Source organism: Planococcus sp. MSAK28401, from assembly GCF_018283455.1.
Taxonomy (GTDB): domain Bacteria; phylum Bacillota; class Bacilli; order Bacillales_A; family Planococcaceae; genus Planococcus; species Planococcus alpniumensis.
Genome location: NZ_JAAMTH010000008.1, coordinates 1 through 53,886, shown reverse-complemented (window position 1 = coordinate 53,886; position 53,886 = coordinate 1). Strand labels below are relative to the sequence as shown.

At 40.7% G+C, this 53,886-nt stretch carries 53 protein-coding genes and 1 pseudogene; 34 read left to right on the top strand and 20 right to left on the bottom strand.

Annotated elements, in window-relative coordinates:
- On the top strand, positions 1 to 841 hold an 841-nt coding region (locus tag G3255_RS18785; RefSeq protein ID WP_211656128.1), incomplete at its 5' end, for a primase C-terminal domain-containing protein.
- Positions 842 to 957: 116 nt separating this feature from the next.
- Here the strand turns inward: G3255_RS18785 and G3255_RS18780 are convergent.
- Positions 958 to 1,275 carry a helix-turn-helix domain-containing protein gene (locus tag G3255_RS18780; RefSeq protein WP_211656127.1) on the bottom strand — a complete coding sequence of 106 codons (318 nt, stop codon included), beginning with the start codon at positions 1,273 to 1,275 and terminating at the stop codon, positions 958 to 960.
- A 292-nt stretch (positions 1,276 to 1,567) separates the two neighbouring features.
- Between G3255_RS18780 and G3255_RS18775 the strand changes: the two genes are divergently transcribed.
- From G3255_RS18775 to G3255_RS18725, 11 genes are all read left to right on the top strand, one after another.
- Positions 1,568 to 2,518 (top strand): replication initiator protein A, encoded by a 951-nt coding sequence (locus G3255_RS18775; RefSeq protein WP_211656126.1) that lies wholly within the window; start codon positions 1,568 to 1,570, stop codon positions 2,516 to 2,518.
- A 211-nt stretch (positions 2,519 to 2,729) separates the two neighbouring features.
- Complete coding sequence (locus G3255_RS18770; protein ID WP_211656125.1) at positions 2,730 to 2,954, top strand: hypothetical protein; 225 nt, start codon at positions 2,730 to 2,732, stop codon at positions 2,952 to 2,954.
- A gap of 27 nt (positions 2,955 to 2,981) precedes the next feature.
- Positions 2,982 to 4,016: a TraC-like domain-containing protein gene (locus tag G3255_RS18765; RefSeq protein ID WP_211656131.1), complete on the top strand. Its 1,035-nt coding sequence runs from the start codon at positions 2,982 to 2,984 to the stop codon at positions 4,014 to 4,016.
- Between the two features lie 11 nt (positions 4,017 to 4,027).
- Complete coding sequence (locus G3255_RS18760; protein WP_249222395.1) at positions 4,028 to 5,902, top strand: VirB4 family type IV secretion system protein; 1,875 nt, start codon at positions 4,028 to 4,030, stop codon at positions 5,900 to 5,902.
- Between the two features lie 14 nt (positions 5,903 to 5,916).
- Positions 5,917 to 6,999, top strand: a complete 1,083-nt coding sequence (locus G3255_RS18755) for a M23 family metallopeptidase (RefSeq protein WP_211656124.1) — start codon at positions 5,917 to 5,919, stop codon at positions 6,997 to 6,999.
- Positions 6,996 to 7,547, top strand: coding sequence for a hypothetical protein (locus G3255_RS18750; RefSeq protein ID WP_211656123.1), 552 nt, complete (start codon positions 6,996 to 6,998; stop codon positions 7,545 to 7,547). The genes G3255_RS18755 and G3255_RS18750 overlap by 4 nt, the downstream gene beginning before the upstream one ends.
- A 12-nt stretch (positions 7,548 to 7,559) precedes the next feature.
- On the top strand, positions 7,560 to 7,823 hold the full coding sequence (locus tag G3255_RS18745; RefSeq protein ID WP_211656122.1) for a hypothetical protein: 264 nt from the start codon (positions 7,560 to 7,562) through the stop codon (positions 7,821 to 7,823).
- Complete coding sequence (locus G3255_RS18740; RefSeq protein ID WP_211656121.1) at positions 7,820 to 8,845, top strand: conjugal transfer protein TrbL family protein; 1,026 nt, start codon at positions 7,820 to 7,822, stop codon at positions 8,843 to 8,845. Before G3255_RS18745 ends, G3255_RS18740 begins: the two co-directional genes overlap by 4 nt.
- A gap of 12 nt (positions 8,846 to 8,857) precedes the next feature.
- Positions 8,858 to 9,610, top strand: coding sequence for a hypothetical protein (locus tag G3255_RS18735; RefSeq protein WP_211656120.1), 753 nt, complete (start codon positions 8,858 to 8,860; stop codon positions 9,608 to 9,610).
- Between the two features lie 24 nt (positions 9,611 to 9,634).
- Positions 9,635 to 11,146, top strand: a complete 1,512-nt coding sequence (locus tag G3255_RS18730; protein WP_211656119.1) for a coiled-coil domain-containing protein — start codon at positions 9,635 to 9,637, stop codon at positions 11,144 to 11,146.
- A gap of 11 nt (positions 11,147 to 11,157) precedes the next feature.
- Complete coding sequence (locus G3255_RS18725; RefSeq protein WP_182093532.1) at positions 11,158 to 11,409, top strand: AbrB/MazE/SpoVT family DNA-binding domain-containing protein; 252 nt, start codon at positions 11,158 to 11,160, stop codon at positions 11,407 to 11,409.
- Positions 11,410 to 11,460: 51 nt separating this feature from the next.
- Here G3255_RS18725 and G3255_RS18720 read toward each other — a convergent pair whose 3' ends face one another.
- Positions 11,461 to 11,736: an AbrB/MazE/SpoVT family DNA-binding domain-containing protein gene (locus G3255_RS18720; RefSeq protein ID WP_211656118.1), complete on the bottom strand. Its 276-nt coding sequence runs from the start codon at positions 11,734 to 11,736 to the stop codon at positions 11,461 to 11,463.
- 395 nt (positions 11,737 to 12,131) lie between these two features.
- On the opposite strand from G3255_RS18720, the gene G3255_RS18715 reads away from it, so the two are divergent.
- Genes G3255_RS18715 through G3255_RS18705 form a run of 3 tightly spaced genes read left to right on the top strand, consistent with a single transcriptional unit; the run spans position 12,132 to position 18,125 of the window.
- Positions 12,132 to 13,724 (top strand): type I restriction-modification system subunit M, encoded by a 1,593-nt coding sequence (locus G3255_RS18715; protein WP_211656117.1) that lies wholly within the window; start codon positions 12,132 to 12,134, stop codon positions 13,722 to 13,724.
- Positions 13,714 to 14,934, top strand: coding sequence for a restriction endonuclease subunit S (locus G3255_RS18710; protein ID WP_211656116.1), 1,221 nt, complete (start codon positions 13,714 to 13,716; stop codon positions 14,932 to 14,934). The genes G3255_RS18715 and G3255_RS18710 overlap by 11 nt, the downstream gene beginning before the upstream one ends.
- Positions 14,935 to 14,957: 23 nt before the next feature.
- Positions 14,958 to 18,125, top strand: a complete 3,168-nt coding sequence (locus tag G3255_RS18705; protein ID WP_211656115.1) for a type I restriction endonuclease subunit R — start codon at positions 14,958 to 14,960, stop codon at positions 18,123 to 18,125.
- A gap of 198 nt (positions 18,126 to 18,323) precedes the next feature.
- Here the strand turns inward: G3255_RS18705 and G3255_RS18700 are convergent, their stop codons facing one another.
- A complete protein-coding gene (locus tag G3255_RS18700) occupies positions 18,324 to 19,037 on the bottom strand; it encodes a hypothetical protein (protein ID WP_442757096.1) in 714 nt (237 codons plus the stop codon).
- A gap of 416 nt (positions 19,038 to 19,453) precedes the next feature.
- Here G3255_RS18700 and G3255_RS18695 point away from each other — a divergent pair, with 416 nt between their 5' ends.
- The 4 genes from G3255_RS18695 to G3255_RS18680 all read left to right on the top strand — a co-directional run bounded on the left by G3255_RS18695 (position 19,454) and on the right by G3255_RS18680 (position 23,907).
- Complete coding sequence (locus tag G3255_RS18695; RefSeq protein WP_211656114.1) at positions 19,454 to 20,002, top strand: recombinase family protein; 549 nt, start codon at positions 19,454 to 19,456, stop codon at positions 20,000 to 20,002.
- 32 nt (positions 20,003 to 20,034) lie between these two features.
- The gene (locus tag G3255_RS18690) at positions 20,035 to 21,699 is read left to right on the top strand and encodes a hypothetical protein (protein ID WP_211656113.1); all 1,665 of its coding nucleotides are present in this window, start codon (positions 20,035 to 20,037) and stop codon (positions 21,697 to 21,699) included.
- Positions 21,700 to 22,103: 404 nt separating this feature from the next.
- Positions 22,104 to 22,358 (top strand): SHOCT domain-containing protein, encoded by a 255-nt coding sequence (locus G3255_RS18685; RefSeq protein WP_211656112.1) that lies wholly within the window; start codon positions 22,104 to 22,106, stop codon positions 22,356 to 22,358.
- 586 nt (positions 22,359 to 22,944) lie between these two features.
- On the top strand, positions 22,945 to 23,907 hold the full coding sequence (locus tag G3255_RS18680; RefSeq protein WP_211656111.1) for an arsenic resistance protein: 963 nt from the start codon (positions 22,945 to 22,947) through the stop codon (positions 23,905 to 23,907).
- A 45-nt stretch (positions 23,908 to 23,952) separates the two neighbouring features.
- On the opposite strand, the gene G3255_RS18675 is transcribed toward G3255_RS18680, so the two are convergent.
- Positions 23,953 to 24,768: a ZIP family metal transporter gene (locus tag G3255_RS18675; RefSeq protein ID WP_068487683.1), complete on the bottom strand. Its 816-nt coding sequence runs from the start codon at positions 24,766 to 24,768 to the stop codon at positions 23,953 to 23,955.
- Between the two features lie 727 nt (positions 24,769 to 25,495).
- Here G3255_RS18675 and G3255_RS18670 point away from each other — a divergent pair.
- A complete protein-coding gene (locus tag G3255_RS18670) occupies positions 25,496 to 25,783 on the top strand; it encodes a hypothetical protein (RefSeq protein ID WP_211656110.1) in 288 nt (95 codons plus the stop codon).
- A gap of 65 nt (positions 25,784 to 25,848) precedes the next feature.
- On the opposite strand, the gene G3255_RS18665 is transcribed toward G3255_RS18670, so the two are convergent.
- Both G3255_RS18665 and G3255_RS18660 read right to left on the bottom strand, forming a co-directional pair.
- A complete protein-coding gene (locus tag G3255_RS18665; protein ID WP_211656109.1) occupies positions 25,849 to 26,277 on the bottom strand; it encodes a VanZ family protein in 429 nt (142 codons plus the stop codon).
- Positions 26,278 to 26,370: 93 nt separating this feature from the next.
- A complete protein-coding gene (locus tag G3255_RS18660) occupies positions 26,371 to 26,988 on the bottom strand; it encodes a class I SAM-dependent methyltransferase (protein ID WP_211656108.1) in 618 nt (205 codons plus the stop codon).
- A gap of 300 nt (positions 26,989 to 27,288) precedes the next feature.
- Between G3255_RS18660 and G3255_RS18655 the strand changes: the two genes are divergently transcribed.
- Together G3255_RS18655 and G3255_RS18650 are read left to right on the top strand one after the other, a co-directional pair.
- Positions 27,289 to 28,137, top strand: coding sequence for a cation diffusion facilitator family transporter (locus tag G3255_RS18655; protein ID WP_211656107.1), 849 nt, complete (start codon positions 27,289 to 27,291; stop codon positions 28,135 to 28,137).
- 79 nt (positions 28,138 to 28,216) lie between these two features.
- The gene (locus tag G3255_RS18650) at positions 28,217 to 29,146 is read left to right on the top strand and encodes a cation diffusion facilitator family transporter (RefSeq protein ID WP_068870655.1); all 930 of its coding nucleotides are present in this window, start codon (positions 28,217 to 28,219) and stop codon (positions 29,144 to 29,146) included.
- A gap of 109 nt (positions 29,147 to 29,255) precedes the next feature.
- On the opposite strand, the gene G3255_RS18645 is transcribed toward G3255_RS18650, so the two are convergent.
- On the bottom strand, positions 29,256 to 29,486 hold the full coding sequence (locus G3255_RS18645) for a hypothetical protein (protein WP_068870653.1): 231 nt from the start codon (positions 29,484 to 29,486) through the stop codon (positions 29,256 to 29,258).
- Between the two features lie 305 nt (positions 29,487 to 29,791).
- Here G3255_RS18645 and G3255_RS18640 point away from each other — a divergent pair, with 305 nt between their 5' ends.
- Together G3255_RS18640 and G3255_RS18635 are read left to right on the top strand one after the other, a co-directional pair.
- Positions 29,792 to 31,237 (top strand): alpha-amylase family glycosyl hydrolase, encoded by a 1,446-nt coding sequence (locus G3255_RS18640; RefSeq protein WP_068870651.1) that lies wholly within the window; start codon positions 29,792 to 29,794, stop codon positions 31,235 to 31,237.
- Positions 31,238 to 31,649: 412 nt separating this feature from the next.
- Positions 31,650 to 33,068: a M23 family metallopeptidase gene (locus G3255_RS18635; protein WP_211656106.1), complete on the top strand. Its 1,419-nt coding sequence runs from the start codon at positions 31,650 to 31,652 to the stop codon at positions 33,066 to 33,068.
- 120 nt (positions 33,069 to 33,188) lie between these two features.
- Here the strand turns inward: G3255_RS18635 and G3255_RS18630 are convergent, their stop codons facing one another.
- Together G3255_RS18630 and G3255_RS18625 are read right to left on the bottom strand one after the other, a co-directional pair.
- Complete coding sequence (locus tag G3255_RS18630) at positions 33,189 to 35,303, bottom strand: heavy metal translocating P-type ATPase (RefSeq protein WP_182093511.1); 2,115 nt, start codon at positions 35,301 to 35,303, stop codon at positions 33,189 to 33,191.
- A complete protein-coding gene (locus G3255_RS18625; RefSeq protein WP_068487673.1) occupies positions 35,300 to 35,677 on the bottom strand; it encodes an ArsR/SmtB family transcription factor in 378 nt (125 codons plus the stop codon). Before G3255_RS18625 ends, G3255_RS18630 begins: the two co-directional genes overlap by 4 nt.
- A 171-nt stretch (positions 35,678 to 35,848) precedes the next feature.
- Here G3255_RS18625 and G3255_RS18620 point away from each other — a divergent pair, with 171 nt between their 5' ends.
- From G3255_RS18620 to resA, 5 genes are all read left to right on the top strand, one after another.
- Complete coding sequence (locus tag G3255_RS18620; RefSeq protein ID WP_068487672.1) at positions 35,849 to 36,406, top strand: copper resistance CopC family protein; 558 nt, start codon at positions 35,849 to 35,851, stop codon at positions 36,404 to 36,406.
- Positions 36,407 to 37,501, top strand: coding sequence for a CopD family protein (locus G3255_RS18615; RefSeq protein ID WP_101189070.1), 1,095 nt, complete (start codon positions 36,407 to 36,409; stop codon positions 37,499 to 37,501).
- 25 nt (positions 37,502 to 37,526) lie between these two features.
- Complete coding sequence (locus tag G3255_RS18610; protein WP_068487670.1) at positions 37,527 to 38,204, top strand: DsbA family protein; 678 nt, start codon at positions 37,527 to 37,529, stop codon at positions 38,202 to 38,204.
- Complete coding sequence (locus tag G3255_RS18605; RefSeq protein ID WP_068487669.1) at positions 38,204 to 38,644, top strand: disulfide oxidoreductase; 441 nt, start codon at positions 38,204 to 38,206, stop codon at positions 38,642 to 38,644. The genes G3255_RS18610 and G3255_RS18605 overlap by 1 nt, the downstream gene beginning before the upstream one ends.
- 104 nt (positions 38,645 to 38,748) lie before the next feature.
- Positions 38,749 to 39,291: a thiol-disulfide oxidoreductase ResA gene (resA, locus tag G3255_RS18600; RefSeq protein WP_068487668.1), complete on the top strand. Its 543-nt coding sequence runs from the start codon at positions 38,749 to 38,751 to the stop codon at positions 39,289 to 39,291.
- Positions 39,292 to 39,573: 282 nt separating this feature from the next.
- Here the strand turns inward: resA and G3255_RS18595 are convergent, their stop codons facing one another.
- Positions 39,574 to 40,065: a GNAT family N-acetyltransferase gene (locus tag G3255_RS18595; RefSeq protein WP_068487667.1), complete on the bottom strand. Its 492-nt coding sequence runs from the start codon at positions 40,063 to 40,065 to the stop codon at positions 39,574 to 39,576.
- Between the two features lie 571 nt (positions 40,066 to 40,636).
- On the opposite strand from G3255_RS18595, the gene G3255_RS18590 reads away from it, so the two are divergent.
- Entirely contained in the window at positions 40,637 to 41,032 is a 396-nt protein-coding gene (locus G3255_RS18590; RefSeq protein ID WP_069576885.1) for a DUF5348 domain-containing protein, read from the top strand.
- A 189-nt stretch (positions 41,033 to 41,221) separates the two neighbouring features.
- Complete coding sequence (locus tag G3255_RS18585) at positions 41,222 to 41,584, top strand: YolD-like family protein (RefSeq protein ID WP_211656105.1); 363 nt, start codon at positions 41,222 to 41,224, stop codon at positions 41,582 to 41,584.
- A 216-nt stretch (positions 41,585 to 41,800) separates the two neighbouring features.
- Here the strand turns inward: G3255_RS18585 and G3255_RS18580 are convergent, their stop codons facing one another.
- The 7 genes from G3255_RS18580 to mobQ form a co-directional block, all read right to left on the bottom strand.
- Complete coding sequence (locus G3255_RS18580) at positions 41,801 to 42,259, bottom strand: JAB domain-containing protein (RefSeq protein ID WP_211656104.1); 459 nt, start codon at positions 42,257 to 42,259, stop codon at positions 41,801 to 41,803.
- A gap of 557 nt (positions 42,260 to 42,816) precedes the next feature.
- On the bottom strand, positions 42,817 to 43,038 hold the full coding sequence (locus tag G3255_RS18575) for a hypothetical protein (protein ID WP_211656103.1): 222 nt from the start codon (positions 43,036 to 43,038) through the stop codon (positions 42,817 to 42,819).
- A gap of 75 nt (positions 43,039 to 43,113) precedes the next feature.
- Positions 43,114 to 43,413, bottom strand: coding sequence for a hypothetical protein (locus G3255_RS18570; protein ID WP_211656102.1), 300 nt, complete (start codon positions 43,411 to 43,413; stop codon positions 43,114 to 43,116).
- Positions 43,414 to 43,742: 329 nt separating this feature from the next.
- Positions 43,743 to 45,362, bottom strand: coding sequence for an ArdC-like ssDNA-binding domain-containing protein (locus G3255_RS18565; protein ID WP_211656101.1), 1,620 nt, complete (start codon positions 45,360 to 45,362; stop codon positions 43,743 to 43,745).
- Positions 45,352 to 45,576, bottom strand: a complete 225-nt coding sequence (locus G3255_RS18560) for a hypothetical protein (protein WP_182093514.1) — start codon at positions 45,574 to 45,576, stop codon at positions 45,352 to 45,354. The genes G3255_RS18565 and G3255_RS18560 overlap by 11 nt, the downstream gene beginning before the upstream one ends.
- Before the next feature lie 18 nt (positions 45,577 to 45,594).
- Positions 45,595 to 47,562, bottom strand: coding sequence for a VirD4-like conjugal transfer protein, CD1115 family (locus tag G3255_RS18555; protein WP_249222393.1), 1,968 nt, complete (start codon positions 47,560 to 47,562; stop codon positions 45,595 to 45,597).
- A 28-nt stretch (positions 47,563 to 47,590) separates the two neighbouring features.
- Entirely contained in the window at positions 47,591 to 49,657 is a 2,067-nt protein-coding gene (gene mobQ, locus G3255_RS18550) for a MobQ family relaxase (RefSeq protein ID WP_211656100.1), read from the bottom strand.
- A 218-nt stretch (positions 49,658 to 49,875) separates the two neighbouring features.
- Between mobQ and G3255_RS18545 the strand changes: the two genes are divergently transcribed.
- Complete coding sequence (locus G3255_RS18545) at positions 49,876 to 50,112, top strand: hypothetical protein (protein WP_211656099.1); 237 nt, start codon at positions 49,876 to 49,878, stop codon at positions 50,110 to 50,112.
- Positions 50,093 to 50,356 (top strand): hypothetical protein, encoded by a 264-nt coding sequence (locus G3255_RS18540; RefSeq protein WP_211656098.1) that lies wholly within the window; start codon positions 50,093 to 50,095, stop codon positions 50,354 to 50,356. Before G3255_RS18545 ends, G3255_RS18540 begins: the two co-directional genes overlap by 20 nt.
- Positions 50,357 to 50,661: 305 nt before the next feature.
- Here G3255_RS18540 and G3255_RS18535 read toward each other — a convergent pair whose 3' ends face one another.
- The 3 genes from G3255_RS18535 to G3255_RS18525 form a co-directional block, all read right to left on the bottom strand.
- The gene (locus G3255_RS18535; protein WP_211656097.1) at positions 50,662 to 50,814 is read right to left on the bottom strand and encodes a hypothetical protein; all 153 of its coding nucleotides are present in this window, start codon (positions 50,812 to 50,814) and stop codon (positions 50,662 to 50,664) included.
- An 80-nt stretch (positions 50,815 to 50,894) separates the two neighbouring features.
- Positions 50,895 to 51,359 (bottom strand): hypothetical protein, encoded by a 465-nt coding sequence (locus G3255_RS18530; RefSeq protein ID WP_211656096.1) that lies wholly within the window; start codon positions 51,357 to 51,359, stop codon positions 50,895 to 50,897.
- Complete coding sequence (locus G3255_RS18525) at positions 51,352 to 52,161, bottom strand: ParA family protein (protein WP_211656095.1); 810 nt, start codon at positions 52,159 to 52,161, stop codon at positions 51,352 to 51,354. The genes G3255_RS18530 and G3255_RS18525 overlap by 8 nt, the downstream gene beginning before the upstream one ends.
- A 1,054-nt stretch (positions 52,162 to 53,215) precedes the next feature.
- Here G3255_RS18525 and G3255_RS18520 point away from each other — a divergent pair.
- Positions 53,216 to 53,886 (top strand): annotated as a pseudogene (locus G3255_RS18520) (primase C-terminal domain-containing protein); the annotation flags it as partial.

Here is a 53,886-nt window from a genome sequence, read left to right as displayed (position 1 = left end):
GATTGCTTGGTCGAAGCGCCAGGACGACGACCGGGGGAGGGGACTGTTTGTTGTAGCCGATGAATCATCAGAACACGATCCAACACAGACAGCTTGGTTCCAGGAACTATTGAAGACACGCCACGTAAAAGGCCAGTCGGGACAGCTGGGACGCGACAACCTGATGTTCACGCTTGCGCTTGCTTGCTACAGTGCCGGAAAGGGGAAGGAAGAAACGCTGGATTTGCTCGATGAGTACAATTCAGGGCTTGTTTCGCCCCTTCGGCATAGTGAAGTCGAGAAAATCGTCAGAAGCGCCTACAAGGGACGTTTTAAAGGCGCTCATCAGGACTATATTCAAGAACTCTTGAACGAGTGGGGGAGTGACAAGGAGATTGCCATCGAAAACCCGATGGGTGGCTGGTATAAGTTTAAAAAAGAACGCAAAGATCGGAAACGCAGCCATTACGACGAGTGGGAAGAGGATCTGCTGCAGTTTATTCAAGAAAAGACCTCACTGGATCAACCGATCAACTGGACGACGCAGCGAGAACTCTGCGAAGCCGTCGGCATTCCACGGAGTTCGTTCAATGTGTTAATCCAACAGTCGAAAAAAATCCTCATCAAACGAATCGGACAAGGACGTACAGCAAAGACCGGAATTACCTCCGTGGCTGTGCTTCTTCAGTGTGCCCTCAGTTATCAGCAAACCCATCGGGTTCGATACAAGGAAGCGCTCCGTGTCATGGCGTCTGAACGCTTAAATGAGCGTATGGTTCACGACCTGATTGACGATGTGGAATGGTTCCTTGAAAAGCGCTTATCCGAACCGATAACTGGTAAAAATTTCAATTCTTCTTAATGGTCCAGTCTGCCAATACATATCTGTATACGTGCTGTTTTTATCCGGGTTAGGTATTGGTTATCCATCCATCACTCTTTTGATTGCATTAAAAAACACTCAGCATGAGCCGAGTGTCAGGAGTTTTCATCGTTATCGGATTCAGGGGAATACGTTCCGAAGCGTTCGTACATCTTTTGAAGCTGCATTTCTTGAAAATCGTCTTTAAAGGCACGCAAAAAGATCTCCGTCGGATCGATTTCCAGGATGTTGGCGTAATGGATGAGCCACCCAATCGACACGTTCTGTTTTCCCCGTTCAATCAGAGAAATAGTGGAACTGTGGAATTCGCTCATCGCATGAATATCGCTGATTTTGAGGTTTTTCTCTTTGCGAATGCTTTTTAAAGCTTCACCGATTTTTATGTAAAGGTCTTTTTCGTTTTTAGGGGTCATAGGGAGATCCTTTCGAAATTAGACGTACCCGTTTGAAAAAAGTATGCTAAACTGATACAAATAATTTATATATATATAAAAAAATCTCTACAAACTCTTTTATTGGTAGTTTGGCGACCGTCAATAAAAGAGTTCCCACGTAGAGAAATTTCAAAGAATGTTTTGTTGTCTTGATTATAGCATAAATTCAAGCCTAGCGAATAGCCTGTTTTCCCTTACTGGGGCTTGAATTTGCTGAGACTCCTTTGAAATTTCTCTGACTGAATCTAAGAGAATGGAAGGGGTATGCAAGATGACTGGAAAGTACAACATACGAGAAGAGGCTGCGCAGCGATTCTACCGACTGCCCAAGGTGTTTTTCACCAACGAGCGTTACAAGAAACTGAGCAATGACGCGAAGATTGCCTTTGCAATTCTACAAGATCGCTTGGATTTGTCGATTAAGAATGATTGGTTTGATGAGGAAGGGAACATTTACTTTTTGTACGGGAACCAGCAATTATCCGACATCCTGAATTGCAGCAAACCGACCGTTATCAAAATCAAAAAAGAGTTGCATCAAGCTGAATTGTTAGAAGAAAAACGCATGGGATTGTCGCAATCCAATCGGCTGTATTTGCTCAAACCCGTGGCGGAAATCTCGGATGTGAAGCAGATAGAAGAACCTGAAAAAGAGCCTGAAACCCTTGGGGCACAACAGAAGTTAAAATATTTAACTTCAAGAAATCAAAATTCTTTACTTCAAGAAGTTAAAAATTTTAACACTAATGATACTGACCTTAACAAGACTGATTTTAGTGAGACTGAAATAAAGATCAATCAACTGAGAGAGAAAACTGATCTTCCGGAAGTGATTGTGCAGGTCTTGATCAAAAACAAAGAACGATTGATGGATGACGCTATTGAGGTTCAAGATGTGGCGAATCATTACTTCGCTCATCAAGAGGTATTGACGCTGCATCAATACGCTGATGCCTTGCAATACTCGCTCGAACGCACACCCGGACGTATCAAAAGCATTACCGCACGGCTAACAAAGGCTGTAGAAGACAAAAAGAAATGGCTCGGGATCCAAACGCAACCGACTCGTAAGCCAGTCAGAACGGAAATGGTACCGGATTGGCTTCATCAAGCGAAGACACAAGATGAAGCACAGGAAACAGGAGAAACACTTTCGCCAGAAGAATTGGCGGCTGAAAAAGAAAAAATGCTTCTCAAACTAGCGAAGAGGAAGTCCAAGTGACTTCCTCTTTTTATTTATATGTAAATAAAGGTTCTGATAAATTAGCCCTTTTATATTACTGATTGAGGATAAAAGTCTTATATATTCTTAGAATTCGTCTTTTATTAGATGCAAAAAGGTCTTTTAGTAATGCCGGAAATCCGGCATTTTTCATTGCCGAATAACCGGCAGTTTGTTACCGTTAAGACAGAGAAGAAAGGTGGTGGCAACTATGTTTGATCGAATCAGTACGTTCTTGAATACATTGTTTACGGATATGCAAACAACCTTCATCACAATTTTTATGATCGGTCTCTTAATTTGTGCAATTGGGGTATGGGCCGGCGATGAGCAATCGTCACCAAAGTTCAAAAACGGCTTGAAACTGTGCGTTTTGGGCGTTGTCTTGTTCCTATTGGCAAAACCAGTGATCGATTACATCCAAATGAACCTGTAAGAAAACGGGAGAAAGTATGTGATACCCATGCGAACAGATTCCTATATGGAGCGCCAAGAACGGCTGCGCGAGCGAGGCAAAGTTGAATTGCCGTTGAACATCGATACGAAGAAATACTTATACGGCAACATCTCGTTCCAAGACGTGTTCATCGTTTCCCCGTTTCTCCTGTTGGGGGCGTTCATCTCGTACTTGCTGTACCGGGCAGGGACACTCAATCAGCAACTCCTCCTCGTGGCGTTTGTGCCGGCGATGATCGTGACGGTGTTTCAGTTAAACAAGCATCCCGTCCGGAAGAACTTGTCGCTCTTGCAATACAAAGTGATCTGGAAGCTAAAAGCGAAGCACCGGAAGAAAGATTTTCATTACGCGAAAGGAGCCTTACCGATGAGCCGGAACGAACGGGACACCCGAACTGAATTAGGACTCGCGAATATCGCCAATGGCTGTTTGGAGTCCTCGGACCGGCGCTTGATTAAGGTATTGGAAGTGTCCTCGGTCAATTTGTCGCTGATGAACGAGCTGGCGAAAGAAAACGTCTTGTCGGCGTATCAGTCGTTTATTAACGATACCGGTGAGAAACAGATCCAGTTGATGCAAGTCGCGCAGCCCATCAATTTAACGAACTACTTGATGTGGTTCAACGAGCAAGTGGATCAGAACTCATCCTATGCGAAACGGATGCTCAAGCAAGGCTATGCGGATCAGATTGAACGGATCCAAAAGTCGAAAAACATGGTGACGCGTAAACGGTACTTGGTTATTTCTAAGCCGATGACGAATTCACCAAAGGATTATTTGAAACTGGAAACGACGGCGAACATTCTGCAAGCCAAACTTGAACAGATGCTGTCGGGCTACGAGAAGTTGGACGTGAAGATTCTCGAGAACGACGAACTGTTGAAATTCTATTATGCCTGCATCGATTTCGAGAATGCCCAGGCGCAAGGACAGAACATCGTCCATAAAACCAACGCCAAGCTCGATGTGGTCGTTGGGAAGAACACGGCCAAAGCCTTGGTCGAGCAATACAAGACCTTGCTGAACGATCGATTCGAGTAGGAGGTGGAGACATGGTGTGGAAACCGAAGTGGCTGCAGCCCAAACAACCAGACGAAACAACCTTTGAAGACACGGTCAGTGGCATGAACGAAACGCTTCTCACAGCCATTGCCCCGGACAATCTGACGGAATATGATTCCTCCGTCCGGGTGGGGGCGAATTACACCCGGACGCTTCTCATCGTGGATTACGACCCGATTCAAGACCAAAACAAGATCCAGCAAGTGACGGAGATTCCGGAGAACGTGTCGCTTGTCCATTACCTGCAGGAATACAACATGGGCGAAGTACGGACGCAGCTCGTCAAAAGCATTAAGCAGAACCGAATGAAGATGAATACACGCTTTGCGGACGAACAAACAATTATCGAATCCGAAGGACAGATTGAAAGTGCGTCAGAAATGCTGCGGAACCTGTCGTACCGAAACGACAAGATTTATCTGTTCCATACGCTCATCCACTTGGTGGCGAGTTCTCAGGAAGAACTGGACCAACTGACGACAACCGTGAAAAGTAAGTTCTCGAAGATCGGCATCATTCATAACCCAACGGACCGAGCTGTGGATGCGTTCCGGTCGTTCCTCCCGTTGAATGACAACAAAGTCGACGAGCTCACCTACAAGATGACCAACTCGGAAGCCATCTCGTATTTCTTCCCGTTCCATGAAAACGAAATGTTCTCGGAAACGGGATTGATCAAAGGCCGAAATATGACGACTGGGAACGTCGTGATTGTTGACGATACGAACCTGTTGAATCGGCATGAGTTTGTCATCGGGATTTCCGGTATCGGGAAATCGACGTACTTGTTCGCGAACATGACGAACAAGCACATGCTCGGACGGAAAATCATCACCGTGGATCCAAAAGGGGAGTTCGGACGAAACTACTCGGATCTCGGCGGTGCCTGGGTTAAGTTTCAGCTGAAAGGCGGAAACCGGATCAATCCGATGGACCTGCCGAAAATCAGCGAGAAGATTCAAATGGAAGAAACCGAACTCGGAAACATTTTGCTGACGAAAATCTCGAACCTGTTGGTCATGTTCCAATTGATGTACAACTCCATGAGCGATCTGCAGGAAGACATCCTGAGCCGGTACATCCAGAAGGTCTACGAAGAGAAGGGAATCGACGAGACGACCGATGTGAACCAATTGACTGCCGATGATTATCCCATCTTGGAAGACCTGTACGAGTTGATTGCCCGGGATAAACAGAACGACCCACCTTTGTACGAACGAATCCGAGATTTCCATACAACCTTGGAAACCTACGTGTACGGCATTTACTCGGAACTGTTCAACGGACCGACGAACGTCAACATTGACAATGAATTGGTTTGCTACGACTTGAAGGAAATGAGCAACAACGAAAAGATTCAACGGATTCTCTTCTACAACATCCTCTCGCACACGACCTATGAAATCATGAGTGGCGACCGGCAGCCGAGCGAAATCTTCATTGATGAAGCGCACGTCATCGCCGATCCGAAAGTGCCGAAAGCGATGGAATTCATCTACTTCATGATGAAAGTGCTCCGGTCGTTCAACTGCGGCATTACCACAGCGTCCCAATCGGTCGAAGACTTCTTGTCGGCACGCGATGAGAACCGGAACTACGGAAAAGCAATCATCACCCAATCGGTTCAACGGTTGTATTTGCCGATGAGTGAGGAAGAACTGAAGTACTTAGAAGAAGAGCTCGGCAACCAATTCTCCAAAGAAGAACGATCAACCTTGATTCTCAAAGACGGCAAGAAGAAAGAACAAGCCGGCAAAGGCATTTTCTACACTGGTTCCAAAAAGATCAAACTCGAAGTGCAGCTGAACGAAGTGACCGAGAAGCTGTGGTTTGAACAGAAGAGCATTAACGAACTGACCATGTGAAAAGGGATGAGGGCATGAATCCAAAAGACGCAGCCAAAACGATAGGGTCGATCTTGCTGACAAAGGTCTTGTTCAGTCCACTCGGATTGATCGCCGTTGGGGTCACGATTTTGCTGATTATCATGCCGGTGTTCATGTCGATGACGAGTAAAGGCGAAGATTTCAACTTAGATGACCCCGACAGCAATTTAGAAGCTCTCTCAGGCTCCTCAGTCGGCGCCTATTGCGCTCCGGAAGGCGAATTGGATAAAGAGTTGTGGGAAGCTGGATTCGCCTCTGCAGGCGTTTTTGAAGGAATGGGGGACGTATTCCTGAACGTAGCTGAAGAACAGGAGATTGATCCGGTGTTAATGGCTGCGATTGCGCTGCACGAAACCGGTCACGGGACCTCGTCGGCTGTGGTGGAAAAGAACAATCCAGGAGGCTTGATGGGGTCAGACGGACTGTTTGTCTTTGATACGTTGGAAGAAGGGATTGCCTCGATGGGCAAGACCTTGCACAACCGCATCATCCAGGACGGGCTCGGCACAATTGCCGATCTGGGTTCCGTTTATGCACCGATAGGAGCTAGTAATGACCCGACCAACCTGAACAGTCATTGGGTTCCGAATGTCACGAAAGTGGTTAGCTCGTTAGGTGGATTAACGATGAACTGCGAAACGACGACCGGAGAATTCGTGCAACCGATTCCGGATGTCGTCATCAATTCGAATTTCGGCATCCGGGTCCATCCCGTTACCGGCATCGTCACACCACACGAAGGCGTGGACTTGAATTGCAGCCGACCGGATCCGATCTTTGCAGCGAAAGAAGGCAAAGTGGTCTTTGCTCAATACCCATCCGGTGTTTTAGAGACATACGGCAATGTCGTTGTCATTGAACACGCGAATCAGCTCTATAGTTTATATGCCCATCTCAGCAAGATTGACGTCGAAGTGGGCGACCAGATTAGCCAGATGGAGCAACTCGGCCAGTGTGGCACGACCGGACGCTCGACCGGTGACCATCTGCATTTTGAAATCCATACGGATCGCATGTTTGGCAATCGGGTCAATCCGATGCCGTATCTTGAAGGAGAGAAGGGGACGGACGAATGAAACAGATGAATGGGCAGACGATTCTAATGGGGGCGCTCGTCTTGGTCTTAGTTCTTATCAGCTTCAACCTCTACTTCAGCAAGCAAGACGTTGAACAGGAGAATAAACGCCTCACCGAACAAGTCGAACGTCTCTCGGCAAAAGAAAAGCAAAGCGAGGCGCTCTACACACAGACGGAAGCGTTTGTGGAAGCGACTTTTGAAGGTGATGCTCTTCGGTACTTCACGGAATCCTACCGTTCGGAAGTCGAAGACGAAGTGGCAGAGGCTGAAACCATGCACGGACATAGCCGAAGCAACACGGAGAATTTAGAGATTTTCAATATCTCCGTTCGTCCGGTAGAAGAAGGGTTTCAAGTCTATGCCATTTACCGGATTACCTTAACGGGGGTAGACGGAGAATTAGAGTCGCCTGGGAGTCAGCGTGTGATGTACTTGATGTCTCAAATGCACTGGATCGAAGAACAAGGTGAATGGAAAGTCGAGGCGCACGATTTGGAACCGCTAACGTCCGGAGAGGAGTTTGAGGAAGCGATAAACAACGGTTAATGGAAGGAAAGGATGATTGAGATGAAGGCAAAACTCCACCAGGTGCTCGTCTTCCAGCAACGTGTCCAAAAACAGATGGATGGATTGATTGATCGGCTTTCTCGAACAGCCATTGACCAGGAGGAACGCAAGTTTGAGTTGATGTATGACAAGTCTTTAAGTGAAAAGGAAAAAATCGAGATAAAGAAAAACATTATTATGAAATGGGCGATTCTCTTACTTGTACCTCTTCTTTTTCTTATCTTGACGCTGCTGAATAGGGAGGTAATGATGTGAAAAAAATTTTGATATCAATGTCTCTCTTTCTTTTATTCATCTTTGCGCCATTTACAGTAGTATTTGCTGAAGAAGGCGAGTTTATGGATGAGACAATCGAAGAGTATAAGACGACACAATCAAGTAGTGAAAAAGTGGATAGTGTTGAATCTTATATGAAAAACGTACTTTATCTAGAAAAATACGATTACAATACCAATCAATTTAGCTGCAAATGGCACGAAATCGGTTGTCATACCAATAGTTTTTTGTTCACAACAGTAAGTGGATTTGTATATGGTGCAGTAGATAGTTTTAGCAAGTTTCAAATTGACGCGGATTTTATTACAGGAAATCCTGTTTATGAAGGCTATATGCTAAATTTCAAATCTTTGGCATGGACAATTACTGCCATTTTTATTTTATGGCAAACGACTAAAATCGTAATCCTATACACTGGAAATGGAGAAGAAGGGATGAATTCACTTCACGACAAGCTAATTGCTGTTGTGACGGGTGGAATCCTTCTTGGTATCTACGCTCAATTGTTCGATTGGATGCTAGAACTAACTCATTTACTTACAGAAACCATGCTCACAACGCCTGTTACTCATTACGATATCATGCAAGTCATGGCTGTTAATTCAGTAGGATATGGGCTGATTTTAATGATTGTAGTTTCAGCCATTCTTTTTGTTTTTTTCTTATCAATTCTGTATCGTACAGTCCTGTTTGTCATCCTTTACATTACAGGGGTCCTGGCTATCCCCACGATAGTCAATGATCAGTATAACTTTTTCAATTTATGGCTGAAAACGGTCGTGAGCAACATATTAACTTTGACGATCCAGTTATTATGTTTTGTTTTGGGAATAAAAACGTTAGTAGACCTTACTGATGGAGGAAGCATGATTTTGGGAATGATTTTCTTTATTGTGGGATTATCGATTCCAACATTGTTAAATCAATTTGGAGCTTCTACAGGGTCTGCTAAAGCAGTTGGATCTTCGGTGAAGTATGTTGCTCGATATGCAAGAAGATAAAGGAGTGGAATGATGAAGAAATATTTGTACTTACTCACCTTATTCATAGCTATTCTGGTACTTGGAGCATGCAATTCCGATGCTGAAGATCGGGGGGATACAGAACAAAATCCGGAAAACAGTAAAGTATTCAACGAGGAAGATATTACACAAGCTGAAGAAGTAGTCGTTTTTTTAAACGAAAGGATGGCTGAGCTTGAAGAGAAAGTGAACAAAAATATTCAGAATGAAGAAATAGTCATTGAAGATGAAGCATCCTTCAATACACAAGTCCAAGAGTTGGCTGACGAGATCGTTTTCAAGAAGTTAGCTGAAGAATTTGATGGAGTAATTGCTTTTGAAGGTGCAGCTGGAGAAAACGAAAACATTTATTTTAATAAAATGAGTAGTGAACCATGTAGTCTAGGTCACTGTGAGTACGATGGTATTGAGACTATGCAGGTAGATGTCAATGCTAGTGGAACTGAAGAGTACAAGTCACCTCACTTTTCAATGACAGAACTCATATTTGAGGAAGCTAAATACAGCTATGAGAGTGAAGAGGAAGAACAATCATCTGAAATTCATTTCGTAAAAAGCAAGGAAGATAGGCTGGTTTTAGCTCAACATCCTGCGTTAGATATTCAATCAATCAATCTAAAAGAGATTGATAAAGAATACAACGAAATTCAATCAAGTGTGCCAGAAAGTGAAGTAGAGGCTGAACAAGAAGCCTATCGTAGCGAAGTGGAAGAAATCTTAGCTCAATATCCAGAGCTTCAGTAATCAGATAAAGGTGGTGAACGTTACATGGTTATTCGTACAATCGCCAATCGAGTCGGAACCATCGAAATCGATCAGAATGCGTTTTATTTCTTGCAGCCACTTTCCGCATTTAAAACAGAGGAAATGGAACAGATCGAACGGGCTTACGAGAAACAGATGCAACTGGTCACAGGAGATCCGACCTTCTTATCGGCTCAGGAAATTTCTTTTCAGTCGGGCCAGGTCCGGTTCGAATACGATTTAACGGATTTGCATAGTTTTAATGCTTTGAAAGCGATGGAATTTGAAGACAAACTGATGTATTACTTATCGCTCGTCCAACTGGCTCGGCAGTCTGAAATCAATGTCTTGTGGCAAAAAGAGAACTTCGTGCTCAATAAAGAGGAATCTCTCCTTCATGTGATGGTCACAGAAAATGACGTGATGCCATTAAATCATGAGAAAGATCGACTGACGGCTGTCAAAGAGTTAATCATTATTTCCCTGACACGATTAAATCAAGTGTACGGCAGACCAAGAAGAATCGATTTTTTAGAGCAAAGCGATGAAGTGATCCGATTTGCCGAAACGATTTATTTGCGTCTGCAGTCGTTGGAAGAAATGGAAGCCTATATTTCAGATGTGTTCAATCAAGTAGAAGAACAGAAAAAAGCGAAGCAACAGGAACAGGAGTTGGCCAAGCAAAACCAAACAAAGTGGTCCGTCACGACGGCGTCGCTTCGTGAGAGTCTTCAACGACTCCCTTCCTTTAACAAACAGCCCAAAGAAAACCGTACAAAATCGGCAACTGGTGGGAATAAAAAGTTATTTGTTGGCGTGGCTGCCGTTCTCCTAGCAGCATTCGGACTGAATGTCGTCCTCACGCAAGCAACAGAGAACGCTCAGGAGGAAGAATCAGGGGAAGTGACCGACGTCGAACTGAACCTGACAGACGTTTACCGGGAAGGGCTTCTAGGAGATACAGATGGCGTCTTAGAAAGCTTAGAATCCGTAGACTACAATGAATTACAAGCTGCTGATCAGGAGGTACTCAATCGCTTGTACATCAAGCAAGGCGAGTATAAAAAAGCACTTCGTAACCAACCTGAGCTAATCGGGACCATTGCAGAGCAACTTAGCCGTGATGAGGACGTGGAAGGACTGGAAAATCTTCAAGAGACGACTGATGAACCTTCCGAAGTCATTGAGTTTGAACTAGCTGCTGTGGAAGAAGAGTGGACGCGAATTATCGAATTGCGAAACCAAGTCGAACTAACTGATCGTCGGGTTGAAACGGTTTTATCAGCGTTTATTGCAGAAAAGGATTTCCAAGGCGCGAAAGGGTTTCTCGAAAAACATGAGCTAACCGATGAAAAGTTCATGAGTTCAGTGCTAGAAGCCGAAAAAGAGGCGCTTCAGTTAGAGGAATTGCAGGCAGAAAAACAGAAACTAGAAGAAGCGATTGAAAAAGAGAACGATAAAAAAGCATCGAAGAAAGCCGAAGAGCGCTTGAAGGAGATTAATCAAGAAATTGAAGAGATTGCTAAGCCAGAGTAAGGGGGAAGCGTGTGCATACAAAACGGATTAACAATTCAGGACGCATTGTGATTCCAAAAGAGATTTTAGAGATGTTTGAGCTGCACGAAGGTGACCTAGTCGATGTCACACATAACGACCGACAGATTATCCTCGAACCTCATCGTCAACGGTATGTCTGTGCTGTGACAGGAAAAGTGGCGGATGAAGCCATTCGAATTGGCGAAGCATGGATCAGTAAAGAGGGCCTAAAGCAAATTGTGAAATACATGAGTGACGAATAAAAGCGTACCCGGCAATGATTGAACAGCCGGGTACGCTTTTAACTTGGTCGCTTACTTCTTCGTGACGTTCTGTAGTTCTTCGAGGAGTATAGCTGCGCCTTTTGGACTTAGATGAAGTCCTTTCGCGTATTCAAAGTTTTCCTCTAAAATTTCTCCCGTAATCGCACACGTTTTTTCCGTCTTATATTTCCGCAAAATGATTCGATCGTCTTCGACGAAGATTTCCATTGCATCTCCTTCAGATATACCCATGGATCTTCTTAATTCGATGGGGGTAACAATACGTCCCAGTTGGTCTACTTTTCTAACGATACCTGTGCTTCGCATATTTGATCTCCTTTATTTTGAACTAAATATATTGTATCTAATTTTAACTATCTAAGTAATAATTCCACTCAAAAAGAGAGGCGTTTAGAGTACCTTAAGTGTTTGGCTAAAAAATTCGGAGAGTCTTCAAAATAGGTAGTATTAGTTACGATAGTAGAGGATTGTCTGTATCAACGTACGAAAGAAAAAGAATTAAATGTCGTAAACTACAATCAAAATTAAAAGTGGGAATAAATAGGTTTTGAACTATTATAATAAGAGAGAGTACGCTCACGCTTTCTACTGGTAGAATAGAGGGTAGTGAAGATCAAAGAAGATAGTTGCAAGTGTGACTTTCAGTCATTTACATAACAACGAGAAGCTTCATTATTTATAAGAAAAGTGGGGAATAGAACATGAGTGGATTGAACACAATATTATTTAGTGCTGCAGATAATTTGCGCAGCAAAATGGATGCATCAGAATACAAGAATTACTTGTTAGGCTTGATTTTTTATAAATATCTGTCGGACCGATTACTGGTAAAAGTAGTTGAAATATCAGATGAATCGCTAGAAGAATACTACACGGCAGACAAACAAACGCAACTATATGAGACATTATTGGCGGATGAAGACATCAAGAGCGATCTGATTGAAACCTTGATCGACACACTAGGCTATGACATTGAACCACCTTATCTTTTCAATGTATTAACGAATCAAGCTAAACAAAATACATTTCAGTTAAACGATCTAAATAAAGCATTTATCGAATTATCGACAAAATATGATCAGTTCAACGGTCTATTTGATGATGTGGATTTACAATCCAAAAAACTAGGCTCAGATGCTCAGCAACGAAACATCACCATCACAGAAGTCATCAAGAAATTAAATCCGATTAACCTGTTGGGGCATGGAGGCGATGTGATTGGGGATGCTTATGAATTCTTAATCAGCCAATTTGCTTCAGAAGCTGGCAAGAAGGCAGGGGAATTTTATACACCTCATGAAGTATCAGTCATGATGGCGCGTATTGCTGCAATAGGACAAGAAGATAAAAAGCTATTTAGTGTATATGATCCGACCATGGGGTCGGGTTCGTTGATGTTGAACGTCCGAAACTACATTAACCATCCGGAAAGTGTGAAATACCATGGACAGGAACTTAATACGACGACATTTAATCTTGCGAAAATGAACTTAATCTTGCACGGTGTCGATAAAGAAGATATGCGTTTAAGCAATGGCGATACCTTGAATAAAGATTGGCCGACAGACGAGCCATATACGTTTGATTCAGTGTTGATGAACCCACCGTATTCAGCGAATTGGTCTTCAGATGATACTTTCTTAGACGATTCACGCTTTAACCGTTTTGGGAAATTAGCGCCAAAATCAAAAGCGGATTTTGCATTCTTACTACACGGTCTTTATCACTTGAAAGATTCTGGGACGATGGCGATTGTGTTACCACACGGGGTATTGTTCCGTGGTGCTGCGGAAGGTGTTATTCGAAAGAAGCTGTTGGAAGATGGCAGTGTTTATGCGGTAATCGGCATGCCGGGAAACCTGTTCTTTGGCACACCAATTCCCACGACAGTTATCATCTTGAAGAAAAATCGCGAGACACGGGACGTCCTTTTTATCGATGCAAGCAAAGACTTCGTCAAAGGAAAGAATCAGAACAAATTGTCTACAGCGAATATCGATAAGGTAGTAGAAACGTATAGAAATCGAGAAAGTATTGAAAAATATTCGCATGTAGCGAGATTTGACGAAATCAAAGAGAATGGTTTCAATTTGAACATTCCGAGATACGTAGATACCTTCGAAGAAGAAGAAGTTGTGGATATGACAGAGATTGGTGCAAGCATCCAAGATATTCGAAATGAAAAAGTAGAACTCGAATCTAGTTTGTATGAAATAATTTCTTCGCTGCAATACAGCAAAGAAGATGAAGAGTGGATTAAAGGAGCATTAGAGGTGTTCAAACGTGAAAAATGAAAAACAACCAGAAATTCGTTTTCCAGAATACAAAGAAATGTGGAGTCAGAGAAAATTTGAGGATTTCATTTCTAAAGCTGGAAAGAAAAATACTGTAGGTAAAAGCTACATGGCATACTCTGTAAGCAATAAAGTAGGATTAGTCAGTCAAGCAGAACAATTCGATGGTAGTCGATTAGATGATCTTGATAAAACATCCTATAAATTAGTTCATCCTGGTGAATTTGCTTATAATCCTTCCAGAATCAACGTCGGCTCGATAGCATTTAATAATCTAAGCGAAACGGTAATCGTAAGTTCACTTTATGTAGTATTAAAAATGAGTGAGAAGTTAGATAATGAATTTATTTTACAGTTTATTAAATCTCCAATTTTTAATAATGAAGTTAGACGAAATACTGAAGGGAGTGTGAGAGAATACTTATTCTTTGAGAGTTTCAAAAACATCAATTTTCCATTTACTTCCAATAAAGATGAACAGACTAAAATCGGTGAGTTCTTTAAACTATTAGACGAAAATATTGCTATTCATGAGCAAGAACTCACCACGCTAAAACAAACCAAACAAGGCTTCTTGCAAAAAATGTTCCCAAAAGAGGGGGAGTCAGTACCAGAGTTTCGTTTTTCAGGTTTTTCTGGAGATTGGGAAGTTAAAACTTTAAAAGATATAGCTAATTATCGGAGAGGTTCTTTCCCGCAACCTTATGGAAATAAGGAATGGTACGATGAAGAGTATGGAATGCCTTTTGTGCAAGTTGTCGATGTAGATAAAAATCTTAAGTTGGTTAATAATACTAAACAAAAAATTAGTGAATTAGCTCAACCAAAAAGTGTGTATGTTGAAGCTGGAAAAGTAGTTGTTACTTTGCAAGGGAGTATTGGGCGAGTTGCTATTACTCAATACTCTTCTTATGTCGACAGAACATTATTGATTTTTGAAAACTATAAAATTCCAGTAGATATATATTATTTCGCATACAGTATTCAACTATTGTTTAATAGAGAAAAAATGAAAGCTCCTGGAGGAACAATCAAAACAATAACAAAAGAAGCTTTAAGTAGTTTTCTTATTTTTCTTCCTGATATGGAGGAACAATTCCAAATAGGTAATTTCTTTAAACAAATAGATGAAGTAATTGCTCTTAAAGAAAAGGAATTAGAAGTCTTAAAACAAACCAAACAAGGCTTTCTACAAAAAATGTTTGCTTAAATCGATGGAAAGGAGGACGATTCATGACCAAGATTCCGCACAACGATGAAGTCGAAGTAGAACGTCGATTAATTCAGGTATTAGGAGAAGGGCATAACCAGTGGAATTATCGGCCTGATCTAAAATCTGAAGAAGATCTCTGGAGGAATTTACGACTAAAGATTACGCACAATAATTTGTCAGAAATCGGTGAACATCCATTAAGCGACAAAGAATTCGATACGATTAAAACCGAATTGTTGTTGAAAACCAAGACGCCTTTTGATGCGGCACGATGGCTCAAAGGAGAAAATGGCATTGCCCGTATCACGATAGAACGTGAAGACAGCTCGCTTCCCTCGGTCTCATTGGTGTTGTATTCCAACCAAGATATTGGGGGAGGCATCTCTACATATGAAGTGGTTCATCAGATTGCGAAACAAAAAGTTGATGCAGACGGTCGTGATCGTCGCTTTGATGTCACGCTGCTAATCAACGGATTACCGATTGTGCAAATTGAATTGAAACAGGCGACATCTAAAGATGGGGTTTTCCAAGCGTATCACCAGATCAAGAAATATGCGGAAGAAGGTATGTTCCGAAATAATATTTTTGCGACGCTGCAGTTGTTTGTCATTTCTAATGAACAAACGACGCGTTATTTTGCAAACGCGATGCCGAAGGAAATGCACAGAAAGTTGGTCTTTAGCTGGCGCACTACGGATAACCGAAAAGTAGACAACCTTTATGAATTTGTTAAACAAGTCCTTAACATTCCAGATGCTCACCGGTTAATTGCGAACTACACAATTGTCAGTGAAGATCAAGACAACAAAGCCCTAATGGTGCTTCACTCGTATCAAATCCATGCGATTGAAGCCTTGTTTTCTTCTGCGATGAAGCATCAATCCGGCTATGTCTGGCACGCAACAGGTTCTGGGAAAACATTAACAAGCTTTGTCTCAACGAAGCTTCTTGCTCGTAAGCCCGGCATCGACCGAACGGTTATGCTGATTGACCGAAAGGACTTGGACAATCAAACGACTAATGAATTCACGAAGTTTGCTTCTGAATTCAATACAGGTATTTCATCTGGAACAGCCAAGTCAAACAGTTTAATTGTGGGGACCGGCAGCTCCAAAGAGTTAAGCGACACCCTGCTATCCAGTGCAAATTCGAATACGGTGATTATCACCACACGGCAAAAATTAGAAGCTGCACTTCGACATGCGGAGAAGCAGGAAGCAGAAAAAGGGTCCCAGCGCTTTCAAAAGCTAATGAGTCAGCATATCGTTTTTGTCGTCGATGAATGTCACCGGGCATTAAGTGCAGAGGGAATGGAATCCATCAAGCAGTTCTTTCCGAATTCTACTTGGTTTGGCTTTACCGGCACACCAATCTTTGAAGAGAATAAAAAACAAGCAAAAGGACGTCTCGCTCGCACTACCCACGACCAGTACGGAGAAGTCCTACATACCTACACCATCAAGAATGCCCTTGATGATGGCGCTGTCTTGGGGTTTCAGGTCGAGCACGAAGATACCGTGGAATCTACATCGCTCGATAACTATATATTTAGCCAGCTACGTCCAAAAGAAATATTTGCGGATCTTAGTGACAATGAATTGAATGACATGATTGATGAAATGGACGGATTGGAAAAGGAATCGTATCTCGAATCCTCCTTTTTTGAAAGCGATGAGCACATTCAAAAGGTTTTACATAAAATGTTCCGTCCAGACAATGCTTATACGAAATTCGATTTTCAAAATGGACGACCTCAAAAATCAGCCATTTTCACCACAAGCTCGATTGAAATGGCGAAGCGCTATTACCATGCCATCAAGAAGATGAAAGCAGATCCCGACTGGTTAACGAAAGAATTTGTCGGACATCCGATTCGCAAGGGACGAACCATCGAAGACGCTAACTTTCCGCGAATTGCGATTACCTATTCGATGCAGGAGAATGAAGCCGATTCCAAACATATTCAAGATGAAATGAAAGAAGTCATTAAGGATTACAACGATTATTACGATACCGCTTGGTCGATAGAAGATATCGATCGATACAATGGCGATATCAACAATCGCTTGGCTCGAAAGCGTGCAGAGTTTAAAACATTTGGAAAACAAGTGGACTTAGTCATTGTCGTGGATCGGCTGTTAACGGGATTCGATGCTCCGACAATTCAAACACTATTCGTCGACCGGAATTTAAGCTACGCCAATCTGATTCAAGCTTTTTCTCGGACCAATCGCACCTATCCAGGTAAGAGCAAAGGATTGATTGTGACGTTCCGAAAACCTGTGACCATGGAACACAATGTAAAAGCCGCAACCAAGTTATACTCGGAGGCACAGGAAGAAAATAACCTGGTGTACCCAAGTTATACCGAATCGAAGAAACGCTTCAAGAAAGCGCATAAGGTGCTTACTACACGAGTAGCCGATCCGGCAGCAATTGATGAACATTCACCAATGGAAGAACGCATTGAGTTTATTAAAGCATTCCAAGAATTGAACAAAGCCTATGAAGCCTTAGTCACCTATGATGATTACAACGACGATATGGAAAAGTCAGAGGCACTTAAAGAACAGGTGAAAGTCTTAGAGGAATACATTGGTGCATATAACACAGTGAAAGGTTCTCTCATCGACGATACGCCTCCCGATGAGCCGACTGACGATGAAACGGATTTTTCAGGAATTGAGTTTTATGGAGATAATGCCAGTACGTTGTATGACATTGATTCTACCTATATCAATTTGCTGTTGGAAACCTATGCAGCCAATAATCAAGATATACGTGAAGAAATTGAAAAAGCCTTACAAAAGCTGAACAAATCAACCGTCGTAAAAGAGGTGTATCGTGACATCTTAAATAGCATCGACACGGGAGATGTTAACGAAGAAGAAGATATTTTTATTGTAAAACGACGTTTCTTCACAGAATCTTTTGATCAAGCGATTCATGCATTCGCAAATACGTGGTTTGTTTCCGAAAATGAGTTACACCTATCCGCCATTCAATACGTAGTCGGGACGCAACCTATCCCAAATATCCGAGGAATTTTAGATAGTAAAAGATTTGATGAATATAAAATAGCCAACCCGGGGATAAGTCCATTGAAATACGGGCCAGAGATGAAACGTCAATGGAACAAACTGCTTGATGAGGTCATTGTGCCATTAGGGGACGAGTTACGTTAGAAACGAAGTAATGGCAAACCCGTTTAATGTGGAAGTAATAAAAAAATTGAGAAATCAGTAAAATGAACCCAAAATGACGATCACTTAAAAATGATCTCATTTTTGGCTCATTTTTTGCTTAAGATGGAAAATTGAATCCATTGCATCGAACTATGAGGCAATTTGAATCACACCTGCCTTCCTTACTATTATTCTTATTTAACTTCGTATTCTTAATCTGCTGGTTGCCACAACAGCATTGGGAGCGTATTTAAGTAGCAGTTCATAAAGTTCTTCTTTTTTTTTCTCAGACATCCTTGGACCGCAAAGTACTTCCATATCTTCAAAAACATCATCTTTTAAAAGTAAATCAACAAACCTAATATCTTCTCTCATTTTGATTTTTTCAAGAAGACGCTTTTCACCCTCTGGTGTATTAAGAAAATCAATATTCATTTCTTTTACTGTTAATGGCAAAGACCTCAACATGTATCTAATCTCTTGTTGTTCACGCCATTCATGTCGCTTATAAATCCCAAGTTGCCCAGTTAATAATGCAAAACCATTAGAATGCTTTTGATGTACAAACGGTTTTAGTAAACGTTCGTCATTGGTATAAATAACCTCGTTTAATGTGGCATGAGGAGGAACAAACGAAACATTACTGGTCAACATTTTATTTAATATGCCAATATTAAATTCCAAATCTCGAATTTCAGTGTATTGACCGTGCAACATAACATTTCTATTAATTGTTTCAGTTTTGAAAATGTTTTTCTTCATTCCTATTCTAATTCCATCTGTTTTTCCATTATTTTCTGCATAATTCCATAATGTTAATGATTCTTCGTATTTTTTTGTCCAGCTGCTAATGTAAATGTAGCGTCCTAGTTTTTGAAGATCTTCTGTTTCACCTTCCTCTAAATCGTCCATGTAATTCAAGCTAGTCATTCTGAATGTGTGGTTCTGAAAAATAAGTTTTAAAGTTTCTAGGTTAGTATAATGATATAAGTGCTCCATTCAATCTCATTCCCTTCTTTCATTTTCAGAACATTGAATAATTTAATAACTTCGTTGCATTCATTGTAACTTAATTGTTTAAACGATAATACGTGGTTTAGAGAAGGAATATTTTAACAGTAAAGACATGTTTTTAAATAAGTTAGTTCAAAGTAAAATATAAAGTCATCCTCTCAAAAACGATGGTTTTTGATAGAGTCAAGGGGAAGGTATAAACCTTCTTCTTTTTTGTACTCTTTTTATATCAAAACTCATACCAAAAACTATGTTTCTTATACGTGGGTATTTGATATAATTAATCTAATAACTGAAGTGAGAAGAGGTAATTTATGATTATCGGATATGCACGAGTCAGCACAATTGATCAATCTTTGAATTTACAATTGGATGCACTAAAAGAATTTGGCTGCGAAGAGATTTTCCAGGAGAAACTATCAGGGGCAAAAGACGATCGTCCGGAATTGTTACAAGCAATCAAGATGTCACGGGCCGGAGATAAATTCGTTGTATATAAATTAGATCGATTAGCCAGATCTACAAAGCGATTGATTGAGATTGCGGAACTGCTTCGAGAAAAGGGTGTGGAGTTTGTCAGTATCCAAGATAATATCGATACGGGGACGGCTGCGGGAAAAGCCATGTTCGGAATGCTATCGGTTTTAGCTGAATTTGAACGGGATATTATTCGAGAACGCACAATGGCAGGATTAAAGGCGGCGAGAGCCAGAGGAAGAAAAGGAGGCAGACCAAAAGTAAATCAACAGAAGTTGAATCAAGCATTGGCTCTTTACCATTCGAAACGAATTAGTGTGAAGGAGATCCAGGAAGCTACGGGGATTTCAGCTGCCACTTTATATCGTGCTTTAAAAAAAGAATGAATCGTACATAAAAGTTAGAAAAGGAGAAAATAATGAACTCTACAATCAGTCATGGAATTTTAAATAACGTTGTAGTCTTTGAAGCTTTTGATAGTTCCAAAGGTGATTCTTTTAAAAAGTATATAAAGACTTTAGAAAAGCTGAGTAAGAATGAATTAATTATTTCAAACATTAGTATGGAAAAAGAAGTGAATTTTAGAGAGTTTTTTTCTAATGCCATAGTTGATAGAAAACAATATAAAGATAGAAATATAGATTCTTTAACGTCAGATTTAAAAGGCGATTTTTTTGATATTCCAAATGAAGAATTTTTTATGGGATACTTTGAAAAGCCTCATGAGGAAGAAGGGGCTACTAGAATCGATTTACTAGAGGAGAGTCAAACTGTACATTTATTGAGGTTTATAGCTAATAACCAACGAGAAGAAACGCATTCGAATCAACCTTTATTAGATACCAAAAACACGTTTATGCTCTATCCATTAAAAGTTATTATTAATGAAATTTCTATATTTGTAGATATAAGAATAACAGTTTATAAACACGGATATGCAATTTTAAATTTTTCTACTAACTTAATAGATTTGGACTTAGAGAAGTTTAACGTAAATCAATGGGATATAGATATAGATTCAGCTTTCTTGCCTAGATTTATGCTTAATTTAGAAAATAAAAATCAGTATAAAAGCGAAACTACTAAGGAAAAAGTGAAATACAATAAATTGGGGAGGTGCAAAGATTTAGCAAGTGCGATTAAAAGATATGTAGATATTATTCAATTAGTTATTGGCAACGAGCAATTAGAAAGAGAAACTTTTCACACTTTAATGATTTCACATGAAAGAGATTTAGGAAAAAGAGATACGCCAGCCTATAAAGAAAATATATATAAGCTTCTTCATACGCCGGTATTAACCATGCCACCTCAACTGCACATAGATAAGTTCTTCGACGGAAACCTATTCGAGAAAAAAGGTTTTTCGAACACGTATGGAAATCAACATAGACTTATATATGTAGTTTCAGAGGAAAGATTTAGTAATTTCCAAAAAGAATTCCCTTTATATACTGATAATGTAGTAATAGAACATTTTTATGAGGGTTTTCATGGAGACTACTTCTTTGCAATAGAGAAATTAATGTTGAAAAAAATAACCGATTGGAAATATATGTATAATTTTTTCGGTGAAACAATTTCTTCTCGAAAATTATACAAGATAAATCTTAATAGGATATCTGAATCTAGGTTTGAAAATAACCAAGTATTTTATCAATACAGTTCAATGCTTGAATTAGTAGATGCATTGTTTAAAAGTTGTATAGATAAAAATGTAACAAATATTCTTGAAGAGAATAAAAGTAAAGTTTTAGAAATCAGTGAACTCAGAAGAAATATCATAATATCAGAAGTTAGCGTCTTATCCTCTATTCTGGTTATTCTCTTAACTTCTATTTTATCTATTCCTGCTTTAACTCAAACTATGGAGTTCTTTAATATTAAGAATGAATACTTTATTAGTTTTTCTTATGTAATAGTACAAACTCTAGTGCTAGTAACCGTAATAGCAGCATTTCGGGATAGACTCATGGAGTTCTTTAGAAATATGATCAATTTTCCTAAAAATAAATTTCGACACTACAAAGCTATACAAAACACCAAAAAATATTTTCGTGATAAGAATAATAAAACTAAGTGAGCCTTTATTTGTTATGCTATGTTCGAAAATGTATCGAGTAATAATAGAACGTTCGTAAAGTGTATTTACACAATTACGAACGTTTTTTCGGTAGTTTTGGACTGTAATCAAAGTGTTCGTAAAAGTGTACATTTGCGAACGTTTATTAAAGTAGACGTTAATATAGAGTTCCAATAACAACGGAATAATGTTGTTTGTCATGAAAATGAAATTTTAAAGACACGACATAAGATGCTGGTATTGGAAAGCTATTTCAAAGAAAACTCGAAGTATTTCAAATTGAAAAATCTACTAATTTTTATCTAATTATTCTTAATGTTATAAACATTGATGGTATACTAGTAATAAATAAAATGAATTGGAATGGCTCGTGTCAAACAGGTTATAAAGGAGGTACAACAGCAATGTGGAATTATGGAATGCATAATGGAAGTTGGGCTATTATGTTCTTTTGGGCTTTTGTGCTGCTATTGATTATCATCCTGGCCGTATGGCTCGTGATTTATTTCATGCGGAAAAATCCGTCTGCAGAAGGTGGGAGCCGTTCTTCTTCTAATGCAGTGGATCTGTTGAAAGAGCGTTATGCACGTGGCGAAATCAGCACGGAAGAATACCGGGAGCGCTTGCGAGAACTAGAGGGATACGACACCTCAAAATAGGGGACGCATTGAATGGGCTAGACGGAGGTTTTAAAATAGCAGGTTCCTTTTTCTTAACAATTAGTGGAACGAAATACAGCGTGAGATTTATATAATGCAGTATCTCCCAAGTTGATTCGATTTAATGAAGAATTGTTGAACCTCTAAGTAGTCTTTATGAGATTAATCAATACAACATCGAAGACTTTGTAGAAAGGATGAAATAACTCTTGCAAGGTCTTCAAACAAGGTGTTGAGAACGTTAGTTATACTTTGTTCCACAAGAGGTACTAACTTAATGATTTGATACAACAAATAGTGAGAGCCCATTTTCTTGTCCTTCAGGAGAATGGGTTTTTAGGGTTTGGGGTACAGGAATTACAAGAGGTCGGCATATAGTTCTGGTTTTAGAGAGGGCGTAATAGAATTCTCCGTCATAATCTTAGTTATTGCTAGAAATTAATTGCCAATAATAGCTTTTCAGGATTTTTTCTTCCGCTCGGATTCAAAGTCAAGATTCACAAGGCAATCGGATGCCACTTCCGGTATCCTGATAGAGAGGAGGCGCTCGAATATGCTTTCTCTTTATCATCTAAGGAGTGTCATTATGAACGTATTAGAGAAATTTCAAACCGTCATTATTCTAAGCGCAGTTGGGCTCGGCCTTTTATTTGGCCAGGTCCACTTTTTTGAGCAATACGCCGAATCCTTCATCGTGCCATTTTTATTGCTGATGCTCTATGGATTATTTTTAACCATTCCATTGCAGCACCTGAAGGATACTTTTAAAAATCGCAAGTTTTTCACTGTCAGTATGCTTATCAATTTTGTCTGGACACCTTTAGTGGCCTGGGGACTTGGGGCGATCTTCCTTGCAGATCATCCAGCCCTGTGGATTGGATTTATCATGCTGATGGTAACGCCTTGTACAGACTGGTACCTCATGTTCACTTCCATTGCCAAAGGGAATGTGCCCTTGTCCACGTCCATTTTGCCGATTAATTTGATTCTGCAGGTCGTGCTGTTGCCGGTTTACCTATTCATTTTCGCTGGCACGATTGAGCCGATTCCATTGTCGACGATCGGCAAAAGCATTGTCCTGGTACTGGTTATTCCGTTTGTGCTAGCACATTTGACGCGTTATGCCTTGCGGAAGAGAAAAGCCTTCTTGAATGAGAAACTCGTCTCTTTTTTCGCTACAGCACAGATTTTCTTTTTATCTTTGGCGATTATGGCGATGTTTGCTTCTCAAGGGAAGTACCTACTTGATAATCTTGAAATCATTTCCATCTTGTTGCTGCCTGTTTTATTGTTCTTTATTATTAATTTTATTTTGGTGCAAACAGCAGGGAAAGCCCTGAAGTTTTCCTATGAAGATACGGTGAGCTTAAGCCTGACGACTATCGCACGTAATTCGCCTGTCTCACTGGCCATTGCAGTTGTCGCCTTTCCGGACCAGCCTCTAATCGCCTTGGCCTTGGTTATCGGCCCGTTGATCGAATTGCCCATTCTAGCACTCGTTTCCCAGTTGTTGCTTTCTCTAAGGAGAGCAAGTATAGGAGAAAGCTAAATATAATATCCGTTTCACAGGCCTAGGTTCGGAGCTTACTTGAAATTAGCCGAGGGCGACATCAAGAATCATCATGATTGTAAACCCAACCATTAAACTCATCGAAGCCAAGTCTGAATTCCCTTTTTCTTGGGAACTTGGAATTACTTCTTCGACGACTACAAAAATCATTGCACCTGCTGCAAAGCTCAATGCATAAGGCAGTAAGGGTTCTATAAATACCACTGCCAGCGCACCGATGATGGCGGCGACCGGTTCAACCATCCCAGAGAATTGACCGTAAAGAAAGCTTTTTCGCCGCGAAAATCCATCGCGTCGAAGAGGCATGGAGACAGCTAGGCCTTCCGGGAAGTTCTGGATACCGATGCCGATTGCCAAAGCAATTGCACCTGCTAGAGAGGCCGATGGAAATCCAGCAGCCACAGCTCCGAATGCCACGCCGATTGCTAGCCCTTCGGGAATGTTGTGTAGTGTAATGGCGAAAACAAGCAAAGAGCTCTTCTTTCTTTTAGCTGAGTGGAATCCCTCAGACTTTTCTAAGGATGCATTTGGATGAAGGTGAGGGAGGATTTTATCTACTGACCATAAAAATATGCCGCCCAGTAAAAAGCCGATGGCCGCAGGCATCCAAGCTGGTAAAGAGCCACCTTCTCCCATATCAATGGCAGGAGCAAGAAGCGACCAATAACTTGCCGCAATCATTACCCCTCCAGCAAACCCGAGCATGCTATCCAGGAAACGTTGATTGACGCCTTTTGTAGTAAATACTAACGCTGCGCCCAGTGCCGTCATGCCCCATGTGAATAATGTACCAATAAATGCTTGAACAACTGGATCTAGACCTTTAAACAACTCCATCATGTCAATTTTCCTCCTATGAAAAATGTATTTCGAAAAACTTGATGCTATGTTTTGTTTCGAGCAAAAAAAGGTGGGTTCAGTTAATTAAATGCAATAAAAAAAGCTGAGTAAAGCTCACTTCTTCATGAGCTTTACATATCAGCTTCTTTTGAAAACCTGTATGGTAACTTGATTTATAAAGCAGCGAGTTATTTGGTGATATAGTCATTCAGAGTTAGTGTAACTTTATGAATGGGTTACTGAAAAACTCTTTGGCTTGGAATAATGTTGAATGTATTCTCTATAATCCATTTGTAAGAAGAATCGTGTATTCTTTCCTTTTCAATAGATATATTATTGTATATGATTTGCTTATTACTGAGCTCCCAAATTACGTATGTTGCTTATGGCCAACTAACAGTTGAAGCTTGTATATCGGGTGTTTACATAATTAACTTGAAGTCCTAAAACTATTTATACTGTCTAATAAGTAATTACCTATGCCATGGAACAGCTGACTGGAAATATAGAAGTTAACGAAGACAGGAGTCAGACAAGTATAGCATGTATTATTTTCGTTTCCTTGACCCAATCCTCGCTATTCGTCATTTAAATTTTCATGCGGAGGGGATTAATAAATTAACTGCACTAAATGTAAATAAGTTTGTGGATGTTAGCATATCCTATTAATGTAATGGCTTAATCTATTGGTTTAGTTTCGAAATATAAAAAGTAAGGAGATTTATTAGTGAAAAGTAAAAATGAGTTTTCTTTTTCGAATTTAGAAACTAGGGTCATAAAAGAAGTCAAGAAATGCTTAGCAGAAGAGAAGAAAGAAACACTGAGTAATGGACTTAGATTTATAACGTATTTTTTGAGGAATTCTACTTCCTACGGAGTGCTAGTGAAAAATACTAAAGAGGTAGAGAAGGATTTAAATTTATCGACTTATCGACTTACTAAGATATTAAAAATTCTTGAATGCCATCAGGTTATATACCGTAGAAAAGGTGTTATTGGGCTATGGAGAACGTGAGTAAAGGGGCTCGTTTTATTCTTCTCAGTACGGATTATTGAGGTTAGCTAGAAAAGCATCGTCTCCTATCCGTTTTTGCTGAATTCATTTTTAAAGTTGAGAACTCTGATAATCAGTTGATGGGCTAGAAAAATACCGATTAAATCGATGCCCACATCAAAGAGCCTGCCGTTTCTATCGAAAAACAACTGAAAAACTTCTGAGAAAAAGGCAAATGATGTGCATAAAAACCAGGAATAGAAAGTTTGCTTTAGCCAAATGAACGTTAAAATATATAGAATCCCAAAGGATAACAAATGGCCAGTTTTTTGTGCTAAGTAAAAAGCATCATTGAAAGCAACGTCACTAAATTTCAGTAATTCAAGAAAATTAGGCTGTAAGTTTATCTGATACTCTACGACTTGATCAACTAAAAAAGCATATGCATCGCTTGTGGACATAACCGCTAAAATCACTGATGCCCATAGAATTACTAAAAAGAGAGGGAATCGCATCGACACTGTCCTTTCTTAGTTTAAGTAGAAACCCAACTAAATTTTCGAAAAGGTTTTGAATAAGACAAAGACAAAAGGGATCAATTAAAGTATTTATTCTTTTCTGTAGCGGATTTTAGTATAAAAACCGTTAAACATAACAGGACTTTTGTCTATGAGCTTTAGATAATATTTGTTTTCTTCGAACAAAGCTTCGAAACTCAAGGCAATATCGGTCCCAAGTAGTTTGACGAAAGGCCTAGCTAGTCTTCGTTGAATTGAAGAGCTTGTTTCAGTTGAAGAAAACTTATCGAAAATAATGAGTTCCCCACCATTTTTAAGTACGCGTGTCATTTCTCGCAAACAAATATTCGGATCAGGTACAACAGAAAGTATCAGGCTGGCAATGACAAAATCAAACTGATCGTCATCAAAATCCAGTTTTTGAGCATCCATTTCTAAAAAACTAATAGCAGAATCAGGATATTTTTTGCGCGCCTTTTCTAACATGTCGGGAGATAAGTCAATCGCGGTAATAGTAAAGTGTTGAGGATTGAATAACTCCAAGTCGGCTCCTGTCCCCACTCCTACAAATAATAGATTTGAGTGCTTTTCAAACTTCACATCTTGGAAAACTTTCTTCCTGGCTTCTAAGAAAGGCCCAGTATTGAAGATCTGATCATAGATAGGCGACCAAATCCTATACATTATTTTATTCCAAGCATTGTTCACTCTCTCTACCTCCCAGTTAGAATGTCCATATTTGGTATAGGCAAGGATAGAACAGATGAAAAGGAGTTTGACATTCCTTTTTCTCTGTCACATTCTTTATCTCTTCCTTAATTTCCTGCTTGCCGAAACTCTTCTTCATAAGCAATTATGGAAATTGCGCCTATCATTTACCAAGGTGTATTTCATGAGCTTTGGGGAATATATAAACTACTCAGTGACATGGAGTGAGTTAAGCCTTGGGTAAAATCAAAATTTGTACGTCATTTTTTATTTAACTGTAATGAGAAAGGAGGAGAACAGATGGCAACAGCTCATAAGGATGAGAAAAATATCAAATTGGCTTTTTTCATCAACTTGCTTTTTTCTATAGGCGAATTTATTGGGGGTTTCTTAATTAATAGCGTGGCTATTATGTCTGACGCTGTACATGACTTGGGGGATGCAACAGCATTGGGGCTTTCTTGGTTTCTGCAAAAATTCTCGAAGAAGAAAGGCGACCAAAAGTTCAGTTTCGGTTACAAGCGTTTTTCGCTGCTGGGAGCTTTGATTAATGCACTCATTTTAATTGCGGGTTCTATTTATATTTTCTTTCAAGCCATACCTCTTCTATTCAACCCCGAGCACTCCAATGCCCAAGGAATGGTTTGGTTTGCAATTGCCGGTGTGTTGTTAAATGGATTTGCGGCATACAGGCTACATAAAGGCAAGTCAGTAAATGAAGGCGTGCTTACTTGGCATCTGTTAGAAGACGTCCTAGGTTGGGTTGCCGTACTAATAGTAGGTATCGTTTTGTTGTTCAAAGACATCCATATACTTGATCCCATTTTATCGATTGCCATTGCTTTATTTATACTGTTCAATGTCTTTCGGAATTTATCGAAAACCATGAAAATATTGCTCGAAGGTGTGCCTCAGGAGATCGATTTGGATGAAGTCCATTCAAGAATTGAGAAAATTCCTGGGGTGCTTTCAGTAAAGGATCTGCATATATGGTCAATTGATGGGGAGGAGCATGCGATGAATGTGTGCCTGTCGGTCACAGGCGAAAACTTGGCAGATTCAACTGCAATTAAGGAAAAGGTCCGGAGTACAATTTCGGATCTTCAAATCATTCACTCTACAATTGAAATGGACTGGAAGACTCAGTGATTGCCAAGGTCCCGTCATGGGAATAACCAGTTGATCAATATTACTTTTGTAAAGATGTCCAATAAGGGAGGTGTCGTAAATGGGAAGTGACCATGACCACGCACATGGACGCAATAAAAAAACCTTATTAATTTCTTTTTTGATTATTACGGTTTATATGGTTGTAGAAGCGATTGGCGGCTTTCTGACAAATAGCCTGGCATTGATCGCGGATGCTGGACATATGTTGAGCGATTCGATTTCCTTAGGAATTGGTTTTTTAGCTTTTACAATTGGGGAAAAGGCAGCGGATCAAGCTAAGACTTATGGTTACAAGAGGTTTGAAATCTTGGCTGCCGTCTTCAATGGAGTAACATTGGTGTTAATCTCACTTTACATTTTTTACGAGGCCTACCATCGGTTTTCTGATCCGCCAGAAGTCGCTACAACAGGCATGTTGATTATTGCCATTATCGGTCTATTAGTAAATATATTGGTTGCCTGGATTTTGACCAGAGGTGGAGATACTAAGGACAATTTGAATCTCCGAGCCGCCTTCCTACATGTACTGAGTGATTTGTTGGGTTCTGTAGGAGCTATAACAGCCGCATTGCTAATAATCTTTTTCGGCTGGGCATGGGCCGATCCTTTAGCTAGTGTCGTTGTGGCCATACTTGTTTTAATAAGTGGTTGGCGTGTCACAAAGGAAGCTATTCATGTATTGATGGAAGGGACTCCGACAGATGTAAGTATCGATCGCATAACAGATACAATTGAAAAAATCCCAGGAGTAAATAATATACACGATTTGCATGTCTGGAGCATCACTAGCGGAAAAAACGCATTATCGGGCCATGTGGTGATAGAGAATGGCCTTTCTTTCGAAGAAAGCCAACTCATATTAAGAGAAATTGAGGCTGCAATGATAAAACAACAAATTACCCATATAACAATTCAATTGGAATCACAAGACCATCCTCATATAGAGTCTATTCATGGGGATTTGAAGGATTTAGAAGACTCCCGTTAGCTTTTGCAGATACTTCATTTGAAAGTGCTTGGAATAGAGTGTTCAAAAATATTTTGATAAAAAAGAGCGACGGAAAGCCCGTCGCTCTTTTTTATTGTTCCCTTATCATTCACTTGAGTTTCAACTCGGACTCTTTTACTGTCTCTCTTATTTTTCGTTGCTGATAAAACACTTTTGACCATAAATAGATGGCAAACCCAAGGAATAGAATCGGTACTTGCCATCCAGTGGTACCCGTGACAAAAAAGTCATAAATAGACCAGCCGAGCAAGGCTATAAAGTAAAATAGAAATCCAAAAGTCGTCGATTTATCTTGTGGCTTTTTATTTGAAGAGAGCATGATATTCCTCCTTAGAATTATTGAAAGAGCGATATTTTATTTTTGGACCATTGTTAATATCCTGTTTAACTGTAATACATGTTTCGAGAAAATCAATACCTATTGCCTCCTTAATTACAGAATAAAGTGTACTAATAGCTTAACCTACTGAAGCTTCATCCAAGTAAGCTTAAATATTCACAGGATCGATAAAACTTTAAGCAGAGTTTATGAAGTATTTGATTTTATATAGAAGAGAAAATTGATATTTGTTACACTGAACCGAATCTGAAAACGAGTTTGGTATTTTTGAGGAGGAAAATTGTGTGAAAAAGAGATGGGTTTCAATCCTGTTGGTGGGATTTTTACTATTCAATTTAGCAAGGCCGATAGAAGCTTCAGAGAATAATGAGTTGCAAGATGAAATTATTTATGACCTATTGGTGGATCGATTCTTTAATAAGGGAATTCAAAATGATATCAATGTGAATTCCCTAGACCCTAATTCATTTAGCGGGGGAGATTTTGCAGGACTAAGCAGCGAAATGCAGTACATCAAAGATATGGGGTTTACCATGATTTCCGTTGGGCCTATCTTCTCTGCGACTTCCTATGATGGGACAGCCGTGGTGGATTACGATGAGTTAGAGTCACGTTTTGGTACTCAGGAGGAATGGAAAGAAGTTATAAACAAAGCCCACGAACTGGATTTAAAGGTAATGATTGATCTGCCGACTCAGGAATTGAGTGAACAACATGTGTGGCGGGAAAGTCATCCTGAATGGTTTGTTGAAAATAAAAATGGAACCGTCGCTCTGGAGACCGCTAATCGTCAAGTACAAGATCAATTAATTGAACAATTTGAAGGCTTCATCGAAAAATATGCGATTGACGGTATTCGAATAAAAAAGGCAGATAGCTTGGATCCAGCCTTTATAACTCGATTTTCTGAAAGCCTAAAAAGCATTCGGGATCTCTATGTAATAAGCGATGATGTAACACCGCCTCAAGACGGCCTTGATGCTGTGGTCATGCCAGGAATTGAGACTGCTTTAAGAGATAGCTATAAGAGTTTTAACCCTAATGAAACAGAGCTTTCCGGTTCTTGGGAAGAAGCAGAGGGCAAGCTGATTCAAGTTGATTCTCTCCTCACTTCCCGGTTCACTGCGGACACCGTCCAAGAAGGCGGCTTCCCGCCAACACGATGGAAGTTGCTTACCTTTCAATTATTAACTATGCCAGGGATTCCTGTCATACAATATGGTTCTGAAATTGCTGTTAACGGGCGAACGACTCCTGATACCCATCCGATCTTGGATTTAGGAGTAGACGAGGAATTAATCGACCATATAGCCAACTTGACTTCTCTGCGTAATCAATCGGCAGCCTTGCGGACGGGTAGTATGGAAGTATTACACGAGGAAGACGGCTGGTTTGTATATAAGCGGTCAAACGAAGAAGAAGCCTGGATTATCGCCATTAACAATTCTTCCTCTACACAAAGTTTGACTTTGCCAGCCAGTGTAGTTGGCGACGATAAGGAATTGCGTGGATTATTCGAAAACAATATTGCGCGTCAGGATGAAGAGGGAAATTACCGGATCACTTTAGATAGAGAATTAGGAGAAGCTTTCAATATCATCGAACAAAAAGGCTTCAATAAAGCCTATATCGCGGCGTTAGTAGTCTTATATATCTCCTTCTTAACGTTCTTGTTTTTAGCTTGGCGTCGAGGAAGAAAGAAAAAGAAGGCTGCCACTGCTAAAAAATAATTCCTCCTTAAAAATTCAATACGGTCATAGTGGCTTTAGAATCGTTCAAGATGCTTGGGTATGTTATATATCCAAGCATCTTTATTTGATTCCGTTATCTCCTAATTAGGAGCATCGATTGGTACTTACAGAAAAAAATGAATAAAAAAGCTGAGATTCTGCACTGGGAAATACCTTGAATTAAAAACGAAATTGCAAGGTTCCTGTAACAAATGTAAAAGAGCACCATGATACACTGGTACAGTTGGATTTTAAAATCGGGTTTCTAGGATAATAAAGTGTTTTGAAATGACTGGTGAGTCCTGGAAGACAACTGATTATAAAACGATATATTTTAGCGCGAATTTTAAATGATGTAGTACTGACCTATACATAAAGAAATAAGAGTTAAAGTACGAGAGGGGAAGTAACAATGAGAAAGCAGTGGTTATTAACCGGTTTATCTTCTATTTTGGCATTCTCCATTTTAATGCCTACAGTAAATGCGGATAAATTGAGTGAACTCGAACAAGAGAAACAGGAAATAGAGCAAAAACAGAATGATTTAAACAAAGGAATTAATAATAAAGCAAACGAAATTTCCAAGAATCAATCAGCTCTGGAAAAAATCATGGAAGAAATTCAAAGCTTGGATAAACAAATTCAAGAAACGACATCAAAAGTTGCAGTTGTCGAAGGCGAAATTGAACAAACGACAGCGGAAATAAAGGATTTACAAGATTCAATCGCTAAGTTAAAGAAAAAAATTGATGAGCGAACAGAATTACTGAAAGAACGGGCACGAGCTATCCAAATGAGTGGCGGATCCGTTGATTATATAGATGTTTTGCTTGGGGCTGAGGATTTTGTTGATTTTATTGATCGATTTTCGGCTGTTAATACGTTAATTGAAGCCGACCGTGAAATCATGCGTACCCAAGAAGAAGATAAAGAATTATTGGCAAATCAAAAGGCCCAGGTGGAAACCAAGCTTGCTAAACAAGAAGAGCGTAGAGCAGAGCTTGAAAAACTTAGAAATGAGCTCAATGGACAAAAAGCTGAACAAGATGGTCTCGCAAAAGATTTGAAGGCAGAACAGCAGCGATTGGCAGCAGAAAAATCCGATTTAGAGCAACAACGTTCTGAAGCACTTGATGTATCAGCAGATTTAGAAAATCAAATTACCAAAGAGCAAGAACGTCTAGCCGAAGTAGCTAGAAAAGCTGAAGAAGAACGAAAACGTAAGTTAGCTCAGGAACGTAAAGCAGCAGCAGAGCAGGCAGCAAAGAAAAAAACACAAGCACAAAAAGTACAAGCACAAAAAGCGCAAGAACAAAAAGCCGAAAAATCTGCGGAGTCTGTTGAAAGTTCGTCAAAATCTACAGAATCGGCTGTATTAGCAAGCGAGCCAGAAGCTCAGGCTACCCCAGCTGTATCGTCAGGATCTCCCTTCATTCGGCCGACTACTGGACGAGTGACATCTAACTTTGGATGGCGTGATATTGGTGATGGACCTGAGTTTACTTCAGGCATGGATATTGCAAATGGTGTCGGTACAGCAATAACAGCTGCTGCAGATGGATATGTTTCTCATGCAGGTGTTATGGGGGGATTAGGAAATGCGGTAGTTATCACCCATTCCGTCAACGGACAAACGTTCACTACTGTATATGGCCATATGAGCGCGCTTAACGTATCTGAAGGACAAAAAGTGACTCAGGGACAACGAATCGGCGGAATGGGAAGTACTGGCCGTTCTACAGGGTCACATCTTCATTTTGAAATTCACATTGGTATCTGGAATGGTTCAAGTTCAAATGCAGTAGATCCAAGAAACTACATCGGTTCTTGATAAGCAAATCTTTTCACCATGTTTCTATCCAAAAGAGCCAGCCGTTCAATAAATGAACGGCTGGCTCTTTTTATTAGTTAGGATTCCAGGATAAAACGATCCGGGTTATGCGGGGTTGGCTCAATATTTGGTTTTCATGAGGCGCAGAGAATTCAATACGACAATCAATGTGGCACCCATATCAGCAAATATGGCCATCCATAGTGTTAACCATCCAGGAATGATTAACAGCAAGGCTAGCAATTTAAGCCCTAAAGCAAAAGCTACGTTTTGAAAGATGATTTTCAAAGTTTTTCTGCTTAACCCAATAGTATAAGGGAGTTTATCTAAATCATCTGCCATAAGTGCGATATCTGCCGTTTCTAACGCTGTGTCAGTCCCGGCCCCGCCCATGGCAATTCCGACAGTAGAAGTTGCTAGTGCCGGCGCATCGTTTACTCCATCGCCAATCATTGCAACCTTGCCAAACTGTTTTCGTAAAGATTTAATGGCATCTAATTTATCTTCGGGCATTAAATCTGATCTAACTTCAGTCAAATGAAGTTTATTGCCGATTGAAGTAGCTGCCAGTTTATTATCACCTGTGAGCATAATCGTTTTCTGAATGCCCAAATCGTATAGTTTTTGAATGATAGTAGAGCTAGCGGATCTGACCTGGTCTTCTACTGCTATATATCCTTTGATCCCAGTGTGGGACCCTAACAGCATTACGGTCTTGCCGTCAGCTTGAAGCGCTTCAATACCCGCTGAAATTTCAGGTGACCGTTCTAATTCAGCTGTAAACAGATGAGGACTGCCAATGTAATACAGTTGGCCGTCGACTTCGGCTTTTGCGCCTTTGCCGGTCATGGACTGGAAGTTCTCTACTTCAGCTAAAATAATATTGGAGCTCTGCGCTTTTCGCAAAACAGCAGCCGCCAGCGGATGTTGAGAGAGGTTTTCAATGGATGCAGCTGTTTTAAGGACTTCTTTTTCAGTCATGGTTGACAGGGAAACAATATTCGTTACTTCGGGAGTTCCATGCGTTAGTGTCCCCGTTTTATCAAAAGCAATGACTTTGAGACGGCCAGTTTCTTCTAAGTGGATCCCCCCTTTAATCAATACGCCATTTCTAGCAGCATTGCCGATTGCTGTGACAATAGCGACAGGCGTAGAAATGACGAGAGCACAAGGGCACCCCACAACTAGAACTGCTAAGCCGCGATAAATCCATTCGTTCCATTCCCCATTTATAAGTAAGGGGGGGAGGACAGCGACTAAAAGGGAGATAATTAATATAGCTGGTGTGTAATACTTTGCGAACTTGTCTACGAACTGCTGGGAAGGGGCACGCTCTGCCTGGGCTTCCTCAACTAAGTGAATAATCTTTGCAATCGTAGTGTCTTCAGTTCTCTTGGTGATCCGGACTTCCAATGCACCCTCTTCATTGAGTGTGCCTGCAAATACTTCATCTCCAGCACTTTTATGGACAGGCAAAGATTCGCCTGTAATTGCTGCCTGATTAATTGACGAATTCCCTTTTGCGACAACGCCGTCCATTGCCAATTTTTGTCCTGGTTTAATGATCATGATGTCACCGACCTGAATGTCCTCTACATCTACTTCGAACTCTTGTGTTCCACGTTTGATTGTAGCTGTATTAGGTGCGATGTCCATTAGTGAACGAATGGAGTTTCTTGCTTTGTCCATGGAGTAGGTTTCCAATGCTTCACTGATTGCAAACAAAAAGACTACGACAGCACCTTCTCCCCATTCGCCAATAACTGCAGCTCCAATGACCGCGATGGTCATTAACGTTGTCATATCGAATTGGAACTTAATAAGATTTTTAAGCCCTTCCTTGAAAAGACTGAGACCGCCTGTCAAAATCGCTAGACCAAAAAGGCCGATAGTAATAACTTCTTCTTCGCCAATTTGAAGTGATGATATATAGCCGAGAATCAAAAAGAAGAGAGAAACCATGGTGGTTTGATTCGCTCGTTGCTTCCAAAACGGCTCTTTGGTTTCAGGCAATCGTTGGTGTTCAGGATATACCAGGATGCCATCGAAAGAACCGGCTTGCTCTAATTGTTCAATTGAGGCTTGTCCAGCGATGGTGATTTTTGAAGCTCCAAAGTTTAGTTTCACGTCTTCAACTGTAGGAATTTCTCGGATGTTTTTTTCGAACTTAGCGGCACAGCTGGTGCAGGATAGATTTTGGAGCTTGTAAATGTGTTGGTCCTGAGTTTCGCTCATTTGTATCGGTCCTCCTCTGCATGCTCGCAAGCAATGCGGACTAACTGGTGCACATGATCATCAGCTAGTGAATAAAAAACCAATTTCCCGCGTTTTTCATAATCTGCCAATCCCATATTACGCAAATAGCGCAGATGGTGCGAAGCAGTAGCTGTGGTTGTCCCTAGAATATTGGCCACGTCACAAACACATAATTCTTTTTCCAGTGTCAAAGCATAAGCAATTTTCAGTCGGGTCGCATCAGAAAGTGCTTTGAAGATTAACTCCACCCCACGAATGCCGACCATCTTAGGTTGAACCCTTCCAATCACTTCTTCGTCATAACAGAAAGTTTGGCATGTATCATTCTTTTTACTAATTTCGATTTCCTCCATTTTTACACCTCATTCAAATGTTCGTTTGAGTATTAGTTTAGAAAGAGTTCGTTGATTTGTCAATTCTAATATTCAAACGATTGTTTTAATGTTCAAAGATTCTTGGTAGACTTTATAAGAGGGAAAGTGGCTTATTAAATAAAAACAACCCATTCTGGAGGTTTTTAGCAAATGAAAAAAATATGGATAATGGCAGTATTGATACTGCTTATGTGTTCGACTACTGTTTCTGCTCATACTGCACTCGAAAAAAGTGTGCCGAGTGATGGAGCTACAGTGACTGAAGAACTTAATGAAATTGTTCTTGAATTCAATACCGCCTTGGAGAAAGGCAGCAACTTTACCGTGGAAAACCAAGAGGGCGAGGAAGTTCCTTTCAATGTTCAGCTCTTGGAACAATCAATGAGTGGGAATCCTAAGGGCAGCATGCCTGATGGGGACTATACTGTGAAATGGAAAATAATCGGCGCGGATGGGCATCCAATTGAAGGTATTTTAAGCTTTACCGCAAAAACAGGAGAGGTGAAGAAAACAGAGGATACAGAAGAGCAAATTACAGGTTCCCTTTCAGAGGTACCAACTAAAGAAACACAAACCTTTGAAACGGATCAGCAAACTAGCGAAACGACAACATCCAGTCCTCCGTATGCCGTAATAATCATTTTTATTATTTTGGCGATAATCGCAGCTGGTACATTCATGTGGGCGCTGGAGAGGCGAAAAAGTTAAATGATCTGGCTATACATAGCTGAAATGCTTCTATATCTCTGTTTTTCGCTTTTAATTGGCTCGTTGCTTATTCACTTAGTTCCAGCCAATAAAAAGCCGGATCTGGTAATAAATAAACGCGTCCTACAAATTTCCATCTTGGGCATTGCTTTTTTATCGACAGCTCCCGTCATTCGGCTTGTAGTATTTCTATACGAAGATATCGGTCTTTTATTGACCGTTCAAAATGTAGTCGGGGAATTCGAGGTAGGGCAAGCGTGGTCAGTAACGGTTTTAACTTCTCTTTTTTTCTATTTTTTCGTATCAGTTACTCCCGTTTTTAAGAGCAAAGTATTGATCGTTGTCTCCCTCGTTTTTACTTTTCTGCTCCTTCTCGCGTTGGGATGGGGAAGCCATGCAGCTTCATTAACAGATGGAAGTGGATTTATTTTTCATACTTTACACTTTACAGCTGCAACGGTTTGGATAGGTATTTTACTTATTGTTAGCTGGTTTTCAGTGTCTTCTAAAAACTGGCTCCCATTTATAAAATGGTTCACTCCACTTGCTATCATATGTTTAATTATCATTTCGGCTTCAGGATTATATATCATGACTTTGGCGTTGAATTTAAAAGACTATACGGATGCGTGGCAAATGCCATATGGCCAAGCAATTTTAGTGAAACATTTATTAATTCTTCCAGTATTACTCTTTGCTTTCATCAATGGCGTATTCATTAGAGCGAAATTAAGCAGAGGGAAAAAGGTAAATCCATTGCCTTGGGCCAGAGCAGAAAGCGTTGTATTGTTACTTGTATTGTCGGCAACTGCAGTATTAGGGCAACAAGAACCTCCCCATTCAATCGAATCGTTTATAAGAATGAATGGAGCTTCCAATCTTTTTGCTTATTTTCATACTGGTTCGATGGATACTGCGATGCATCTGCAATTTGAGTGGAGCATTCTTGGCGTTTTATTTTTGTTTCTCGGCACAGCCTTTGGCAGTCTTGTCATTTATAGTTTCAAGCAAAAAATCCCTGTATATTTGACATTGGTGATGGGATTGTTTTGTGTGTTGAGTTTTTATGTAGGCTTAATGCTCAGCGTTGGATAATAAAAGTAGAAAAGAGGATATAAAAATGGGAAATAAATCGAAGCAATCTAAAATGAAATGGATCGTCCTAGCAACCGCTGTATTAGCAGTAATTGTATCCGTCATAGTGGTATTTCTGAATCAAGAGGAAGCACCCGCTGTAGAAACAGCACAAGTGGATGTTTCCGGACAGCCCACTTTAGGTGAGGGCAATGCTCCAGTGACAGTAGTGGAATACGGTGACTTTAAGTGCCCATCTTGTAAAGCTTGGGGAGAAATGGTATATCCTCAGCTTGTAGAGGACTATGTGGAAACAGGAAAGGTGAAGTTTTCTTATATTAATGTATTTTTTCACGGAAATGAGTCTGTATTAGGTTCTTTGGCTGCGGAGTCGGTTTATGAGCAGAGCCCAGAAATTTATTGGGAGTTTCATAAAGCTCTTTATGATGCCCAACCAGTAGAAGACCATGATGCCGCATGGATTACTCCAGAAAAATTGATGGAAGTAGCATCAGCATTTCCAGAGATTGACCAGGTTCGTCTAAAGGAAGACATCGAACAAGTGTCACAACAAGAACAGCTCCAAAAGGATGAAGCTCTAGTGGAAGAAGCTGGTGTTTCTCAAACACCTACTATTTCAGTTAACGGCCAACAATTGGAAGACCCCTTTGATTATGATGCGATCAAAGCCTTGATTGATCAAGAATTGGAAGGTGCAGAGTGATGGCGAAAGAACAAGGACAGTCTGGAAAAACGGGGATTCTACTCTATAGTGCGTGGTTTGTTTCCCTAGTAGCGATGCTGGGAAGCCTATACTTCAGTGAAGTGCAAGGTTTTATTCCGTGCGAACTTTGCTGGTATCAACGGATTGCCATGTATCCCTTAGTGCTGATTTTGGGCATTGCAACCTTTACAAACGACACTAAAGCGCCTCGTTACGTTTTGCCACTCTCCCTTTTGGGTGGGAGTATTTCCGTTCTGCACTACTTGGAACAAAAAATTCCTGGGTTTGGTGGATTCAAGCCCTGTGTCAATGGGGTTCCATGCAGCTCAGAATATATCAATTGGGCAGGTTTCATCACGATTCCATTCTTGGCATTGATTGCCTTTGTTTTAATCACGGTAACTATGCTATTACTGGCATTTAGAGAATCTCGTTCTTAATCTGTATATGCATCTCAAGTTATTCTGTCTTTGCTGCGAGGTTTAACAATTTCTATGGTTTTGGGTCTAGTAAAGATGAAAGATTAGTACTGAGGGGGGATCGTATGGCTGTAAGAAAAAAGCAACGTTTAATTTTGAGAAGTGTTATCTTGCTTGTCATGACGGGTGCCATCATATTTACGATTTATAATGCACTAACGAAAGAGCAAAGTGAGGTATTACAGGTAGGAGACAAGGCACCTGATTTCACCTTAACTGACTTAAATGGGCAGCGCCAGCAACTATCTGAGTATAGAGGACAAGGAGTTTTTGTAAACTTTTGGGGAACTTGGTGCAAACCATGTGAGAAAGAGTTTCCATTGATGGAAAAGCAATACCAGAATTACAAGGATCAAGGCGTGCAAATATTGGCTGTAAATATTGCTCAGTCTGACTATGAAGTGAAACAATATGCAGAACAAAAAAACTTAACCTTCCCAATTGTTATTGATAAAAATAAAAGTGTAATGGAGGCATACAACATTCGCCCACTTCCTACTACCATGTTGATCAATCCAGATGGAGATATCGTAAAAATCATTACCGGTGAAATGTCGGAGGAAGACATAAGAAGGTACATGGAAGAGATTAAACCAAAAGCTTCCTGAAGGGGTTAATAAGAGAACAGATCTCTGTTTAAATTCCTTTGTTTTAAAGCAAAGGCCTATGGAATTTTTTCCTTGGCCTTTTTTTATTGAAGCGTATTTAAAACAAGCCCGACGTTTTAGTTTAAGAGCTTTAAGAGATCGAGTGACACAATTAAATTTTAGAAGTTGAGGAAGAATTATCTTTTAAAAAACTGAACTGACCCCCGATTGGTAGACACTTTAAGAAAGTGACTACCAGTCGGGGGTTTTTTCTGGTTATATTATTTGAAGCGTGTTTATAAGCTAAACTGTGAAGAATCTTTGAATCGGTCCAGGCCATTGGTCTAGATAAAATTCCGAGTAATTATTGTTAGTATACTCAGAAATTACCTCTCTCCAAAACTTTTGAGCTGGAAGGTTGGTTTCAAGTTCCGCCACTTCCCAAGTATCTTGAAAGAGATTGAAAATATGAAAGGCTGCTCGTTTTCCAACACCTTCTTTTCGATATTTTCTCATTACAAAAAACTCACACATTTTCATATAAGAAGGATTACTTGCATCTTCAACAGTTATCTTACGTACCAAAGCAAATCCTGCATACTTACCGTCCACTTGAAATAAAAATGGATAGTGGTTTGGTTCGTTCCAATAACAATCCAGATATTTATAGCCAAACAATCCATTTTCATCTACATCTTCAGATTCAAACTCTGAAAAATCATATTGGTACAATTCCAATAAATTCTTTAAAATCTCTTTCCGTTCCACGATTGGTTGAATGATTTCAATTTTCATTATTATCCCCCATATAAGTAGTTTATTTATTAGATAATAAACTTTAAATGTGAAAAAAGTGTCGAGTATAGCTAGTAATTTAAATGTTCTGATTGAAATTACGATGGAGAATTAGCAGTTATATAAATAGAAAGGGCTAAGTAAGTCTGGTTAAAGCCTACTTTGTTGCCCTTTTATCTATGACTCTTAAAAGAGAATCCATAAAGATAGAGGAGTAAAGTGAACTTTGGTGTACTCCATATCTAAATATATAGAATAATTACTTAAAAAAGTACAGAGAGGTGCCGGAATAGTGATTCGATTTGATCGATATGAAGAAAATCGGCTATATTGAGGATTTACAGAGAGAGAGCTAGAGGTTATTTTAACGATACTGGAAAAAATTCTGAACAATGAAATCACAAGGCGAATGGATGTATTGACAACGACTTTTCGAAAAAGAAAAATAGAAGAACGCGAATCAAAAGGTAAAGAATGAAAAAGATAGCTTAAAGTTCAGTGTATAAATGCGATATAATAGAAAGAACTTGTTCATCCGAGAAACTGCAACAAACATTGAGGGGGCATTTACTTGAGATTAGAAGAGGCCAAGAAAAAGTTGGCGGCTACGTTGCCTGCTTTAAAAGGGATATCAAAAGAAGAAGAGTTTGAGCACGACCATGAAGATCCGGAACAACGCTTTGAAGAGCGAGAAATTCGGAAAGTGGCAGACCATCTGTATAGCTTAATTTATTCGGTTGAGTACCTTCAGAAACCGATTCAAGCCAGTGGAAGAGTTATTAAACGGTCAGACGGACGTTATGAAATCGAAGGCGCTGAAGATTACTTTACGTCGGGCAGTCCCCTTGAAATCTGGGATGAATCACAAGAAATATACGCACGAACACGAATTGAGCATGACGGTGAGGATTACTTTGCGGTAGGCATCAAACAACCTTTGGAGGGTCTACAAGCAAGATGTCGATAATATAAGAGACTCTTTCTGCACCAACAGCAATAAACTTAATGATTTGATCCGAAAAATAGCGAGAACCCATTTTCTTGGTCTTCAAGAGAATGGGTTTTTGTATGCTTATTTATAAAGGGAGGATTCAGAGCGTTTCTAAAGTGGTATGATAAGAACGTATGTTCTTTTTAATTGAAAGGAGGCGATAGCATGAAAACAACGAAACACACAAAACAAGTAGGGGCTGTCAGCGATCGAGGGTTAATTAAATGGCAAGGGATGCTGCTGACGGAACACGTCCGGTTAATCAAAGCATTTTACGAGGAACAGGACCAGGTGCCGAAACCCGAATTAACCGAGTTTGATTTGCAAGCCATCCAGGAAGAAGTGGAAATCGCCATGAGGCGAAGATGTGAGGTCCAACTGAAGACATGGAAAAACGGCGCGTTTTTTACGCATACTGGCGTAATTCAAGAAATCGATTTGAGGAATGGGCAACTGGTTTATGAAGACGAATCCGGACGGCAGCGATTGCCGGTTGAGAGCTTGGTAGGCATTCAGTTGGTGGATTGATTCAAATAATCAAAAGGAACTGATTGATGCAAAGCAGGTGGCATCGATCGGTTCCTTTTTCCTTGCTATTGTTTCAGCGCAGCTATGAAGTTTGCGGAATCTCCCTTACAAAAGGCAAATCCCGTGTCTGAGATTTGCCTTCTGAGGGATTTATCTTTACTTGGACGATAGATGATACGATTCATTTCGTCTGAGAAGCCTGTAGGGACGGGGTTTTTAGATTACCCCAAGTTCCCTCAAGGAAACGCCGTCTTTTTGGCTCACAATCAGTGAATCCAATACTTCAATGCCAATCAGTTCGCCGGCATCCATCAATCGCTTGCTGACAGCTAAGTCTTCAGTGGAATACTGGCAGTCGCCGGAGGGATGATTATGCGCTACTAAAATGCTTCCAGAGTTATTCAAAATGGCAGCTTTGAACACGTCGCGTGGATGAACGATGCTGGCGTTCAAGCTTCCGATATGGCAACGATGAACCACCGAGATTTCATTTTTGATGTTCAAGCAGATGACCAAGAAAACCTCCCGGTCCTCATCTCCTATGAGAGCTTTCGCAAAATTGATGGCATCTGTGGAACTCTGAATGCGTTCGGGGAGGACGCTTTTGTAGGTTTCTTCGACTTCTTTCACTTCTTGTTTAATGCGTGTGATTTCAATGATTTTTTCGAGTTTCATGGGGTATCGCTCCTTTTTGGTTTTGTCCGCCGGGCGGGAATGGTCCCAAAAGGGATTATTTTTTGCCTTTTGGTAAGGAGGACGGCCACACCCCATAGCCGACCAGTCAAGGGTCCCAGCACCAAAGTTTTTTAGCGAAGCCGGTCTAAAAAAGTTTGGTGCCCCTTGACTGAACACGGGCTTTGTCGGCTCCTGTCTTGGCTTGAAATAGGGATAGGGCGAAGCCAAGGAATCTGTCCGTATTTCGAGCTTAGACAGGCTGGGGCTGTGTACGCTCCGGTGGCCAAAAGCAAAAAATAACGACAAAAGGCAGCCGTTTCGGCTGCCTTCCCATTTGCTCGGTCTTCTGTTGTTCGACTCGTTCACCCGTTAAGAAAAGGACAGGAATCTAGGGGCTGTTTCCGACAGGTTACAGCCCCTGATTATCGGCTTTTTTAGGGGGAAGCGACACATAGAGCGCCTTGAAACGACGGTTGCTAGGCGCTCTTGTGCAGTCGCCCGTGAAGATGCTCTGTATATCCTATCAATTAAACATCAATCGGTATTTGCTAAAAAGATCAAGGCGAAAAAGATGAGACCATATTCCAGTACATCGATTTCTTATTTCCTTTTTTAAAATCATCCATACTTCGCAGAAAAAAGATCAGGGACGGAATGATAAAAAAGAAATGAAAGAGCCATCGCCAGTAAAAACTACCGATTAGCAAGGCGAGTCCAATAAACATCAAAGGGATTTCTCTTTTTGGGATTTCGGATTCTTTTTCTTCAGGATTTTTCAATAGATTCCTCGTTTCTTTCGCTCCATTCAGCGAAGCCTTAATGGATTCAACAGGTCATCGAGCGTTCGTCCGCGTTCAGTACTGTAAATGTCTAATTTTTTGTCTATAGCGAGTGCGAACCATCCGGTGTAATGCATCTGCTGGCTTGGATTGAATGACTTCTTTCGCATAGGAAAGTTCAATGGGGGCTAATCCTTCGTTTGCTCGCTTTTCGTTCAAATGAGCAACGGTTTTGGAAATACTGCCGATATAGGCATAGTGTTTAATGATTTGTTTTTCAAGAGTTTGTTCACCATAACTCTCGGCGAGGAACACGTATTTTTCTAACCGGGTAATTTCAGACTTAGCTTTGTACACAGTGGGCAAAATTCTCATCTACTAATCTCCGTTCTACAATAGTTTTCATTTGAGTGGTGTCTTTAACATAATGTTTTTTCTTTTTATTGTAAATAATACAAAAATTAGAAATTGGATAAAAATAACTAGTAAAAGGTTTGATTTTTATAGATATATCACTTTTAATTACTTAAATTCTAAATTTATTAATGAAAAATAACACCAGTTTTAATCTTTTTCCGATTTAAAATGTAATAAAGGGGGATCATTTTACAAAATTAAGCTTAATAGCGTGCGTAACCCAGTAAATTCATGTTCTGACATAGAAAAAGCATTGGAGAAGGAATTCTTCTCCAATGCTTTTTAACTCAACGCTCTAATTCATTTTCTTTTTCTTTCGTTTTTTCACCTTTGTTCAATTGAGCGAAGGCTTCTTTTAGTTCAGAGGTCTTCCCATGATTCGGATTCAATTCGTTCAGGTGTTTTTGTAAATCATCCTTGGACTGGATCTGCGGATTTTTTACCAATTGCCATCCGATGGTGACGCCGTGCTTCGCTTCTGCTTGTAAATTCGGTTGCTTCAGCACGCGGCTCAATCGTTCATTTAAATGCTTTTCATTAAGTTGCTGAAGGCGAGGGGCTTCTTTGTGTTGAGAACGGCTCAAGTACCGGTCAGTGTTCAACGATTGGGCAAGTGCAGCTTTTCCAATAAATCGCTCCCCTTCAGCTTTTTTATGGAAGGTGCGCTGCGAACTTTCGCCGCCTTCTACGGTCACGGCGTATTTCCCTTCGTCCAGTTTCGTCACTTCCAGGACATCTTCAACTTTTTGATACTCCTGGACCAACTGCCCTTTGTTTTCCAATACATTTAATACCGCATAACGATCGTCCAATTCACTTAGCGGAAGAATTCGATTCGTGTTGGTCCGAAGGGTGAAGTGCTGATCCCGTTCGTTCTGTTCAACGGTCGCGAAAACGACGAGTCCATTTTTGGCATCCAACAGCTGCAAGGTCGGTTTATCTTCAAGCGATAGTTTCAACTTGGTTTCGACCGATTCCTTCACCTGTTCAGGATTGATGGATTGATAAAAATCTTGAATCTTTTCGTTCTGTAGCGAGTTCACGTGTTCAATCGTCGCACGGGAGACATCTTGTACTTCTTTGATGGCTTGTTTAGCCAAGTTCAAATCTTGCGCCCATGTGGCGATGTACCCTGTGGAGGAAAGGTCGGTATCGAAGCCATAGTACTGGGAAACGATATAGGCTGCGCATTCGGCCTGCGCTTCTTTATGGCCTCTTGGCAGGTCTTTGATGTCGCTTTCCTTATGATGGAGCTGACTGTGCGCATATTCGTGAATCAAGACACGGAATTTTTGCTCAGTGTTCTTGGAAACAGCCGTATTGATGACAATCTCCTCTTTTTGAGGACTGAAATAACCGCCGTACGTCTGCCCTTCATGTGCTTCTTCCCGAATGGTTAATGGCTGTGAGTTCTCATTCGTTTGATGGATGAAACGGTCATATAGTTCCTTCAAGGATTCAGATGAGGTTAAGTCTTTTTGGATAAAGTCTCGGACATTCGGAATCTCTTTTCCGTCGGTTTGTGAGACATCGAAGACTTTGCCGATTCGAAAGCCCGTGATGCTTTGCCGAACTTCGGATTGAGGATCACCATTCTTATCGCGCAGCACTTCACCTGTCTGTTCGTTCACTTTTTGCACTTCGACTTTCTTAAATGAAGGGACCAAGATATCAATGCTCTTTTCCCCTTTGTTAACGTGACGCCCTAAGGCTTGCCATTGTCTGAATCCACGAACCATCGTCGCTTCAGGATTTTGCCCGGCAATCATCAGCACGTTATTGAACGAGTATTGGTGGCCACTGGCCATGACATTGAGCATGTCCTGGAATCGGTTGTTTTGAAACATCTCTTCGAGGTTTCGTTCCAGCCGGTCATTAATTTCGGTCAAATCCACCTTAGTCGACATAGTTCATCACGTCCTTTCTGACATACCAAGCTTCATAGAGGGGTTCGGCTCGTCCTGGAATCCGAACCGGGCTATAACAGGTAATCGCATACTCTTGCACGTCTTCTTCAAGGTCAATCAGACCTTCATATGTAAGTGCCTCAAACGGCACAGGATCGTAAAAGCTCAAGATCCGTTTATCACTCGCGAGGATTTCGCTAATCGTGACAAGCATCGGTTTCTCCCCTTTCGCTTATAAGAGCGTACGTAAATCCGTCGCTTCCTTTTCCTTTAATCGGTCTTCAATGGACCGTTCTTCTGTTTCTTCTTCTTGCATGGCTGCCCATTCTTCTTCAAGTCCATCGTCCGTTAAATCAAACAGGTCCGATTGATCAATCTCTTCTTCAATCACATGTGTTGTCGTGCCTCCTGAGGCGAAAGGAGATTCCTTCGTCGGTTCAGGAGATGTTGGAACCGTAAAAGCTGATTCTTGCTTCAGAGTTGGTTCTGAAGCGACAGAAGTGTGTTGCTGAACGTAGGAACCGAACACTTCGGACTGCCATGCTTTTTGCAGCTTCATCGGATGCAAGCCACTGACAAACAAATAACAATCATTCTTGGCAATGCTCGCTAAGTCCCCTTCCGGGATCAAGGAGCGCTTCACGTACTGTTCAGATTGGCTTTGGCTGGCACTCGATTTCCCACTCATAAAACCTCCACTTTGACTGGAAGAGCCTGTCTGGATCTTCGCCGTCGTTTCGCCAGCGAGTTGGGAGAAGTACTTAATCGTCTCCATATCTTTACTTCGCAGGAACAGCAGCGTGTCGTGGTTGGATAAGATGGAGCGAGCCATTTCTTTCCCATACAGCGATTCAATCTGTCCATTGTCCTGGACAATGGTGTTCATCGATAAGCCCAATCCCCGGCACGTCGCCAAGACCCGTGCGTATTTCTCGATTTTCCCGATGTTCGCAAATTCATCCAATAAGAAGATGGTCGGGATCTTCAATTGCCCTCGGTTTTCATCGGCCAGTTTATAAAACTGCGAAATCAATTGATCGAAGAACACAGATGTTAATGCTGTGAACGGGTTTTCGTCCATCGGGAGCTTCACATAGAGAATGCTTTTCTGTTCCTGAAACTCACGGAAGTTGAAATCGCTCGTGCGCGTCATTTCGCTAATTTTCTTCAGCGTGAAAATACTGACTTGCGAAGCAAAGGACGAAGTGACACTCGTTCGGGTGTTCCCACCGAGCGTCGTTAAGCCTTTCAATAGCTGATAAGCCGGATGATGAGGACCGAGTTCTTCATCGACCCACTGACGGAACGATTCCTCGTCTGGGGAGACTCGTTCATTAAAGACATTCAGCACGTCTTGCATGCTGGCGTTTGGAATTTCGGTTTTGCAGTAGACAATCAATCCCGCCAGCATTTTCTGCGCACGTTCCATAAAGAAGTCTTCTTTGCCATCCTTGGTCGAATTTTTGGCGATCGTGACGGAAACGCTTTGCGCATCCTGGTCATCAAAGACGTAATCGAGCAAGTTGTAGTTGTCTTGATTGAAATTGATGAAGTCGATTTGATACACCTTGTAGCCTTGTTTGCGCTTGATTTCAGCTGTTTGTTCGAAGAGCTCACCCTTTGGATCGGTAACAATCAAGGTTTCCTCATGGTTATTGACGAGATTCGGGATGACGTATGACTGTCCTTTACCACTCCCGCTGGATCCGACGATGTAAACGTTTCGGTTATCAATCTCCGTGGATCGGGGAATGATGAGCACTTGTTTCTTATTCGGCACTCGGCCGACAATCAATCCGTTCTCCAAACGTTCCACGGTCTTTTCGGGTTGTTTCGATTGGTATGTGTGGTGTTTGGAGAAATATTTACCGTTCAGCACTTCAGATGGCTTTGTGAATCGAGCCGATCCGTGAACGCCGAAATCATGCGCATCTTCATACGTATGTTCCACCAAACGCATTTTGGAGAGGAACCATCCGAAGAAGACGACCGTGAGGATCGCCACCAACAGTTGGGATTGCTGATCGGTTTCTGTGAGGAAGGTCAGCGTTCCTTGTACGTCCAGAAGAAGTGCATTGAGCCCTCCCCCTTCTTTCAAGAAGCGCAAGAGTCCTGTTAGGGCATATCCAATCAACAAGGATAGAAGAAACGTAACGGCGATTTTCTTGCCGGCGCCTTTTTGTAAGGTTTTTTTCATCATGAAGTTCACGCCTTTCAATAGTTCGCTTTTACAGTTCAAACTCCAAGCCGAGTTCACGGCGAAGTTGTTTGTCTTTGGATTTTCGACGAAGCTTCGTCGGCGAAGCCATCTCGTGTTGTGCCGCCTGGTGCTGGTCGCGTTCAGCTTGGTCAATCAACTGTTCGATCAGTTCGGTACTCGCTCGTCCCGTTGGGAAGTGAGAAAGGGATTTCTGTGAGCTGCCTAAGCGTTCAGCAAATCGAGCCTCCGGTTTTGCTTGGTAAGCATGATACGCCATCGCTTGTTTGCTTTGTTCTTTCTTCGCCACTTGCAAGCACGCTTTCAAGGTCGGCGCTTTTGTCAGCTTGTTCTGTTGCGTGTAGTGCTTCAGTAGAGCCGTTTTCATCTCTAACGGAAGTTGCTCGACGTCTTTTAGCAGCTTCTCTTTCGCTTGTGGGAACGTCTCCCGAATCAAAGCGTTGAGTTCTTGATCCATGTGCTTCGCTTTCGCCTCGTAGCGTTCAATCAATTGCTGGGTCGTGTTCAGTTTGACGGACGTTTCATAAATCGCTTTGAGGTCTGTGCCGTCTTTCACGAGCTGTTCTTTTTCACTGCCGAGCTTATTGCGAATCAACGCTTGGATCCGGATTTGCTCACTGGCTTTCTCGCCTTGCTCGCACGCCTTTTTCAGTTCCTGCAGCTGCAAGTGCTGATTCACTTCATGAGCTGATGGAATGGCTGACAGGTCGTTCGTCTGGATTGCTGTCAGGACATTCGACTTGTACGCCACCGTCCGGTCATTGTGCGCAAATCGTTCCTCAATGTCCGGGAACAACTCATTAAAGGTGTTATGGACGATTAAGCTTTGCGCTCGGTACGTTCTCTCAGCATGTGCCACGACTTGATCGACCGTTTGTTGGTCTTTCTCAACGGAATCCGTTAGCGATTCAAACGCATCCAAACGCTCGGTGAAGAGCGAACGGAAGTCAGACGAAGTGAATCCTTGTTGCTTCACCACAGAGAAATTACGCTCTTGATATGCCTTGTGAGAGGCGTTCAAAATGGCATGCGTGACCTGGGCTTCGACTTGTTTCGGTTCGACTTTTCGTTCTTCCCAGCGATACAAACCCTGCAGCTGATCATGGACCGAATCGAACGAGAAGTTTTCTTTCAGACGCCCTTTCATGAAGTGCCAGCTCTTTTCGTAGTCCTCGTTCAATTGGGCGGTAACTTCGCTTGTGTGACGATGCAGGACGTGCTGAACATCTGCCTGTTTCTGCTTAGCAGACAGAAAGACAATTTTATCATTTAGCTGAGCAATTTCGGCGTTCTTTTTGCGGATTTCTTGATTCAATTGATGATAGAAGGTCTGCGCTTCAATCCCTTTTTCTTCTAAGCGCTTCACGTATTGGTATTCATTTCGTTCCAAGCGAACCTCAGCGATTTGGTCGAGCCCTTGTGCTTCAAACGAAAGCGCTGAAACGGTTTGATCGATGCCATGTTCTTTAAATGATTCATTGATGGCGTCCGCATAGTGCATGCGCCATTTCACCAGAGTTTCGCGTTCGTTCCAATTGGTAGACGGAACGGTTTGGAAGACTTTCTCGCCTTGTTCATCGCGAAGGATGTCGCCGTTTTGGTCGAATTCGTATTGGCGTGTTTTCTTTTGCCCCCACGTACCATCTTCATTGAACGGACGAACCGTCAGCATGATGTGCGCATGCGGATTGTGTTCTTTGTCTCGGTGAATGGCCACGTCTGCGACCATCCCCTCTTCGACAAATTCCTCTTGAACGAACGATTGGACGAGTTCTTGTTGAGCGTCTTCCGGCAACTCGACTGGCAACGCAATCAGCACTTCACGAGCGAGTTGTGCGTTCCAGGCTTTCTCGATCTTTTCTACTTCATTCCAAAGTTTTTCACGTTCCAATGTCCACTCAGGGGCATGATCCGGTTTGAGGATGAACGAGATTGGAGCCACTTCACGCTGCTGATAGCTTTTCATTTCTTCATCACGCTCGGAATACAACTCTTCCCCACTTCGGTAACTGGCACTGGCCACGGCGGATTGGGTTTTCTTGCTGATGATATTCGCTTGCAGACGGAAATAGCTCACGTTCTCTCACCTCTTTTTCTGTTTAAAATATCCGAAGGCGACAACCCAAACCCGGAAGGGCTTTGGACCAGGTCACCACCCCGAATGTCGGGTGGTGTATAACTGGGCACTCGCTTGGAAGCTCGGACTTATTATATCATAATTTTTCCCTTTTTCGTGGATTTTATTTATATATATGTTAAATTATTTATATATAAATAAATAAGGAGTGAAGAACAATGGCAAACAACATTGAAAAGATCACCAGCATCGAAGAGCAAATCGAGAGATTAAAGGAAAAGCGAAAAAGTTTGGAGAAGCAAATGCAGCAAAACATCGGGGCTGAAGTGCTGAAGATGTGGAACGTGGAATCAGAACAGGAAGCCATCGAGTGGATTCAAAAGATGGCTGTTCAAGTAAACGGCAGCGAAAACCAAGCTGAGGCGTGGGATGGCCATGAATCCGAAATCCGATAACCTGGCCAAGTCTCAGGAGCTCAAGAAGCAAATCACCGATCTTCAGAAGAAAAAACATCAGCTACAAAACGAAACGCAGCGAAGAGCGAGCTGGGAACAACGAAAAGCGAGAACGAAACGATTAATCGAGACAGGAGCGCTGGCTGAAAAGTATTTTGGATTGGATGACTTCACAATTGAACAACGAGAAAAGATCTTCCAAACATTCTCTGAGTTCGTGAAAAGCAAAATTCAAAAGCGTTGAGTGTACACTCTTTGATATTTGAACTGCATTTTATGTGAGAAACCAAAAAAACACCGGAACTAGGAAGCTCTGTGCAAACAGACTTCTTCAAGTTTTGGTGTTTTTTAGTCATATGCTTTTTGCTTTTCGACTCGTTCAGCCGTGAAGAAAAAGACAGGAATCTAGAGGCTGTTTCCGCAGGATTACAGCCTCTGATTATCGGCTTTTTTAGGGTGAAGCGACACGTAGAGCGCTTTGTAACGCAAGTTACTAGGCGCTCTAGTGCAGTCGCCCTCGGTGGGGTTTATAGAGTTTGAAAACTGTATTTAATCTTCAATAACTTCAATTATAGTCCAATTATTGAAATCGAAGTTTTGTAAGTCGCTCTTCTGTTTTTCAGCGTCCTCAAAATTTTCAAAAGTAAGTTCTTTTCCTTCTTTTGTAAGAGTCGTTCCATCTTCAGAACGAATAATGTACATTGAAAACTCTCCTTTCGTGAATAGTAAAGATTTTTAATCTCAAAAAAGTAGAAATATCTACCTTTGTTAGGTAGATATTTCTACTTTTTTATATTTGAATTTGTTGAATCTTCATTAAGAAAATCTGTCATGTATTCAATTTGTTTTTTCTGTCGATCTGTTAATTCATTCTCTTCGTAGTAGTCTACAAGCTTAGAAATAATTGCATACGTTTTGTTTTCATCCATGAATTTACCAAGGATACCTATTTTAGTGTGGAGATCATGAGGTAGTTTAATGGATTTCACATTGTTGTTTTTGCCAACCACGCCTTTTCTTCTAGTGGCTTTCTTTTTAGGTTTGCTTTCAACTGGCTTGTCGCTAGTTTCTTTTTTTTCCGGTTGGACCTCTGTTCTTTTCGGTCCAGCTTCAATTTCTTCAGTTGATGAGACAGTTGCATTTGAAAACTTAAAATCATTGTTACTAGTCACCACCACAGGTGATGGTCTTTCCATAGATTTGGTTTTCCTTTTAATTAATGGACCTTTTTTAGAGCTTTCAGACATTTGTTTCTTCCTCCTCAAATCGAGCAAGCTTCTCTTCCATTTCATCAACCACATCTAAAAAAGTTTGATGAGCTTTACGATCGTGATGGTCGTCATTTTTTATACCGGTAACATCCCAAGCTTTCAGACGCTCTAAGTGTTTTATAACATTGGAAAATACATTATCTTCTCCAAATAGCTCTGTCGCTCTTTCGACAGTAGTTTGATCTACTCTACCGCCAGCTCTTAAAAGAACCGGAAGAACACCCAATACTTGGATATCAGCTTCATATTCATCATGCATAAATTGAAGATAAGAAACATAAGTTTCAGCACCCTCTAATGAAAGTTCTTGGGCTTGAAGAATGATTAATACATAGTCTGAAGCCATCATTGCATTATCTGAGTAGTCACTAATTGTTGGAGGTACATCGATAAAAATATAATCATAATGTTCTTTCAGTGGGTCTAATAGTCTTTTTAACAATGTTATTTGTTCAAGGTCCGTTTTGAAGTTTTGGTACAAGAATTTTGAGAAGTTTTTAAAAGATACTGCAGCTGGTATTAAATCAAGGTTTTCATTAACTTTTAAAATTACGTTTTCTAAAGTGCCTTCCTGAAATCCATCAAATATTGTCTTGTTGATTTCGGTGATTCCTGCAGAACGAGCAATTAGAGTACTCGCATTTCCTTGAGGATCCATATCTACTAATAGAACTTTCTTATTGTGGACATTTGCATATTCCCAACTAGTCATTACAGATACTTTTGTTTTCCCTACTCCACCTTTAAAATTTCCAACTACAATTGTTTTAGCTGTCATTTTATTTCCTCCTACCCTTCCTAACAAACTTCTACCTAACAAACTTCTACCTAACAAACTTCTACCTAACAAACTTCTACTTCTGTATATTTCTGATAATAACATAAGTAGAAGTTTGTGTATATGAGAGATAATTTGTAATAAATTTGTAATATAAGCTTATTCATTCCAACAAAGGTAGAAAAGTAGAAATATCTACTTCTGCGAGAATGATGTTCATTCTAACAAAGGTAGAAAAGTAGAAATATCTACTTCTGCGAGAATGATGTTCATTCTAACAAAGGTAGAAAAGTAGAAATATCTACTTCTGCGAGAATGATGTCTATTCTAACAAAGGTAGAAAAGTAGAAATATCTACTTCTGCGAGAATGATGTCCATTCTAACAAAGGTAGAAAAGTAGAAATATCTACTTCTGCGAGAATAGCGTTCATTCTAACAAAAGTAGAAAAGTAGAAATATCTACTTCTGCGAGAATGATGTTCATTCTAACAAAGGTAGAAATATCTACTTTTGTTAGTAAGGAAAATTTCTTTAAAGATATTTATTCCTTTAATACCAAGGTCTCAGAGAAGAGAAATAATACTTTTTAATTCAATGATTCTAACAAAGGTAGAAAAGTAGAAATATCTACTTCTGTGAGAATGGCATCCATTCTCACAGAAGTAGAAAAGTAGAAATATCTACTTCTGCGAGAATGGTATTGATTCTAACAAAAGTAGAAAAGTAGAAATATCTACTTCTGCGATAATGGTATTGATTCTAACAAAAGTAGAAAAGTAGAAATATCTACTTCTGCGAGAATGGTATTGATTCTAACAAAAGTAGAAAAGTAGAAATATCTACTTCTGCGAGAATGGCGTTCATTCTAACAAAAGTAGAAAAGTAGAAATATCTACTTCTGCGAGAATGGTGTTCATTCTAACAAAAGTAGAAAAGTAGAAATATCTACTTCTGCGACCTTAAAAACCTTGATTTGACGCTATTTACACGATGTTTTCATTCCTATACGGTTAGGAAAAGAAGCATGAGAAGTCGATGAAGGGGAAGGTTTAGATGAATAGATTGTATGAAGTAGTAGATACTGTTTTAAAAAATGGAATCTATTCTTACAAAGTTAAGAATTCTAAAATAAGCCTTCCACTTCGAGTTGAAGCTGTTAAAAAGGCTAACAAAAGAAAAACTGGAGCAATCGGTGTTGTTCGATCTAAAGAAGATCTTTCTACACCTTCAGGTGTTAAAGGCTATGTTGTCACGTCCCTAGAAACTCTCTTGGAGGACGCTTCTTTGGTTTCACATTGGAATCCCAACGTTTATAACTACATAAGGTATTCAGATGAAAAAAGAAGGTTCCTCAAGGGACACGAAGAGAAGAACCTCCAACAGATCAATACCTTTGTCGTCGATATCGATACCAAAAAACAGCCGTATACGGAAATCCTGACGGCTGCACTCGATCATAGCGTCGGCGTACCCACACTTGTCTTGGAAACCCCGAAGGGCTTTCAAATCTATTTCGTCTTGGAAAAACCGTTGTTCATCAGCAATCAAAACGATTTTCGCGGACTAAAAGTGGCAAAACGCATTTCCGAAAACATTAAACAGAGCTTGGCCAAGGTCTTGCAAGGAGTCGACATCTCCTGTAATGACTTTGGCTTTTTCCGCATGCCTAACGAAGATAACATTCGGTGGTTCTCTGAGGAGATGGTCTATGACTTTGGTTCATT

What these genes read in the sequence shown, in the direction of transcription:
- G3255_RS18780 (WP_211656127.1), bottom strand. Translation starts at nt 1,275, where the DNA reads ATGACCCCTAAAAACGAAAAAGACCTTTACATAAAAATCGGTGAAGCT.
- G3255_RS18775 (WP_211656126.1), top strand. Translation starts at nt 1,568, where the DNA reads ATGACTGGAAAGTACAACATACGAGAAGAGGCTGCGCAGCGATTCTAC.
- G3255_RS18770 (WP_211656125.1), top strand. Translation starts at nt 2,730, where the DNA reads ATGTTTGATCGAATCAGTACGTTCTTGAATACATTGTTTACGGATATG.
- G3255_RS18765 (WP_211656131.1), top strand. Translation starts at nt 2,982, where the DNA reads ATGCGAACAGATTCCTATATGGAGCGCCAAGAACGGCTGCGCGAGCGA.
- G3255_RS18760 (WP_249222395.1), top strand. Translation starts at nt 4,028, where the DNA reads ATGGTGTGGAAACCGAAGTGGCTGCAGCCCAAACAACCAGACGAAACA.
- G3255_RS18755 (WP_211656124.1), top strand. Translation starts at nt 5,917, where the DNA reads ATGAATCCAAAAGACGCAGCCAAAACGATAGGGTCGATCTTGCTGACA.
- G3255_RS18750 (WP_211656123.1), top strand. Translation starts at nt 6,996, where the DNA reads ATGAAACAGATGAATGGGCAGACGATTCTAATGGGGGCGCTCGTCTTG.
- G3255_RS18745 (WP_211656122.1), top strand. Translation starts at nt 7,560, where the DNA reads ATGATTGAGATGAAGGCAAAACTCCACCAGGTGCTCGTCTTCCAGCAA.
- G3255_RS18735 (WP_211656120.1), top strand. Translation starts at nt 8,858, where the DNA reads ATGAAGAAATATTTGTACTTACTCACCTTATTCATAGCTATTCTGGTA.
- G3255_RS18730 (WP_211656119.1), top strand. Translation starts at nt 9,635, where the DNA reads ATGGTTATTCGTACAATCGCCAATCGAGTCGGAACCATCGAAATCGAT.
- G3255_RS18720 (WP_211656118.1), bottom strand. Translation starts at nt 11,736, where the DNA reads ATGCGAAGCACAGGTATCGTTAGAAAAGTAGACCAACTGGGACGTATT.
- G3255_RS18715 (WP_211656117.1), top strand. Translation starts at nt 12,132, where the DNA reads ATGAGTGGATTGAACACAATATTATTTAGTGCTGCAGATAATTTGCGC.
- G3255_RS18705 (WP_211656115.1), top strand. Translation starts at nt 14,958, where the DNA reads ATGACCAAGATTCCGCACAACGATGAAGTCGAAGTAGAACGTCGATTA.
- G3255_RS18700 (WP_442757096.1), bottom strand. Translation starts at nt 19,037, where the DNA reads ATGGACGATTTAGAGGAAGGTGAAACAGAAGATCTTCAAAAACTAGGA.
- G3255_RS18695 (WP_211656114.1), top strand. Translation starts at nt 19,454, where the DNA reads ATGATTATCGGATATGCACGAGTCAGCACAATTGATCAATCTTTGAAT.
- G3255_RS18690 (WP_211656113.1), top strand. Translation starts at nt 20,035, where the DNA reads ATGAACTCTACAATCAGTCATGGAATTTTAAATAACGTTGTAGTCTTT.
- G3255_RS18685 (WP_211656112.1), top strand. Translation starts at nt 22,104, where the DNA reads ATGTGGAATTATGGAATGCATAATGGAAGTTGGGCTATTATGTTCTTT.
- G3255_RS18680 (WP_211656111.1), top strand. Translation starts at nt 22,945, where the DNA reads ATGAACGTATTAGAGAAATTTCAAACCGTCATTATTCTAAGCGCAGTT.
- G3255_RS18675 (WP_068487683.1), bottom strand. Translation starts at nt 24,768, where the DNA reads ATGATGGAGTTGTTTAAAGGTCTAGATCCAGTTGTTCAAGCATTTATT.
- G3255_RS18665 (WP_211656109.1), bottom strand. Translation starts at nt 26,277, where the DNA reads ATGCGATTCCCTCTCTTTTTAGTAATTCTATGGGCATCAGTGATTTTA.
- G3255_RS18655 (WP_211656107.1), top strand. Translation starts at nt 27,289, where the DNA reads ATGGCAACAGCTCATAAGGATGAGAAAAATATCAAATTGGCTTTTTTC.
- G3255_RS18650 (WP_068870655.1), top strand. Translation starts at nt 28,217, where the DNA reads ATGGGAAGTGACCATGACCACGCACATGGACGCAATAAAAAAACCTTA.
- G3255_RS18645 (WP_068870653.1), bottom strand. Translation starts at nt 29,486, where the DNA reads ATGCTCTCTTCAAATAAAAAGCCACAAGATAAATCGACGACTTTTGGA.
- G3255_RS18635 (WP_211656106.1), top strand. Translation starts at nt 31,650, where the DNA reads ATGAGAAAGCAGTGGTTATTAACCGGTTTATCTTCTATTTTGGCATTC.
- G3255_RS18630 (WP_182093511.1), bottom strand. Translation starts at nt 35,303, where the DNA reads ATGAGCGAAACTCAGGACCAACACATTTACAAGCTCCAAAATCTATCC.
- G3255_RS18625 (WP_068487673.1), bottom strand. Translation starts at nt 35,677, where the DNA reads ATGGAGGAAATCGAAATTAGTAAAAAGAATGATACATGCCAAACTTTC.
- G3255_RS18620 (WP_068487672.1), top strand. Translation starts at nt 35,849, where the DNA reads ATGAAAAAAATATGGATAATGGCAGTATTGATACTGCTTATGTGTTCG.
- G3255_RS18615 (WP_101189070.1), top strand. Translation starts at nt 36,407, where the DNA reads ATGATCTGGCTATACATAGCTGAAATGCTTCTATATCTCTGTTTTTCG.
- G3255_RS18610 (WP_068487670.1), top strand. Translation starts at nt 37,527, where the DNA reads ATGGGAAATAAATCGAAGCAATCTAAAATGAAATGGATCGTCCTAGCA.
- G3255_RS18605 (WP_068487669.1), top strand. Translation starts at nt 38,204, where the DNA reads ATGGCGAAAGAACAAGGACAGTCTGGAAAAACGGGGATTCTACTCTAT.
- resA (WP_068487668.1), top strand. Translation starts at nt 38,749, where the DNA reads ATGGCTGTAAGAAAAAAGCAACGTTTAATTTTGAGAAGTGTTATCTTG.
- G3255_RS18595 (WP_068487667.1), bottom strand. Translation starts at nt 40,065, where the DNA reads ATGAAAATTGAAATCATTCAACCAATCGTGGAACGGAAAGAGATTTTA.
- G3255_RS18585 (WP_211656105.1), top strand. Translation starts at nt 41,222, where the DNA reads ATGAAAACAACGAAACACACAAAACAAGTAGGGGCTGTCAGCGATCGA.
- G3255_RS18580 (WP_211656104.1), bottom strand. Translation starts at nt 42,259, where the DNA reads ATGAAACTCGAAAAAATCATTGAAATCACACGCATTAAACAAGAAGTG.
- G3255_RS18570 (WP_211656102.1), bottom strand. Translation starts at nt 43,413, where the DNA reads ATGAGAATTTTGCCCACTGTGTACAAAGCTAAGTCTGAAATTACCCGG.
- G3255_RS18565 (WP_211656101.1), bottom strand. Translation starts at nt 45,362, where the DNA reads ATGTCGACTAAGGTGGATTTGACCGAAATTAATGACCGGCTGGAACGA.
- G3255_RS18560 (WP_182093514.1), bottom strand. Translation starts at nt 45,576, where the DNA reads ATGCTTGTCACGATTAGCGAAATCCTCGCGAGTGATAAACGGATCTTG.
- G3255_RS18555 (WP_249222393.1), bottom strand. Translation starts at nt 47,562, where the DNA reads ATGATGAAAAAAACCTTACAAAAAGGCGCCGGCAAGAAAATCGCCGTT.
- G3255_RS18545 (WP_211656099.1), top strand. Translation starts at nt 49,876, where the DNA reads ATGGCAAACAACATTGAAAAGATCACCAGCATCGAAGAGCAAATCGAG.
- G3255_RS18540 (WP_211656098.1), top strand. Translation starts at nt 50,093, where the DNA reads ATGAATCCGAAATCCGATAACCTGGCCAAGTCTCAGGAGCTCAAGAAG.
- G3255_RS18535 (WP_211656097.1), bottom strand. Translation starts at nt 50,814, where the DNA reads ATGTACATTATTCGTTCTGAAGATGGAACGACTCTTACAAAAGAAGGA.
- G3255_RS18530 (WP_211656096.1), bottom strand. Translation starts at nt 51,359, where the DNA reads ATGTCTGAAAGCTCTAAAAAAGGTCCATTAATTAAAAGGAAAACCAAA.
- G3255_RS18525 (WP_211656095.1), bottom strand. Translation starts at nt 52,161, where the DNA reads ATGACAGCTAAAACAATTGTAGTTGGAAATTTTAAAGGTGGAGTAGGG.